At 59.4% G+C, this 49,436-nt stretch carries 47 protein-coding genes (1 of these 47 running past the window's edge); 12 read left to right on the top strand and 35 right to left on the bottom strand.

The features are described from left to right. A partial coding sequence (locus ACR0NW_RS20385) for an amino acid ABC transporter ATP-binding protein (protein ID WP_480791876.1) occupies nucleotides 1-397 on the top strand: 397 nt, incomplete at its 5' end. Between the two features lie 134 nt (nucleotides 398-531). Here the strand turns inward: ACR0NW_RS20385 and ACR0NW_RS20380 are convergent. The 15 genes from ACR0NW_RS20380 to ACR0NW_RS20310 form a co-directional block, all read right to left on the bottom strand. After that, on the bottom strand, nucleotides 532-1,302 hold the full coding sequence (locus tag ACR0NW_RS20380; protein ID WP_480452452.1) for a methyltransferase: 771 nt from the start codon (nucleotides 1,300-1,302) through the stop codon (nucleotides 532-534). Continuing rightward, the gene (locus ACR0NW_RS20375; RefSeq protein ID WP_480452451.1) at nucleotides 1,299-1,919 is read right to left on the bottom strand and encodes a pimeloyl-ACP methyl esterase BioG family protein; all 621 of its coding nucleotides are present in this window, start codon (nucleotides 1,917-1,919) and stop codon (nucleotides 1,299-1,301) included. Before ACR0NW_RS20375 ends, ACR0NW_RS20380 begins: the two co-directional genes overlap by 4 nt. Continuing rightward, the gene (gene bioA / locus ACR0NW_RS20370) at nucleotides 1,916-3,202 is read right to left on the bottom strand and encodes an adenosylmethionine--8-amino-7-oxononanoate transaminase (protein ID WP_480452449.1); all 1,287 of its coding nucleotides are present in this window, start codon (nucleotides 3,200-3,202) and stop codon (nucleotides 1,916-1,918) included. The genes ACR0NW_RS20375 and bioA overlap by 4 nt, the downstream gene beginning before the upstream one ends. Beyond that, a complete protein-coding gene (bioD, locus tag ACR0NW_RS20365) occupies nucleotides 3,199-3,819 on the bottom strand; it encodes a dethiobiotin synthase (RefSeq protein WP_480452447.1) in 621 nt (206 codons plus the stop codon). The genes bioA and bioD overlap by 4 nt, the downstream gene beginning before the upstream one ends. After that, on the bottom strand, nucleotides 3,816-4,946 hold the full coding sequence (locus tag ACR0NW_RS20360) for an 8-amino-7-oxononanoate synthase (protein ID WP_480452446.1): 1,131 nt from the start codon (nucleotides 4,944-4,946) through the stop codon (nucleotides 3,816-3,818). Before ACR0NW_RS20360 ends, bioD begins: the two co-directional genes overlap by 4 nt. Continuing rightward, a complete protein-coding gene (gene bioB / locus ACR0NW_RS20355) occupies nucleotides 4,943-5,923 on the bottom strand; it encodes a biotin synthase BioB (protein WP_480452445.1) in 981 nt (326 codons plus the stop codon). Before bioB ends, ACR0NW_RS20360 begins: the two co-directional genes overlap by 4 nt. 133 nt (nucleotides 5,924-6,056) lie before the next feature. Next, nucleotides 6,057-7,037, bottom strand: a complete 981-nt coding sequence (locus ACR0NW_RS20350; RefSeq protein ID WP_480452444.1) for a GlxA family transcriptional regulator — start codon at nucleotides 7,035-7,037, stop codon at nucleotides 6,057-6,059. A gap of 69 nt (nucleotides 7,038-7,106) precedes the next feature. Further along, nucleotides 7,107-9,962 (bottom strand): aminomethyl-transferring glycine dehydrogenase, encoded by a 2,856-nt coding sequence (gene gcvP, locus ACR0NW_RS20345; RefSeq protein ID WP_480452442.1) that lies wholly within the window; start codon nucleotides 9,960-9,962, stop codon nucleotides 7,107-7,109. A gap of 80 nt (nucleotides 9,963-10,042) precedes the next feature. Beyond that, nucleotides 10,043-10,408, bottom strand: coding sequence for a glycine cleavage system protein GcvH (gcvH, locus tag ACR0NW_RS20340; protein ID WP_170655828.1), 366 nt, complete (start codon nucleotides 10,406-10,408; stop codon nucleotides 10,043-10,045). An 18-nt stretch (nucleotides 10,409-10,426) separates the two neighbouring features. After that, complete coding sequence (gcvT, locus tag ACR0NW_RS20335; protein WP_170655830.1) at nucleotides 10,427-11,524, bottom strand: glycine cleavage system aminomethyltransferase GcvT; 1,098 nt, start codon at nucleotides 11,522-11,524, stop codon at nucleotides 10,427-10,429. A gap of 31 nt (nucleotides 11,525-11,555) precedes the next feature. Continuing rightward, nucleotides 11,556-11,969: a universal stress protein gene (locus tag ACR0NW_RS20330; RefSeq protein ID WP_480452440.1), complete on the bottom strand. Its 414-nt coding sequence runs from the start codon at nucleotides 11,967-11,969 to the stop codon at nucleotides 11,556-11,558. A gap of 69 nt (nucleotides 11,970-12,038) precedes the next feature. Further along, nucleotides 12,039-13,445, bottom strand: a complete 1,407-nt coding sequence (locus ACR0NW_RS20325; RefSeq protein WP_170655834.1) for an alanine/glycine:cation symporter family protein — start codon at nucleotides 13,443-13,445, stop codon at nucleotides 12,039-12,041. Between the two features lie 25 nt (nucleotides 13,446-13,470). Then, nucleotides 13,471-14,415 carry a lipoyl synthase gene (lipA, locus tag ACR0NW_RS20320; RefSeq protein WP_480452438.1) on the bottom strand — a complete coding sequence of 315 codons (945 nt, stop codon included), beginning with the start codon at nucleotides 14,413-14,415 and terminating at the stop codon, nucleotides 13,471-13,473. 15 nt (nucleotides 14,416-14,430) lie between these two features. After that, the gene (lpdA, locus tag ACR0NW_RS20315; RefSeq protein WP_480452436.1) at nucleotides 14,431-15,813 is read right to left on the bottom strand and encodes a dihydrolipoyl dehydrogenase; all 1,383 of its coding nucleotides are present in this window, start codon (nucleotides 15,811-15,813) and stop codon (nucleotides 14,431-14,433) included. A gap of 448 nt (nucleotides 15,814-16,261) precedes the next feature. Further along, entirely contained in the window at nucleotides 16,262-17,446 is a 1,185-nt protein-coding gene (locus tag ACR0NW_RS20310) for a Zn-dependent hydrolase (RefSeq protein WP_480452435.1), read from the bottom strand. Between the two features lie 158 nt (nucleotides 17,447-17,604). Here ACR0NW_RS20310 and ACR0NW_RS20305 point away from each other — a divergent pair, with 158 nt between their 5' ends. The 4 genes from ACR0NW_RS20305 to ACR0NW_RS20290 are packed head-to-tail and all read left to right on the top strand — an operon-like array spanning nucleotide 17,605 to nucleotide 21,096. After that, nucleotides 17,605-18,255, top strand: a complete 651-nt coding sequence (locus ACR0NW_RS20305) for a histidine phosphatase family protein (RefSeq protein ID WP_480452433.1) — start codon at nucleotides 17,605-17,607, stop codon at nucleotides 18,253-18,255. Nucleotides 18,256-18,266: 11 nt separating this feature from the next. After that, the gene (locus ACR0NW_RS20300; RefSeq protein ID WP_480452432.1) at nucleotides 18,267-18,881 is read left to right on the top strand and encodes a glutathione S-transferase family protein; all 615 of its coding nucleotides are present in this window, start codon (nucleotides 18,267-18,269) and stop codon (nucleotides 18,879-18,881) included. Between the two features lie 14 nt (nucleotides 18,882-18,895). Then, nucleotides 18,896-19,957, top strand: a complete 1,062-nt coding sequence (locus ACR0NW_RS20295) for a saccharopine dehydrogenase (RefSeq protein WP_480452430.1) — start codon at nucleotides 18,896-18,898, stop codon at nucleotides 19,955-19,957. After that, on the top strand, nucleotides 19,954-21,096 hold the full coding sequence (locus ACR0NW_RS20290) for a saccharopine dehydrogenase family protein (protein ID WP_480452428.1): 1,143 nt from the start codon (nucleotides 19,954-19,956) through the stop codon (nucleotides 21,094-21,096). Before ACR0NW_RS20295 ends, ACR0NW_RS20290 begins: the two co-directional genes overlap by 4 nt. 165 nt (nucleotides 21,097-21,261) lie before the next feature. Here ACR0NW_RS20290 and ACR0NW_RS20285 read toward each other — a convergent pair whose 3' ends face one another. The 6 genes from ACR0NW_RS20285 to ACR0NW_RS20260 form a co-directional block, all read right to left on the bottom strand. Beyond that, complete coding sequence (locus ACR0NW_RS20285; protein WP_480452427.1) at nucleotides 21,262-21,462, bottom strand: DUF1127 domain-containing protein; 201 nt, start codon at nucleotides 21,460-21,462, stop codon at nucleotides 21,262-21,264. 31 nt (nucleotides 21,463-21,493) lie between these two features. Further along, nucleotides 21,494-21,721, bottom strand: coding sequence for a DUF1127 domain-containing protein (locus ACR0NW_RS20280; protein WP_480452426.1), 228 nt, complete (start codon nucleotides 21,719-21,721; stop codon nucleotides 21,494-21,496). A gap of 320 nt (nucleotides 21,722-22,041) precedes the next feature. Further along, a complete protein-coding gene (locus tag ACR0NW_RS20275) occupies nucleotides 22,042-23,136 on the bottom strand; it encodes a tetratricopeptide repeat protein (protein ID WP_480452424.1) in 1,095 nt (364 codons plus the stop codon). A gap of 94 nt (nucleotides 23,137-23,230) precedes the next feature. After that, nucleotides 23,231-23,548: a DUF3775 domain-containing protein gene (locus ACR0NW_RS20270; protein ID WP_170655855.1), complete on the bottom strand. Its 318-nt coding sequence runs from the start codon at nucleotides 23,546-23,548 to the stop codon at nucleotides 23,231-23,233. 134 nt (nucleotides 23,549-23,682) lie between these two features. Then, a complete protein-coding gene (locus ACR0NW_RS20265) occupies nucleotides 23,683-24,441 on the bottom strand; it encodes a DUF1365 domain-containing protein (RefSeq protein ID WP_480452422.1) in 759 nt (252 codons plus the stop codon). Further along, nucleotides 24,438-25,736 (bottom strand): NAD(P)/FAD-dependent oxidoreductase, encoded by a 1,299-nt coding sequence (locus ACR0NW_RS20260; RefSeq protein ID WP_480452420.1) that lies wholly within the window; start codon nucleotides 25,734-25,736, stop codon nucleotides 24,438-24,440. Before ACR0NW_RS20260 ends, ACR0NW_RS20265 begins: the two co-directional genes overlap by 4 nt. A 108-nt stretch (nucleotides 25,737-25,844) precedes the next feature. Between ACR0NW_RS20260 and ACR0NW_RS20255 the strand changes: the two genes are divergently transcribed. Both ACR0NW_RS20255 and ACR0NW_RS20250 read left to right on the top strand, forming a co-directional pair. Continuing rightward, on the top strand, nucleotides 25,845-26,504 hold the full coding sequence (locus ACR0NW_RS20255; RefSeq protein WP_480452459.1) for a sigma-70 family RNA polymerase sigma factor: 660 nt from the start codon (nucleotides 25,845-25,847) through the stop codon (nucleotides 26,502-26,504). A 10-nt stretch (nucleotides 26,505-26,514) separates the two neighbouring features. Next, nucleotides 26,515-27,165, top strand: a complete 651-nt coding sequence (locus ACR0NW_RS20250) for a ChrR family anti-sigma-E factor (protein ID WP_480452419.1) — start codon at nucleotides 26,515-26,517, stop codon at nucleotides 27,163-27,165. Between the two features lie 8 nt (nucleotides 27,166-27,173). On the opposite strand, the gene ACR0NW_RS20245 is transcribed toward ACR0NW_RS20250, so the two are convergent. From ACR0NW_RS20245 to ACR0NW_RS20220, 6 genes are all read right to left on the bottom strand, one after another. Beyond that, nucleotides 27,174-28,406 carry a DNA recombination protein RmuC gene (locus tag ACR0NW_RS20245; protein ID WP_480452417.1) on the bottom strand — a complete coding sequence of 411 codons (1,233 nt, stop codon included), beginning with the start codon at nucleotides 28,404-28,406 and terminating at the stop codon, nucleotides 27,174-27,176. Between the two features lie 57 nt (nucleotides 28,407-28,463). Further along, the gene (gene mutL, locus ACR0NW_RS20240) at nucleotides 28,464-30,329 is read right to left on the bottom strand and encodes a DNA mismatch repair endonuclease MutL (RefSeq protein ID WP_480452416.1); all 1,866 of its coding nucleotides are present in this window, start codon (nucleotides 30,327-30,329) and stop codon (nucleotides 28,464-28,466) included. A gap of 295 nt (nucleotides 30,330-30,624) precedes the next feature. After that, nucleotides 30,625-31,554, bottom strand: a complete 930-nt coding sequence (locus ACR0NW_RS20235; protein WP_480452414.1) for a metal ABC transporter permease — start codon at nucleotides 31,552-31,554, stop codon at nucleotides 30,625-30,627. Continuing rightward, a complete protein-coding gene (locus ACR0NW_RS20230) occupies nucleotides 31,551-32,756 on the bottom strand; it encodes a metal ABC transporter permease (RefSeq protein WP_170655870.1) in 1,206 nt (401 codons plus the stop codon). Before ACR0NW_RS20230 ends, ACR0NW_RS20235 begins: the two co-directional genes overlap by 4 nt. Nucleotides 32,757-32,759: 3 nt before the next feature. Beyond that, a complete protein-coding gene (locus ACR0NW_RS20225; RefSeq protein ID WP_480452412.1) occupies nucleotides 32,760-33,563 on the bottom strand; it encodes a metal ABC transporter ATP-binding protein in 804 nt (267 codons plus the stop codon). A 3-nt stretch (nucleotides 33,564-33,566) separates the two neighbouring features. Then, nucleotides 33,567-34,520 (bottom strand): metal ABC transporter solute-binding protein, Zn/Mn family, encoded by a 954-nt coding sequence (locus ACR0NW_RS20220; RefSeq protein WP_480452411.1) that lies wholly within the window; start codon nucleotides 34,518-34,520, stop codon nucleotides 33,567-33,569. A gap of 197 nt (nucleotides 34,521-34,717) precedes the next feature. Here ACR0NW_RS20220 and deoC point away from each other — a divergent pair, with 197 nt between their 5' ends. From deoC to ACR0NW_RS20205, 3 genes are read left to right on the top strand one after another with little or no spacing between them, the layout of a single operon-like run. After that, entirely contained in the window at nucleotides 34,718-35,707 is a 990-nt protein-coding gene (deoC, locus tag ACR0NW_RS20215) for a deoxyribose-phosphate aldolase (RefSeq protein WP_170655876.1), read from the top strand. Nucleotides 35,708-35,718: 11 nt separating this feature from the next. Beyond that, the gene (locus ACR0NW_RS20210; protein ID WP_480452409.1) at nucleotides 35,719-38,052 is read left to right on the top strand and encodes an aldehyde dehydrogenase family protein; all 2,334 of its coding nucleotides are present in this window, start codon (nucleotides 35,719-35,721) and stop codon (nucleotides 38,050-38,052) included. Between the two features lie 24 nt (nucleotides 38,053-38,076). Further along, the gene (locus tag ACR0NW_RS20205; RefSeq protein ID WP_480452408.1) at nucleotides 38,077-38,904 is read left to right on the top strand and encodes an SDR family oxidoreductase; all 828 of its coding nucleotides are present in this window, start codon (nucleotides 38,077-38,079) and stop codon (nucleotides 38,902-38,904) included. A 21-nt stretch (nucleotides 38,905-38,925) separates the two neighbouring features. Here ACR0NW_RS20205 and ACR0NW_RS20200 read toward each other — a convergent pair whose 3' ends face one another. From ACR0NW_RS20200 to ACR0NW_RS20170, 7 genes are all read right to left on the bottom strand, one after another. Then, entirely contained in the window at nucleotides 38,926-40,236 is a 1,311-nt protein-coding gene (locus ACR0NW_RS20200; protein ID WP_480452407.1) for a M16 family metallopeptidase, read from the bottom strand. Further along, nucleotides 40,233-41,573 carry a M16 family metallopeptidase gene (locus ACR0NW_RS20195; protein ID WP_170655884.1) on the bottom strand — a complete coding sequence of 447 codons (1,341 nt, stop codon included), beginning with the start codon at nucleotides 41,571-41,573 and terminating at the stop codon, nucleotides 40,233-40,235. The genes ACR0NW_RS20200 and ACR0NW_RS20195 overlap by 4 nt, the downstream gene beginning before the upstream one ends. 80 nt (nucleotides 41,574-41,653) lie before the next feature. Continuing rightward, nucleotides 41,654-42,172 (bottom strand): DUF3035 domain-containing protein, encoded by a 519-nt coding sequence (locus tag ACR0NW_RS20190; RefSeq protein ID WP_480452405.1) that lies wholly within the window; start codon nucleotides 42,170-42,172, stop codon nucleotides 41,654-41,656. 50 nt (nucleotides 42,173-42,222) lie between these two features. Beyond that, entirely contained in the window at nucleotides 42,223-42,699 is a 477-nt protein-coding gene (lspA, locus tag ACR0NW_RS20185; RefSeq protein ID WP_480452404.1) for a signal peptidase II, read from the bottom strand. Next, nucleotides 42,699-44,288 carry a bifunctional phosphoribosylaminoimidazolecarboxamide formyltransferase/IMP cyclohydrolase gene (purH, locus tag ACR0NW_RS20180; RefSeq protein WP_480452402.1) on the bottom strand — a complete coding sequence of 530 codons (1,590 nt, stop codon included), beginning with the start codon at nucleotides 44,286-44,288 and terminating at the stop codon, nucleotides 42,699-42,701. The genes lspA and purH overlap by 1 nt, the downstream gene beginning before the upstream one ends. Before the next feature lie 22 nt (nucleotides 44,289-44,310). Next, a complete protein-coding gene (locus ACR0NW_RS20175; RefSeq protein ID WP_480452400.1) occupies nucleotides 44,311-46,050 on the bottom strand; it encodes a heparinase II/III family protein in 1,740 nt (579 codons plus the stop codon). An 87-nt stretch (nucleotides 46,051-46,137) separates the two neighbouring features. Beyond that, nucleotides 46,138-47,397 carry an RsmB/NOP family class I SAM-dependent RNA methyltransferase gene (locus tag ACR0NW_RS20170; RefSeq protein ID WP_480452399.1) on the bottom strand — a complete coding sequence of 420 codons (1,260 nt, stop codon included), beginning with the start codon at nucleotides 47,395-47,397 and terminating at the stop codon, nucleotides 46,138-46,140. Between the two features lie 92 nt (nucleotides 47,398-47,489). On the opposite strand from ACR0NW_RS20170, the gene ACR0NW_RS20165 reads away from it, so the two are divergent. After that, entirely contained in the window at nucleotides 47,490-47,672 is a 183-nt protein-coding gene (locus ACR0NW_RS20165) for a DUF1674 domain-containing protein (protein ID WP_170655896.1), read from the top strand. 16 nt (nucleotides 47,673-47,688) lie between these two features. Here ACR0NW_RS20165 and ACR0NW_RS20160 read toward each other — a convergent pair whose 3' ends face one another. Next, nucleotides 47,689-48,549 (bottom strand): LysR family transcriptional regulator, encoded by an 861-nt coding sequence (locus ACR0NW_RS20160; protein ID WP_480452397.1) that lies wholly within the window; start codon nucleotides 48,547-48,549, stop codon nucleotides 47,689-47,691. A gap of 99 nt (nucleotides 48,550-48,648) precedes the next feature. On the opposite strand from ACR0NW_RS20160, the gene tmpA reads away from it, so the two are divergent. Further along, on the top strand, nucleotides 48,649-49,436 hold the 5' portion of the coding sequence (gene tmpA, locus ACR0NW_RS20155) for a 2-trimethylaminoethylphosphonate dioxygenase (RefSeq protein ID WP_480452396.1). 349 nt of this gene lie beyond the right edge of the window; the window shows 788 of its 1,137 coding nt (coding positions 1-788); it begins with the start codon at nucleotides 48,649-48,651; its stop codon lies beyond the right edge, outside the window.

Here is a 49,436-nt window from a genome sequence, read left to right as displayed (position 1 = left end):
AGAGGCCGAAGAGCGCGCGATGCATTTCCTGGAAAAGGTGAAAATCCCGGAACAGGCCGACAAGTATCCCGGCCAGCTTTCGGGCGGTCAGCAGCAGCGTGTGGCGATTGCACGCTCGCTCTGCATGATGCCGCGGATCATGTTGTTCGATGAACCAACATCGGCGCTGGACCCCGAGATGATCAAAGAGGTGCTCGACACCATGATCGAACTGGCCGAGGAAGGCATGACCATGCTGTGTGTGACGCATGAGATGGGCTTTGCCCGCCAGGTCGCCAACCGCGTGATTTTCATGGACGCCGGTCAGATCGTGGAACAGAACGAACCCGAAGAGTTCTTCAACAACCCACAGTCAGAGCGCACCAAGCTGTTCCTCAGCCAGATCTTGGGGCATTAGCATGGAAGGCGACATTTGTTCATGCCGCTTGCAGACCAAACAGCTAATTGAGTTAACTGCACTTACGTCTCAGAATTGAGCCGTAGTTCAACAACGCTGCCGCTATAGTCCCGTGCAATTTCGGCAAAAGCACATCAGTACCGCTTGCGCGCGACGATCCACACGGGATGATAGGTAAGGCAAACTCCGTTTTTCGTGCCAAACTCCGCTAAATAGTCAGCGCTGAATTGAGACAGACGCGCCCGGGTCCAGATCGCCGAAGCCTTGCCGTTAACACCGGTTTCGCGCAGATGTCTGAGAACGTGGCGCGGCGTTTGGAACCAGAGACTGTTACGATTTTCATCTGCTTTGACGATGTCGAAGCCACCCGGCAAGGCGGCCTCAAGAGCCGCCGCCAACATGCGCGCCGAGCAAAGCCCCGGTGCGCGCGCGGTTGAACCCAGTTGGACCAGTTCCCTATACTGATCCGGGCCAAAGCCGGAGACGGCAACCCATCCGCCAGGTGCTAACGCAAGGGCCGCCCGCCGCAACAAGGCCATCGGATCTTCCATCCATTGTATGACCGAGGCGGACGCGATCAGGTCGGGACTGACCGGCCATTCAACTTTTCGGGCATCACCGTGGACAAAACTGGCGGAAACTTCATCTGCTGTATGGCGCGCCTCGTCCATCAGGTCATTGACCGTCAGCTTGGAAATGGAAAATTGTTCGGACAGGGCGTGTGTCAGGTGGCCAGTGCCGCAGCCAATTTCGAAGGCGTTCGCGAAGGTATCGGGCGCACCAAGACCGGACATGCTGTGAACCAGATTCTGCGCGATGCGCTGCTGCTGACCAGCGGCCGCGTGATAACTTTGAAAGCTGCGGCTGAAACTGCGCTCAACACGATCTGCCAACATTGCGGTCATTGCAGCCAGTCCTGCCAGAGTTGCGCGTCTTCAAACGGCTGGTGTGGTTTTGGAATGCGCCGAATAGCGGCGGCCTGATCCTTCCACGCTGTCATTTGCGCCTGTGCGGGAACGATACGGTCACGCTCGGAAATCCAGATGACATCAAATGATCTGTCTTTGCATGGGCCGCGATCTGCAATCGTCCTTAGTTCTGTCTGTGCCGCAGGAATATCTATGGCCGGAACAGGTCCGCGCATCCCGGCGCGGCGGCAGAATCTGGCAAAGCTGTCGACTGTCAGGCCATCGGCGGTTGCCGTGACGGTTTCAGGCGCAATGCCACGGGTTTCGTCGGCCGGGTACAGTGTTCCATTCACGGCAACCTTGCGCGCGGGTTTCACCCCTGCCCAATCCATCCAGTGGGCTGCCGATGCGACACCAAACGAATAGGCCAGCAAACCAACGCGATCATAGTCATCGGTTTCCGGGATTTCCTGCTCAATCCGGGTGTAGTCATCCACGAACAGAACGTCATCCGGCCCAACAAGCCCGGCGAAAGGAGCAGCACCAAGTCCCCAGCCGCCGAACACCAGCGTCAGATCCTTCGTTCCCCTTCGTGCGAGCCACTGTGTTCTCATGCGTGCTGCCTCGCCAGCGATACCATCGCCGAAGTGACCCGGCTGAGTTCGTCGGGTGAAATGACATAGGGCGGCATGCAATAGATGTTGCGTCCGAACGGGCGCAGCCAGACGCCGGTTTCCGGGGCCAACCGATGGGCAACCTTGGGATCAACTGTGGTTTCCATCTCGATCACGCCGATCGCGCCCAGAACACGCACATCTGCCACGCCTGCGATATCTTGGGCCGGGGCCAGTTCCGCACGCATCTGATCGGCAATACGGGCCACGCGTTGTCGCCACCCACCATCCTCCAAAAGGCTGAGGCTGGCGATACCGGCAGCACAGGCCAGAGGATTTGCCATATAGGTGGGGCCGTGCATGAACACCCCGGCCTCGCTTTGGCCGATGCCCACGGCAACGTCATTGGTTGCAACGGTCGCCGCAAAAGAAATGTGGCCGCCCGTCAGAGCTTTGCCCAGACACACGATATCGGGCACCACACCTGCGAGCGTCATGGCAAATAGTTCGCCCGTTCGGCCGAAACCGGTCGCGATTTCGTCAAAGATCAGCAAGACGTCATGTGCTTCGCACAGTGCTTTTGCCCCGCGCAGCCATTCGGGGTGGTAAAAATACATCCCCCCCGCCCCCTGCACGACCGGCTCAACAATCAGCCCCGCAATTTGCGCGCCTTTGTCTTTCAGCAACTTCTCCAGCGCGGCCAGCCCGTTTACCGCCGGATCTTGCGGCCAGTCGGAACCCAATCTGGTTACGGGACGGGGCAGGAAGTGCTGGATCGACAAAGCGCCGCGGAAAAGGCCATGCATGCCGTTGACGGGATCGCAGACGCTCATCGCTTTCCACGTGTCGCCGTGATAGCCGCCCATGATGGTGGCAAACTCGACCTTGTGATCGTTGCCTTTGGCCTTTTGGTGCTGAACCGCCATTTTCAGCGCGACCTCGACCGAGACAGAGCCGCTGTCGCAATAGAAAATCCTGTCCAGCCCGTCCGGCAACAGGTTGACCATCTTGCGGCCAAGCTCGATCGCTGGGGAATGGGTCAGGCCGCCGAACATCACATGCGGCATCTGACCAATCTGCCGCTGCATGGCCGAGATGATGGCCGGGTGGCCGTGCCCGTGAATTGCGCACCACCATGAGGACATGGCGTCGATCATGCGCGTTCCATCGTCACGGATCAGCCATACGCCGTCGGTTTCCGAAATCAAATGCATCGGTCCGGGTTCAGCGACGTTTGTGTAAGGGTGCCAAAGGTGGCGGGCATCAAATTCCAATGGTGTCATAACGCCCCCCGGATGGCCGCCATATCGATGGCCCCGAACGCGCCAGACAGGGTGTCCGGCGTGAGGTCGGGTATATGGCCGAGCCTGCCAAGGTGTCTGACCTCGCACATCTCTGCGATGGTCTGTTCAACTTCCGGCTCCGGGCCCCCGACAAAGGCGACGCCGACGACCGGGCAACCGGTCGCGCGCAAAGCCTTCAAAGACAACGCCGTATGATTGATCGTCCCCAGCGCCGTGCGTGCAACAAGAATGACAGGCGCGCCCCACTGGGCAAAGAGATCAAGGTAAAACACCTGACGGTTCAACGGCACCATCAGCCCGCCTGCCCCTTCGACAACCAACGGGCCATCGACCTGCGGCAGGTCCAGTCGCGAGGAGTCGATTTCGGTCTGCTCGGCCTCGGCAGACAAGTGCGGCGAGGCCGGAAGCTTGAGCCGGTAGGTCTCAGGCAGGGTCCGGCAACCTGACAATGCCCCGACGGTTTCGGTATCGGTCGCATCCTCGAGGCCCGATTGAACCGGCTTCCAATAGGTCGCGCCAAGGGCTCGGGTCAATCCGGCGGCAAACACCGTCTTGCCCACGCCCGTATCGGTTCCGGTCACTACAAGAGTATTCATGCGGCCTCTGCTTGCTGATGTGCTATGGCCTGGAACAGGGCCGAGATTTCTGCTTCGCTCACGTTGCCGGTGATGGAGATCCGCAACCGGGACGTGCCCTTCGGTACGGTCGGCGGTCGAATGCCCCGAACATCAAAACCCAGCGCCTGAAGTTCGCTTGCCCATTCCATTGCCCGTGCATCCGAGCCGACGAGGACCGGAATGATCTGGCTGTTGAGCGTGCTCAGACCGCAAAGCCTGCCGGCCTCGGCATGGGCAAAGTCGCGCCTGCTCTGGGCGTCCCGAACCAGATTGGGCTGATCCTGCAAGGCATGAAGGCTGGCACGCACCACAGCCGCGTTCAGCGGTGAGGGTGCCGTGGCAAAAAAGAACGGCCGGGCGCGGTTGATCAGCATGTCGATCATCACCTTCGCTCCGCAGATCAGGCCACCCGACGCCCCAAGCGCCTTGCCGCAGGTGTGCAGGGTCAACACTTCGGCATCCAGCCCGTGCGCCAGCCCCTTGCCCATAGGGCCAAAAACACCGGTTGCATGCGCTTCGTCAACGACCAGCACCGCGCCCTCTTCCCGACAGAAAGTTGCTAGCTCACCAAGCGGGGCAAGATCGCCTTCCATGGAATAGACGCTTTCGACCGCAACCCACAGTTGCCCGGTTCCACCATCAGCCCGCCATTTCGCCAGAACCTGCCGCGCGGCCGGGACGTCATTGTGAGGGAAAGATTTGGTTTCAGCGCGGCCCAGCCGCATTCCCTCATGGGCGCTGGCATGTACCAGAGCATCATGAAGGATCAGATCGCCCGCAGCGGGCAAAGTGGAAAAGATCGCCTGATTGGCCTGAAACCCGCCGCCCATGAAAAGCGCAGCTTCGGTATCAAAAAATTCAGCGGCCTCAGCCTCGAGCGCGGTGTGCTCCGGATGGTTGCCGCGCAATAGGCGCGACCCGCCCGCGCCAAGCGGTACGTCCCGCGCCAGCGCATCCGATGCCGCCTGCCTCAGCAGAGTCGAACCGGCCAGACCCAGATAGTCGTTGGACGCAAAGTCCAGCCCCCGCTGCGGCATCAGGTGCCGCAACCGGTGCCGCGCCGCCATCGCCTGCAGCGCGCCATCCAGCCGGTCCGTTGTCTTCATTCGGCAGCGTCCATTTGATTGTGTGCCTCGGGCTCCATCGGCTGAATACCCAGTTTGGAGAACAGAAGCATATCGGTATCTTCCTCGGGGTTTTCCGCCGTCAGCAGCGTTTCCCCCACGAAGATCGAGTTGGCCCCGGCGAAAAAGCACATCGCCTGCATCTCATCGCTCATGTCGGTGCGACCGGCGGACAGGCGTACATGCGATTGGGGCATCATGATCCGCGCGACGGCTATGATGCGCACAAAGTCGATGGGATCGACCGGTTCTGCATCGGCCAGCGGCGTGTCCGCTTGCGGCATCAGCATGTTGATCGGAACCGAATCCGGGGGGGCGGGCAGATTGGCCAGTGTCACCAGCATATCCAGACGGTCGCTTTCCTCTTCGCCCATTCCCAGAATGCCACCCGAACACACCTTGATGCCGGCGTCCTTGACGCGGTTCAGAGTATCGATGCGGTCAGCAAATGTGCGGGTCGTGATGACCTCGGGGTAGTAACGCTCGGACGTGTCGATGTTGTGGTTGTAGTAATCCAGCCCGGCATCGCGCAGCTGCACGACCTGCGTATCGTCCAGCATGCCAAGGGTCATGCAGGTTTCCATGCCCATGTCCTTGACGCCCTCGACCATGGCGACCAGCGCATCCATATCGCGATCCTTAGGCTCGCGCCAAGCAGCCCCCATGCAGAACCGGGTTGCGCCCGCTTCGCGCGCTTTTTTTGCCTGCGACAGAACTCGCTCGACCTCAATAAGCTTCGAGGCGGACAGCTTTGAGCCGTTTCGCGCCGATTGCGAACAATAGGCGCAATCCTCGGCGCAGCCGCCGGTTTTGATCGACAGCAAGCGCGACATCTGGACCTGGTTCGGATCGAAATTCGCACGATGAACTGTCTGGGCTTGATAGAGAAGTTCCATGAAGGGCAGATCGTAAAGACGCTGAGCCTCGTCACGGGTCCAAGGAGTCTGGGCCTGGGTCATTTTATCGATAATTTTCCACATAGATTCCGGTTGTGGATTTTTTATCGATTATATTCACCGGCACAACACGAATTGTTGCCGCAGGCAGGATTCCGGACAATTCCTCGCAACCGCGTCAGGGCCCGCGTGACGATCAGGCGGCACCTGCAAAGGCACGCTGACGTACCGTCTTTGGGCTTTCCCCAACTTCCTGCCGAAACCAGCGCGCGAGATTTGAACAGGTGCCAAACCCTGTCGCGACAACAATTTCCGACAGCGGCAAACTGGTGTGTTTCAAAAGCTGATGCGCCCGTTCGATGCGCAAGGCGCGATAAGCCGTCAGGGGGCTGTTTCCGGTACGTTCCAGAAATCGGCGCTGCAGCTTGCGAGTCGAAACGCCCAGCTCTCGCGCCAGATCGTCAATGCGCAGAGGCTCTTCAAGATGCTCCTGCATCAGCTCCAGACTTGCATTGATAAGCTGGTCGCCACGGGCCTGTTGAAGCAGACCAAGCGAAACCCTGCTGTGTGGCCGCTGCGCGTGGGCCTCGGAAAAGCCGATATATGCACTCAGGGAATCCGCGATAAAGGCGCCATGATCGCTTGCGACGATATCCAGCGAAAGCCTGAGCGCCGCCACCGGGCTGATCGCGCTGAACAGCTTGCCGTCGGAACACAGATGGGCTCCATCCTCGGCCTCGGACAGGTGTTCTTCGCTGGCTGCTGCAACAAAGTTCGGATGAACCGCGCATGCGTGGCGGCTCTGCTGGCCGGTTTCGCTCAGAATGAACACCGCCCCTCCTACCAGCACGATCCGGCGCGCCAGGCGCAGAATCTGATGTACCCGCGCACGTTCTTCGGAGCGCAGCGTCCAGCGGCTGTGGATATCGCCGAGAAAGACTACCGTTCGCCGCGACCAGTAGCGCGGATCCTCGACGGGCTGGCCGCTCAGGTCGCGCAAGGCAACTTGGTACTGCCTTTCAGGTAACAGATCATTGGCGGCGCGGAAAACGTCTTCGATCATCTTCGCCGTTGCGGCGGGCGCGCCCTCGGGCAGGATGATGTCGATATTGTGCTTTCGCGTGTCAGGCGACGGGATCGTCGCATCGGCGGGTAATACGGATGCGCAATAGGTCATGTCTGCCTCCTGTTGCGAGTGTTCGGATCGCCCCGCCGGTGTATCCGGCGGGGCGGGCGCTGCCTGAAATCAGGCGGCGTCTTCTTCGTAGTCCGACATTGGCGGACATGTGCAGATGAGATTGCGGTCGCCATAGGCGTTATCGACGCGATTAACCGGGGACCAGTACTTGTCCACACCCAGGTTACCCGCAGGGAAGCAAGCCTGTTCGCGGGTATAGGGACGGTCCCATTCGCCCACCAGATCGCGCACCGTGTGGGGTGCGTTTTTCAGCGGGTTGTTTTCGGCGTCGATCTTGCCGTCGATGATCTCCTGCGCCTCGGCCCGGATCGAGAGCATGGCATCGCAGAAACGGTCCAGCTCGTCCTTGGGCTCGGACTCGGTGGGTTCCACCATCAGCGTACCGGCAACCGGCCAGGACATGGTCGGTGCGTGGAAGCCACTGTCGACCAGACGCTTGGCGATATCATCCACGGTAACGTGACCCTGTTCATCCAGCGGACGGGTGTCCAGGATGCACTCATGCGCCACACGGCCCGTCTCGGACGTGTAGAGGATCGGATAAGCATCCTTGAGCCGCGCCGCGATATAGTTGGCGTTCAGGATTGCCACCTTGGTCGCCTGCGTCAGACCTGCCCCACCCATCAGCAGCACATAGGCCCAGCTGACCGGCAGAATGGACGGAGATCCGAAAGGCGCGGCCGAGACCGGACCCACGGCCGTGCCGTATTCCGGGTGGCCGGGCAGGTGCTCTTCCAGATGCGCCTTGACGCCGATCGGACCCATGCCGGGGCCGCCGCCGCCATGCGGGATGCAGAAGGTCTTGTGCAGGTTCAGGTGGCTGACGTCGCCGCCGATCTTGCCCGGCTGGGCCAGACCGACCATGGCGTTCATGTTCGCCCCGTCGATATAGACCTGACCGCCGTGATCGTGGGTGATCTGGCAGACCTCCTGCACCGTCTCCTCGAACACGCCGTGGGTGGACGGATAGGTGATCATGCAGGCGGCGAGGTTGTCCGAGTGCTTTTCGGCCTTCTCGCGGAAATCGGCGATGTCGATGTTGCCTTTGTCATCTGCCTTCACCGGCACAACCTGATAGCCCACCATCTGCGCGGACGCCGGATTGGTACCGTGCGCCGAGGTCGGGATCAGGCAGACATTGCGGTGCGCCTCACCACGCGAAGCGTGGTAGCTTCGGATGGTCAGCAGACCCGCATATTCACCCTGCGCGCCCGAGTTGGGCTGCTGGCTGATCGCGTCATAGCCGGTGATCTGGCACAGCTTGTCGTTCAGATCCGCAATCATCTCGTGATAGCCCTGCGCCTGATCTTCGGGGCAGAACGGGTGCAGGTTGCCGAACTCGGGCCAGGTGACCGGGATCATCTCGATCGTCGCGTTCAGCTTCATGGTGCAGGAGCCCAGCGGGATCATCGCCCGGTCCAGCGCCAGGTCGCGGTCGGCGAGGCGGCGCATATAGCGGGTGATCTCGGCCTCGGCCCGGTTCTTGTGGAAGATCTCGTGGGTCAGATAGGCGCTTTCACGAAGCGCGTGTTCCGGCAGGCGGTAGACCTTGTTCGAGCTGTCATCCTTGCGATCGATGCCGAAGGCACCCCAGACGGCCTCGATGGTCTCGGGGCGGGTCTGTTCGTCCAGGCTGATGCCGACCTTGGTCTCACCAACCTTGCGCAGGTTGACGCCACGGGCCACAGCGGCCTCCATCACCACGGTCTGCAGGTGGCCGACCTCAACGGTAATGGTGTCGAAGAACACCTCTGGTTCCACGGCAAAGCCTGCCTCTTCTAGGCCAGCCGCCATGCGCGATGTTTTGCGGTGCACCGATTGCGCGATGGCCTTGATGCCATCGGGGCCATGATAGACCGCGTACATCGATGCAATCACCGCCAGCAGCGCCTGTGCCGTACAAACGTTCGAGTTCGCCTTTTCGCGGCGGATGTGCTGTTCACGGGTCTGCAGCGCCAGACGATAGGCCTTGTTGCCACGCGCATCGATGGACACACCGATGATGCGGCCGGGCATGGCGCGTTTCAGCTTGTCGGTCGTCGCCATGTAGGCGGCGTGGGGGCCACCATAGCCCATGGGAACGCCAAAGCGCTGGGTCGAGCCGATGGCGATATCGGCACCCATCTCGCCTGGTGATTTCAACAGGGCTAGCGACAGAATGTCAGCCGCGACAATGGCGATCGCCTTGTGTTCATGCAGAGCGGCGATTTCATTGGTGAAGTCGCGCACATGGCCATAGGTACCGGGATACTGGAAGATCGCGCCGAACACTGCGCCTGCGTCCAGTTCGGCCGGATCGGCAACCTGCACGTCGATGCCCAGAGGCTCGGCGCGGGTCTTGATCACCGCGATGGTCTGCGGGTGGCAGTTCTTGTCGACGAAGAAGGCAGCATTGTTTGCCTTGGACCGTCCGCCGCGTTTGGCCATAGTCATGGCTTCGGCAGCCGCAGTGGCTTCGTCCAGCAGCGATGCGTTGGCCACATCCAGACCGGTCAGATCGCTGACCATGGTCTGATAGTTCAGAAGTGCTTCAAGGCGGCCCTGCGAAATCTCGGGCTGATAAGGCGTATACGCAGTGTACCATGCCGGGTTTTCAAGGATGTTGCGCAGGATCGGCGCCGGGGTGGTGGTGCCGTAATATCCCTGCCCGATCAGCGAGGTCAGAACCTTGTTCTTGCTGGCCACCTCTTTCATGTGAAAGAGCGCATCCCGCTCGGTCATTGCCGGACCCCAGTCCAGCGCCTCCGCCTGACGGATGGCGGGGGGGACGGTGGCGTCGATCAGATCATCCAGCGTTTTGAAGCCGATCACCTTGAGCATGTCGGCCATCTCTTTTGGGGACGGTCCGATATGACGGCGATTGGCGAAGTCATAGGCTTCGTAATCGGTCAGTTTGAAGGCCATTTCAGCGCTCCTTTGGAAAACTCAGGCCCGGCGGAGACTGCGGAAGCCTCCGGCGGGGATATTTTGGGCAAGAGGAAGGATCAGCCGATCAGGGCCTTGTAGCCGTCCAGATCCATCAGATCCTCAAGCTGAGAGGCGTCCGACAGTTTGATCTTGTAGATCCAGGCGTCGCCTTCGGGGCTTTCGTTCAGCGCACCGGGATTATCGGCAAGCACCTCGTTTGCCTCGATCACTTCGCCGTCGACAGGAGCATAAATTTCGGACGCGGCCTTGACCGACTCGATCACGCCGATCTCGTCACCTTTTTCAAAATCGTCGCCGGACTCTTTCTGCTCGACAAAGACGATTTCGCCCAACTGGTCTGCGGCGTGCTGGGTGATACCGATGGTTGCGACGTCACCTTCGACGGTGACCCATTCGTGCTCTTCCGAATAGTAGGTTGCCATGTTTTATCTCTCCTGACTTCAGCGCTTGTAGTTCTGAGTAACAAAGGGCAGGGCGACGATTTCCGCCGGTTGTGCCTTGCCGCGAATGATGAGGTTCACTTTTTCACCTGGCTCGCCATGGCCGGCCGAGACATAGCCCATGGCGACCGGGCCGCCGACGGTGGGACCAAAGCTGCCCGAGGTGATCTGACCGATGGTGTTGCCTTCGGCGCATTGCACCTCGACGCCCTGACGGGCAGGGGCGCGGCCTTCTGGCTTGATGCCGACCAGTTTGCGCGCGGCGCCTTCGGCCAGTTCCTTTTGTACGCGCGCGGCGCCCGGGAATCCGCCTTCTTCCTTGCGGCGCTTCTGCATGGCCCATGACAGGGACGCCTCAACCGGCGACGTGGACTGGTCGATGTCATTGCCGTATAGGCACAGACCGGCCTCGAGCCGCAGGCTGTCGCGTGCGCCAAGACCCGCCGGTTCACAATCGTCATGCGCCAAAAAGGCTTTCGAAATTTCGACGGCCTTGTCCTCGGGGATCGAGATTTCGTATCCGTCCTCGCCGGTATACCCCAGACGCGAGATACGGCATTCGACGCCGTTGATGTCTGCAACGGTGGTTTCCATGAACTTCAGGTCACGGGCGGCAGGGCAGAGATCGCCCACAACATCCTCGGCTTTTGGACCCTGCACCGCGACCAGCGCGCGGTCGAAGATTTCGGTCACTTCGACGCCATCCAGATTGGCCTTCATATGCGGGATGTCCTGATGGCGCAGGGCGGCGTTCACCACTACAAAGAAATGATCACCCGCGTTCGACACGATCAGGTCGTCCATGATCCCGCCTTCTTCGTTGGTGAAGAAACCGTAACGCGCCTTGCCTTCTTTCAGGGTCGCATAGGCCTGCGGGCAGATCGCTTCGAGCTTTTCGCCAACGTTTTCGCCGCGCAGGATCACCTGACCCATGTGCGACACGTCGAACAGTGCGGCCTTTTCCCGGCATTGCTTGTGCTCGCCCATGATGCCCATGGGATACTGCACCGGCATTTCCCATCCGGCAAAATCGACCATCTTACCGCCAAGTTCCACATGCAGGTCGTAAAGGGGGGTGCGTTTGGGCGCATCAGTCATGGCATGAGCCTTTCCATATTTCGTGTTCAGGTCAGTCGCGGACAACCATGACCGTGCAATGTGCATTGCGCACGACACGGGCAAGGTTAGGACCAATTTCGTAATTGGGGAAGTCGCCTTTGGCCGATGCCATCACAATCAGGTCATAACCGTCCTTGTGAGCGAGTTTCAGAATTTCGCGGTAAACACTGCCCTCTTCGATATGCACTGGCACATCGACGGCATTGCCATTGTCCAGAATGGCCTGAACGGCTTTGCGCACGTGCTCCTTAGCACCGGCACCGTAGTTGGCGGGAAGGTTGGGCAGCTGGATGATCTCGGGAATGACGGAAACCGCGTGCAGTTCCGCACCGTAGAATTTCGCCTGTTCCAGTGCGACCGGCAGTGCTTTTTTCCACGAGCGGTCATCAGTGTGGTCAATTGGCAGCAGGATTTTCGTGGCCATCAATCGTCTCCTCGAGATTTGAGATTCTATTTCAGGAGGCGGGGGGCCAACACGGCCCCCCGTCGATGATTATTCGGCTGCGGTGCCGCCGGGTTCTTCCGACTTGCCACCGCTGGCGAAGAACTCTTTCGTCAGCTTGAAGACAACCGGGCTGAGCAACAGCAGGGCGATCAGGTTCGGCAGAGCCATCATCGCATTCAGCGTATCCGCCAGCAGCCAGATGAAGCCCAGATCAGCCGTTGCGCCGAAGTAGATCATGACGATCCACAACACACGGTAGGGAACCAGAGACTTCACGCCCAGCAGGAACTCGACGCATTTCTCGCCATAGAACGACCAGCCCAGAATGGTGGTGAAGGCAAAGATCGACAGTGCGATTGCGATCAGGTAGCCACCAACGCCCGGCAGAGTGGTTTCAAAGGCCAACGAGGTCAGCGCTGCACCGGAAACACCCAGTTCAGGATCTTGGTTGAACAGTTCGACCGATGCGTCCAGCGCACCCGACGAGATGATCGCCAGACCGGTGATCGAGCAGACGATGATGGTGTCGATGAACGTACCCAGCATCGCGATCAGGCCCTGGTTGACCGGACCTTTGGTTTCAGCTGCGGCGTGGGCGATCGGAGCGGAACCTAAACCGGCTTCGTTCGAGAACACACCACGTGCCACACCAAAGCGGATCGCGAGCCATACCGCCGCACCTGCAGCACCGCCTTTTGCGGCCCAAGGTGTAAAGGCAAAGGCAAAGACGTCTGCGATGGCTGCTCCGACCGAACCGATGTTCAGCAGAAGAACCAGCAGACCAGCGATGATGTAGGCAACCGCCATAAACGGAACCAGCTTACCGGCAACAGCACCGATGCGGGTAATACCACCCAGGATCACAGCTGCAGTCAGAACCATCAGAACCACGCCGGTGACCGAGGTGTTCAGGCCAAAGTTCGATTCCAGAACCTGTGCCACACCGTTGGCCTGAACACCGTTGCCGATGCCGAATGCAGCAATACCGCCGAACAGGGCGAAGGCCCAGCCCAGCCAGTGCCAGTTCGACGACAGGCCGTTTTTGATGTAGTACATCGGGCCGCCGACATAGTTGCCCAGCTCGTCCTGCTCGCGATACTTCACGGCACAGACGGCTTCGGCATATTTGGTGGCCATGCCCACCAGGGCGGTCATCCACATCCAGAACAAGGCGCCCGGACCGCCCAGGAAGACAGCAGTGGCCACACCGGCGATGTTACCCGTACCGATGGTCGCCGACAACGAGGTCATCAGCGCATTGAACGGGCTGATCTGACCGTCACCCTGGCCTTCGCGGCCCTGGAACAACAGCCTGAAGCCGGTGCCGACACGCAGGATCGGCATGAATTTCAGGCCGACCTGCAGGAAGAAGCCGGCGCCAAGGATGAGCACCAACATTGGCACCCCCCAGACGACGCCATTTATGGCCCCTACGATTGAATTTAACGCTTCCATGGTTTCCCTCCCATATGCGTCAGGTTTATGCCCCGTTGGCGACGACCCGCTGGCGGGCCTGCTTGAGGGCGGCAAAATCTTCGTCCGCGTGGAACGATGACCGGGTCAGCGGTGTCGCCGACACGTGTAGAAAGCCCTTGGACCGGGCGATCTGTTCCAGTTGCTCAAACTCTTCGGGCGACCAAAAGCGGTCGATCGGATGGTGTTTCGGTGTGGGCTGCAAATATTGGCCCACGGTCAGGAAATCGACATTGGCCGCACGCAGGTCGTCCATGACCTGTCGTACATCATTCAAACTTTCCCCTAACCCTACCATAAGTCCGGATTTTGTGAAAATTCCGGGGTTTGCGCGTTTTGCATCGTCCAGCAAACGCAGCGATGTGTAATAGCGCGCACCGGGCCGGACAGTCGGATATAGGTGTGGAACCGTTTCCAGATTGTGGTTGAAAACATCCGGTGCGGCCTCGAAAACAGCACTCGACGCGGCGCCCTTGCCCAGAAAGTCCGGTGTCAGCACCTCGACCGTTGTTTCAGGGTTCTGATGTCGCACGGCGCGGATGGTCTGCGCGATATGCTCGGCCCCGCCATCAGCCAGATCATCCCGGTCAACGGACGTGATGACCACGTGGCGCAGCCCAAGTTTTTTCACTGCAGCGGCAACCCGACCCGGCTCGAACACATCCAGCGCGTCAGGCCGCCCAGTGGACACGTTGCAGAATGAGCAGCCACGGGTACAGACTTCACCCATGATCATCATGGTTGCGTGCCGCTTGGACCAGCATTCACCAATATTCGGGCAGGCCGCCTCTTCGCACACGGTCGCCAGATCATGATCGCGCATCAAGCGGCGGGTCTCGTAATACTCGCTGCTTTCGATTTTTTTCTTGCGAATCCACTTTGGCTTGCGCGGGATCACGCTGTCGGCCTTTTTGGCCTTTTCCGGATGGCGCGGGCGGAGCTGGATGGTCATCTGGCAGGCCTCAGTTCATGCGTGAATTGCACGGCCCATGGCGTCAAGGCAGGCCTCTTTGACCGCCTCACCCATCGCCGGATGCGCGTGGCAGGTGGCCGCAACCTCGGACACGGTCGCGTCTTTGGTCATCGCCAGAACCAGTTCGGCTATTAGGTCACCACCATGCGCGCCGCAGATATGTGCGCCCAGAATTTTCCCGTTGGCATCGGCCAGCACCTTTACCGCACCGTCAGTTTCACCGGTCGAGCGCGCGCGCGAATTGGCCATGAAAGCGAACTTGCCAGCTGAGTACTCGGTGCCTGCCTCTTTAAGCGCCTCTTCGGTCTGACCGACGGACGCCACTTCGGGATCGGTGTAAACCACGCCGGGAACCGTGTTGTAATCGACGTGTCCCGCCTGCCCGGCCAGCATCTCCACACAGGCAACGCCGTCTTCCTCGGCCTTGTGGGCCAACATCGGGCCGGGAATGCAGTCGCCAATGGCATAGATGCCGGGAACCGTAGTCTGGAACGCGCCGTCCACCTCGATGACCCCGCGTGCGCTTACGGTGACACCCAGTTCTTCCAGCCCCAGACCGCGAGTCACAGGACGACGGCCAACGGCGATCAAAACCTTGTCGGCTTCGATCACTTCTTCCTTGTCCTTACCAACACGATCCACGGTCAGCGCCAGAACATCGCCGGTTTTGTCTACCGCCTTCAGCGCGCGGCCAAGTTGGAATTTCAATCCCCGCTTGGACAGCGCCCGCTGCGCCAGCTTGGCAATCTCGCCGTCAATACCCGGCAAGATGCGATCAAGGTATTCAACCACGGTAACTTTGGCGCCAAGACGCGCCCAGACCTGCCCCAGTTCCAGTCCGATCACCCCTGCGCCAATAACGACCAGATGCTCAGGCACGGTATCCAGAGCCAGCGCGCCAGTCGAACTGAGCACATCCACCTCGTCAATCTCGATACCCGGCAATGGGGTCGGCTCGGAACCGGTTGCGATCAGGATGTTCTTTGCCTCGTGGATATCGTCGCCCACCTTAACCTGACCAGCAGCGGGAATGCTGGCCCATCCTTCGATCAGCTCAACACCGTTCTTCTTGAACAGGAAGCCGATCCCCTTGGTCAGATCGCCCACGATCTTGTCCTTGCGCCCCATCATTGCGCCCAGATCGATGCTGGCCCCCTCGACCGCAATGCCATGAGAGGAGAGATGGGAGAGTTCGGCATACTTGGCCGAGGAGGTCAGCAAGGCTTTGGAAGGAATGCACCCAACATTCAGGCAAGTGCCACCCAGAGCGCCGCGGCCTTCGACACAGGCCACCTTCATCCCCAATTGAGCCGCTCGGATAGCCGCGACATAGCCACCAGGTCCGCCGCCGATCACGATCAGGTCATATGCGCTCATCAATGTCCCTCCCAGTTCGTATCCCAGCATCGCGGCATAGGATGGCGCGCGATGATTTCGTCTCCTATAGGAAACTTTTTCTCCTTAATCAACATTTGTATTCAAAAGTGCCCAGTATTCACCTTTACGAATACAAAGACTGTTTGGGAAAATTTTGAGAACTTTCGGGTCGCGCGAACCTCCTTAAGGAAGAAGGTAAACGCCGAGAAATTCCGACGGGAGCGGCCGGAGACTTCTTTTCGACAAAGATTCAACAGGTTAGGGTGATCACCAAATTTTAAGCCATCCAACCATCGCTTCGCGAACATTCAAAAACGGTGAAAGTTACAGGGCGCCGCTTGGCCTGCGATTGCCGCGAGTTTCAGCATCAGCCCTGTTTCCGAAGCGACACAGACCGGTTTCCGCAAAGGGAATCAGCCTGCATTCTCTCTTTGGTAGAACTGTTTTTTCAGGTCAGTTTGGCGACTGCCTGTTCCAAAACCTTCAACCCGGCCACCAGATCCGACTCGGCCGTATTTTCCGCAAAGTCGTGACTGATACCGTCAATCGATGGCACGAACAGCATTGCAACCGGCATCAGCCTCGAAACATTGGTGGCGTCGTGCAATGCCCCTGACGGCATCCGCCGCCACTTTCCGGGCGCCACAGCTTCGGCTCCGACCTCCAGCGCCTGCTGCAAACGTTTGTCCATGGCGACAGGCTCAAGCCCCAACATTTGCCCGAAATGCAGATCAACGCCCCTTTTGGCGGAAACCTCCTGCGCGGTCTCGCGGATAGTGTGTTCCATCCGGCCCAAGCGCTCGGCCTCGCTGTCCCGCCACTGCATGGAAAACCGTACCTGTCCGGGTACGATAGACGATGCGTTTGGATGAACAGACACATGCCCGATGGTCCAGACCGTGCGTGGCGTGACCACATTCCGGAAACGCTCATTGATAAGAGCGGTGAACTCGCCCAGCGCCTGAAAGGCATCCCTACGCAGATGCATAGGGGTGGTCCCCGCATGGTTTTGCTGCCCGTCAAACCGGATCGTCATGTCCCGAATGCCGACAATATCTGTCACGACACCTATCTGATCACCTTCGGCATCCAGCGTGGGACCTTGTTCAATGTGCATTTCGACAAAGCCGGTAAAGCGGTCGGGTTCAACAAATCCGGACACGAGTTCGCCCATAGCTGCCCGGGCGGCCCCCAGTGTGACACCCGCATGATCCGTCAATTCATTGGCCTCGGACAAAGACAGCTGCCCGGACCATATCGCAGACCCCGTTGTCACGCCAAAGCGCCCCTCTTCGTCCTGAAAGCTGACAACTGACACGGGGCGATCAGCCGAACGCGCCACTTCCAATGCGGCAATCACACCCAGCGCGCCATCAAGCCAGCCACCCTCTGGCTGGCTGTCGGAATGCGAACCCAGCAGGAGCGACGGCCCATCTGCCAAGCCAAAGAGGTTGCCGACCGGATCGAAATGCGCGTTCAGCCCGGCCTCTTCCATACGTCCTGCCAGCCACTTTCGCGCGTCAATATCCGCCTCGGAATAAGCCGGGCGAACGACGCCCTTGCCAACGCCTGACGCGCCAAAGCTTCGCAGCTGATGCAGGTCCGCAAGAAACCGTTCTTCATTCACTGCCATGGCTGCCTCCTGTCATCGGGTCATGCTCAAGATATTACCATCAGCCCCATCAACAAGATGCCCGGACGCAACGGCGCAGGTTTTCGCACGAATGGCGTCCGACACCTCTGGTCCCCAACCAAAACCTCCCCTAAGAGTTGCCGCAAGAGGAGCGGCCCATGTCCCACATCACACTAATCCGTCACGGCCAGGCCAACACCGAAGCACGTGACGAGGAAAGCTATGACAAACTGAGCGAACTGGGTCATCAGCAGGCGCGCTGGCTGGGGGCGCATTTGCACGAAACCCGCGCTCATCATAACCGCGTGTACTGCGGAACGCTTGTCCGCCATGGCGAAACCGCCCAAAGCATGGGATTATCGCAACCCGTAAAAGACCCACGACTGAACGAAGTGGAATATTTTGCGCTTGCCCAGTTGTTTCAGGAACAGCACGGTGTTCCGATCCCGGAAGACCGCGAAGGATTTGTCGAACACCTGCCGATGACATTCGAAGCCTGGGCAAGAGGTGAAATCGAAAATCCGCCGGAAACCTTTGCCGAATTCGAAGCGCGGGTTTCAGACGCCTTGCGCGAGATCGGCACCGAAGGCGGACCCGCCATCGTCGTGACATCCGGCGGCTTGATCTCGATGGTGGTGCGCCAGGCGATGGGACTGGACATACAGGCGATGGCACGCGTCGCCCTTGCCATCATGAACACGTCGATGCATCGTCTGTACCCGATTGGCACACATCTCAGCCCCGTGCTGTTCAACGCCGTCCCGCATCTGGAAGCACCAGAGCGGCAATACGCGCAGACCCATCTCTGACGGAGTTTTCGATGCAACTCTTCTATGCCCCGCGAACTATTTCAATCGCCGTAGCAATCGCACTGGAAGAGGCCGGTCTGGACTATGAACCCGTACGGGTCGATTTTGCCAGCGCCGAACAGACGAAACCGGCTTACAAACAGATCAACCCCAAAGGGCGCGTACCGGCGCTGGTGGTTGACGGCGGCATCCTGACAGAAACCGGGGCTCTGCTAGATTTTGTTGCCGCCGCCGCACCCGAGGCGCGCCTGATCCCGGAAGACGCCGTAATGGCAGCGCGGATGCGCGAGGTGATGTATTATCTCGCCTCTACTATGCATGTGAATCACGCACATAAACTTCGCGGCGCACGCTGGGCCGACAAAAAGCCAAGCTGGAAAGACATGACGGCCAAGGTCCCGCAGACAATGACCGCCTCGTGCAAATATATCGAGGCGAACGGGTTGCGCGGCCCCTTCGTGCTGGGCGAGAGGTTCAGCCTGGCCGATCCTTACCTTTATGTGGTCTGCAGCTGGCTGGAAGGCGACGGTGTGGACGTTTCGGCCTTTCCCAAAATCGTCGCGTTCCGTGCTGCGATGGAAACACGCCCCTCGGTACAGGCGGTCAAAGCCGCCGGTATGCTCTGACAAAAGGAAACACTATGACACATCTCTGGGTCCGGGCAGAGCAACGCCCGAACGAGGACCGGGTCGGCCTGACGCCTTTCGGGGCCGAACAACTTATCTCGGCCGGTATCCGCGTGACTGTCGAAGAAAGCTCATCCCGCGCAATTCCGATTGAAGGATATGCCAATGCGGGTTGCGAAATTGCGGCCGAGAACAGCTGGCCACAGGCCCCGCTGAACGCCATCATATTCGGCCTCAAGGAACTACCCGAGGATGGCACCCCGCTGCCGCACAGCCACATCATGTTCGGGCACGCCTTCAAGGGTCAGCACTCAGGCCGCGCCTTGCTCGAGCGGTTCAGAACCGGTAGCGGCACATTGTATGACCTTGAGTATCTGGTTGATACAACCGGCCGCCGCGTGGCCGCCTTTGGATATTGGGCCGGGTATGCAGGCGCTGCAGTCACACTCAAGACATGGGCGGCGCAGCAAAGGGGGGAGCAGTGCCCTCCAGTCGGTGTTTACCCCAGCAAGGATACGCTCAACGCTGAACTGTCGGCCGAGCTTGACGTCGCAGGACCGCGCCCCCGCGCCATCGTCATCGGTGCCCTTGGCCGTGTCGGAACAGGTGCGGCGGATCTGTGCGAGGTCATGGGCGTCGAGGTCACCAAATGGGACATGGACGAAACCGCAAATGGCGGACCCTTCCCCGAAATTCTTGAACACGATGTATTCCTGAACTGCATCTTTGCCCGCCCGGGAACGCCCGTTTTCGTCCCGCGCGAGGCGCTGAACGCACCCCGGAAACTGACCGCGATCGGTGACGTGGCCTGCGATCCGGACAGCGACTACAATCCGATACCCGTCTATGACCGGGCTACCTCTTGGGAAAAACCGGCCCTGCGCGTCGCCACCGACCCGGTGCTCGACGTCATCGCCATCGACAACCTGCCGTCCATGCTGCCGGTCGAAAGCTCCGAGGATTATGCCGCACAGCTGCTGCCTTCGCTGCTGCGACTGACCGAGATCGACAGTGGAGTCTGGGAGCGGGCCAAAGAGACATTCAAAACTCATATGGAAGAAGGAACTGACCGATGACCATTCACTGGTGTGGTACCGGCCTGTCGGCCATTCCCGGACTGCGACGCCTTATCGAGGCCGGGCAGCCCGTCATCGTCTGGAACCGGACCGTCGAGAAAGCAAAGGAAGAAGTTGGTGATCTGACGAATGATATCCGCGCTTTCGATATCGACGCTCTGGCCGGGGTTCTGCAAAAGGGCGACGTTATCGTGTCGATGCTGCCGGGCGATTGGCACGTGCCGCTGGCCGAGCTTGCGATCTCGAAAGGGGCGAATTTCGTTTCCTCTTCCTATATCGCGCCTGAAATGCGGGCGCTGGATGACAAGGCACGCGAGGCCGGTGTGGCGCTGGTCAACGAGGTCGGCCTGGACCCGGGCATCGACCACCTGATGGCCCACGCACTGGTGGACGACTACCGTGCCTCAACTGCGTTTGACGCCCAAAACCATCTGAGCTTCATCTCGTATTGCGGCGGCATTCCCAAGAACCCCAACCCGTTCCGGTACAAGTTCAGCTGGTCGCCGCTGGGCGTGTTGAAAGCGCTCCGGTCTCCATCGCGGTCCATCCGCGATTACGCGCCTCTGGACGTAGCGCGGCCATGGGATGCGATCAGCAGCTATATCGCGCCCCTGCCGACACCGGAAAGTTTCGAGGTTTATCCGAACCGCGACTCGATCCCGTTCAAGGACCAGTACCATTTCGAAGACCATTGGCCGGTCAAAGAGTTTGTCCGCGGCACCCTGCGCCTGAACGGCTGGGCCGACGCGTGGTCGGATGTGTTCGAGGAAATCGAGACACTCTCGGGCCCCGAAGGCGATGCGCGGCTCAAGGAGATGTCCGATCAGTTCTGGGCCGAGAACGCCTATGACGAGGGCGAGCCGGATCGCGTTGTTCTATGCGTCGGGCTGAAGGCCGAGAAAGACGGGCAAGAGGTCTGGCACAAGACCTATGTCATGGATGCCTGGGGCGATGAACGCGGTACCGCTATGGCGCGTCTGGTGTCGATCCCGGTTTCACTGGCGGTTGAGGCGGTTCTGAACCGTGCCATTCCGGCGGGCGTTCATGCAGCGCCGAGCGATCCCAAACTGGTTTCGGGCTGGATGGGAGAGATCGACAAGCTGGCGCAGCATCTGCAGGTTGTGGATCATCTGGCGTAAAAGGGTCAGTTGCCCGACCCTGAATGACCCGCCAGGGCAATCTGCTGAACTGACGCCTGATTTTACGGAAGCCACTCCGCCGTTTTCGGAGTGGCTTCTGGGATCGCAACTTCAGCAATCCGCTTTCCCTTGTCAGACAGACATCGATTGCTTTCACTGCAGAGTTCAGATGTATCGTGCAATCGTATCCTCGATATCACTTCGATTGATACCAAGTTCAGAGAGCTCGCTATCCGACAGGCGATTCAGTTCGTGCGCCGCACCAACTATTTCCCCTTTGATCGCCTGAATTTTCATTGCCTGATCAAACAGCAACAGAGTGCTGGCAGACGCATTGGAATCTTTGAAACCGTCCACGTCAAACATCGTGTTCCTCCTTGAAAACTGATACCTTGCGTTACTGCCGAAGCGGCTGGTGATGATAAACACTGTCGTAGGCACGCCGTTTTATCTGATCACGCGGCAGGCCAATGTCCTGCAATTGCTCATCGCTGAGATTTTCGAGTTCGCGCACGGTTCTTGAAAAAATCCGGCGGCGAAAATGTTCGACATTGGCTTCGACATAGTCGGAATACAAACCTGCGAAAACACCGGTCTGATTTTGGATTGCTGATGCGTGTTGCATTTGAAACTCCATCCAATTTCTGAACGTTGTGTTGCTCTGATTTCAGATAAAGGGTCGGCGTGTTAACCTTGTTGGAACAGAAGATTAAAGTTTGTTTAGTAAAATAAGCTGAAGTTATGGCTGTTGCTTGACGGCATTTGGGATCAAACCGCTCAAAGCCTGCACCGACGATCCCGGCGGAGGTTCATGCGTCTTTGAGCGGAAATTGGTGTCCGTTGGATGGGCGAAGTCGACAAGCTGGCGAGGCATATGCAGATCGTGGATCATCTGTCGCAGCACCGCCTGTTACGACGCCTCACAGACCAAATTTGGAGGGGCCGTCAGTTCACATGCGTGTAGGCCAGATCCACCAAATTTCGACGCAATTCAGGGCCAAACAGGTGTTCCTTTTGGAATCTACTTTCCTCGGATTCTGACTGTCCGTCCAGAAAATGGAATTCACCACCCAGAGCACAGTTGAATATCCGGTCTTCCAAAATCAGAGTTTGTGCATAAGCTTGGGGATCGCCTTGTTCAAAACCAGCCGCCGTGGCGAAATAGTACGCGCGGAAAATGACTTTGGCGCGCAGACCGGCCTCTTCGAAATACTCTCTTAGCGTTGCAATTCCTGTAGCAGACAACTCTGTGTCAACAGCTCTCGAATGCTGCCCGCCCCACTCGTCAATTGCATCGCCGCAGCTTAGTTGCGGGTAGCTTGCGCGCTTTTCAGGAAAAAGGGGCGGACATTCCGGTCCGGCATACCTGCATGCCAACAGAAACATCTCGCGAAAATACGTATCCTTTGGTTTGCGCCTGAGCAACTTGCGATATGTCAGTGCCGCCAAACGGTTCTCTTTGATTTGAAGTTGGGCAAACCCCAAGTATTTCAAAACCCAAAGTTTCTCGGGCTGGATTGCAGCAAGATCGCTCATGTACACGGCCATCTCATCAAACCGTTTCATGATCCGAAGCAACTTTGCCTTTTGTTTCTGGGCGTAGTCATCTTTCGGCGACGCTTCCAACGCGCGGTCCGTGGCTTCCAGAGCAGCGGTGTAGTCTTTCAGATTTGCCAGAACAAAACCCTTCAACGACCAGGATGCATGACCCGCGGGGTCAATCCGGGTGCCGGCTTCGGCGTCCCTCAATGCGTTCGGCCAGTCTTTGAGCGCAATATAGGCCCGGCTTCGGTTTCGATACATCAAAGCCAGATCTTCATCGTTGAGAGGCCATTGTGCAATGACATCATCGCAGGCCGCGATGGCCGCATGCGAGTCGGGGCCGGGGATTTTGCAGATATCAAACACGGCATAAAATTCTGCGGTGCGCTGCTGCTGCAAATACACCCAGCCCAACGAGGCGGCGGCCACAAGAACGGCCACCGCTCGGGTCAGAAATCTAATTTGGGTATCGCCGCCTGAAAGTTGATTTGAGCCCATGAAAACAACCAGAAGTAAGAACTCTCGCAGGGTTCGCACTTTGGCTTACAGCTGTCCATCGGAATAATCCGTGCAATCTGTTTGGGTGATCTGATTACATCAGATCGTTTTCGACATCCTCGGCTGATATACCCAGTGCATCCAACCCGTTTTCCAGATGGTCCGACAGGTGTGGTGTTCCGATCAGATAGTCGGCGCAGGGGGTCGAGGCCTCGGACCTCGCCGTGGCGATGGCCTCGGCCAGATCTTCGGCGAAAAAGCTTTCGCGACCAATCCACATGATCGCAACCAATTCAGCCTGCTCATCCTCGCTCATGCGATCTACGAATGCGCGCAATTCGCCTTCGGCCCGGTCCAGTTCGCGCCCCATCATGGCGACCTGAGCAACCTTTCTTGCCGAGATTTCCAGCATTCTCCAAACTCCTCTGTCCGCTGTTCGAGCTTATCACAATCATCCCGGGCAGCGCCCGTCTTTGATCTTACGCAAACAAACGGTGATCGTTCGCAGAGTTACCGGCAAGTGGTGCAACCCGATCCCGATCGGGGTCATCCCCGGCTCACATCCGGTTTGCGCGGGACTGGTGGCCGCCGGAAACCAGCACCCTTCAGCCACAGTCTGAACGCCTGCCAATGGATCAACCCCAAAACGCGGCGTGCGCCCAAGGGGCGTCTCAGCATAGACCATAGGATCGTTTTGTTGGTCAGTGGACGACGACGCCCAGCGAGAGTGGCAATTAATCCGCCCTTATCGCGCCCGTAGTCGATCCAAACACCAACGCGATCCTCCCGGTAGTCAAAACGGAACGTATATCCACCCGTCCGCGGCTGAAACGGGGATACGTGCAACTGCTTCTGCGCGGTCAGTCGATCCGAAGGCGCAATCCGGGACAGGTCAGGTTTGTGGCAGACATAGCTGTGGCGGGTGCCGTACGTGTTCGTGACCTCAACCACCACCGCATAGAACGTGCCTGCCTCATCAAAGCAGAACCAGAAGCTGACGGGATTGAAAACATGGCCCAGAACACGCGGCTGGGTCAGCAACGACAACCGCTTAGGCTGTGGCAACTGAAATTCTGCAAACCTGTCGCGTACCCACATGGCCCCGCGCCCCATTCCGGGCGGGCCACCATGGTCACGATCGCGGACGCCGGTCAGATTTACCCGATTGCGCGAGAACAACATAGGCGTGCTTTGGTCAAGCTCGGGGTCAAGCAATACGTAATCCACCGAATAGCGAAATCCGTTTTCAATCGTCCCCTTCCGCCCGTGATAGGTATGGGCAGCGATATGATCGACACTGCTCATTCCGCTGCCATCCGTGCCGCGTCGGAGCGATTGATCCCTTCGGCAACATCAACCGCGCTGGCCAACCCGTCCTCGTGAAAACCGTGCCGCATCCACGCACCGCAAAACCACGTTGAATTCGCCCCATTGAACTGCCTGATCTCGTCCTGCGCATTCAGGGCCGCAAGATCAAAAACCGGATGGCGGAACACGGCCTCGTCGTAAATCAGGTCTTCCCGAATGCGGCGGCGCGAGTTGAGGGTTACGAACATCGGATCGTCATCCGGGATCGGTTGCAGCGAGTTCATCCAGTAGGTGATATCGACGCGGGTGGAATCGGGGTGGGCATCCTCGGTATGCACCCAACTGGCCCAACATCTGCGACGGCGCGGCATCACGGACGGATCCGCATGCAAAACCACATCATTGGGCTGATATCGGATTGCGCCAAGGGCCGCGCTTTCCTGAGGCGTCGGATCAGAAAGAAGCGAAAGCGTGTCATCGGAATGCGTTGCAAATACGATCAGGTCGAACCGCTCCCACTCGCCCCCTTGCGCCTTCACCTGAGGTCCGTCGGCCATCCTGCGGACGCCGTCGATTGCCGCCCCCAGCCGAAGATCGACCTGCTTTTCCCGCAACACGGTTTCCATGCGCCTCACATACTCGATCGAACCGCCCTTCACCGTGTACCACTGATGATCCTGACGGGCCTCCAGCAATAGATGATTGTCGAAAAACCTGATCATCGCATGTGCGGGGAAATCCAGGATTTTCTCCTTGGGGGTTGACCAGATCGCACCTGAAAACGGCTCCAGGTAATATGAGCGAAACCACTCTCCGGTTCCCAGATGCTCCAGCAGTTCGCGTACTGTTATTGATCGGTCGTCAATGAAATCGACGGCTCGGCTGTTGAACAGAAACAAATCCCGCAACATACGTAAAAATCGCGGCTGGACCAGATTGCGGCGCTGCGCGAACAGGGCATTCGCGCTGGACAGTGAATATTCCACGGCCCCGCCCCGCGCGGAGACACCAAAGCTCATATTGCTTTCGACAATCGGAACGTCCAGGCGATCGAACAACCGAACAAGATTTGGGTAAGTCGCCTTGTTGAACACGATAAACCCGGTATCAACGGGCTGATCGCCCCGTTTTCCCGCCACTTTGGTGCGGGCATGGCCACCAAGTCTTGGCGCGGCTTCAAACAGGGTCACCTGATTGGTGTCCGCCAAGAGGTTTGCAGCACCCATCCCGGAAATACCGCCGCCAATGACTGCGATTCTTCGTGGCGCCCCGGACATCTGGTCAAATGTCATTCCGTTCTCCGACTATCTTTACCAACAATTACGCAGATGAATGAAATCCGGATGACTTTTTTTACCGAACTAACTGATCCGGTTTGGGAGATCGTGCGTATTAGGTTTATGTTTACCGAGATGGACCCCGCAGATGAGATCCAGCCGGCCGAAGTTGAGGCCGGGTGTTTTCGATGTGAACACAGACCGAAACAGACCGGCAAGGCTTTGGTGAACAAAAGAAGTAACAATAAGGACACGCAAGGCGAATGGGTGGTTCATGTTCTGCGCATTCGAGACGCGCAGGACAAGGCGGCCTTTGCTGAGCTGTTTCGCCATTTCGCCCCGCGGGTCAAAGCGTTTCTGATCCGCTCGGGATCAGATGCGGCACTGGCCGAAGAGTGCGCGCAGGAGGTTATGGCAACCTTGTGGCACAAGGCCCATCTTTTTGATCCCGCGCGCGCGTCTGTGGCCACATGGGTCTTTACCATCGCGCGCAACAAAAGAATTGACGCGTTGCGAAAACAACGCCGCCCCGAACCCGAGGATTTGTACTGGGGGCCCGAGGCTGAACCGGAACAGGAAGCAGTGATATCGCTGCAACAGGAAACCGTGCAGTTGCGCAGTGCCATGAAGGGCCTGCCGGACGCACAAAGGGAGCTGATCGAAAAGGCCTATTTCGGCGATCTGAGCCATCGCGAAATTGCCGCCCAGACGGGTTTGCCGCTGGGCACGATCAAATCCCGGATCAGGTTGGCGCTGGATCGCCTGCGCCACGCGATGAGTTGAGTACAAGATGATGAACGAAAATATCAAACACCACCTTACAGACGATTTACTGATGGCCTATGCAGCCGGCGCCTTGCCCGAAGCGTTCAACCTGATGGTGGCGACGCATGTATCCCTGTGTGACCATTGCCGCGCCCGTGTTGAAAGCTTTGATGCCGTCGGAGGCTGCGTGCTGGAAGAACAGAACGCCACAGAAAGCCTGAGCAACGATGCGCTTGCCGCCACTCTGGCGCTGATTGACAAAGGTCCGCCACAGCCAAAGCCAACCCAGGCAACTTGTGACGTGTTGCCTGCCCCACTTCAGGATTACGTGGGCGGCAGAGTCGGCGATATCCGCTGGAAATCAATTGGCATGGGCGTAAAGCAATCCATTTTGCCAACGTCGAAAGATGCCTCGGCCCGGCTTTTGTTCATCCCTGCCGGGGCTGCGGTGCCGGATCATGGCCATCGCGGCATCGAGTTGACGATGGTCCTGCAGGGTGCTTTTTCAGATGAGGTTGATCATTTCGCCCGTGGCGACGTGGAAATCGCCGATCAGGAATTGGAGCACACGCCGGTGGCCGACATTTCAGAAGATTGCATCTGCCTTGCAGTCACCGACGCGCCGTTGAAGTTCAACAGCCTGATACCGCGGCTGGTGCAACCTTTCCTTCGGATCTGAATGCGCTGCTAGGTCTTGCTCAACGGGACCACATTTGCGGCCTCGTCCGGGGCCAGTTCCTCGAAGTCAAAATTGTCCAGCCTCTGCGCCCTGCGGCCTGCCTTTTCAGCGCTGATCTTGATCTCCGAGATATCCTTGGCTGCCTGACCAAAGTGACGGTCCAGATTGGCCACCCGATCCCCCAGACGTTCGACGTCCTTGTGCAGCAGGCCCAGTTCCTTGCGAATTGCCCCGGCCTGCTCGCGCATCCGCGCGTCTTTCAGGATCGCACGCATGGTGTTCAGCGTCGCCATGCAGGTGGTCGGGGATACGATCCAGACGCGTTTGGCAAAACTCTCCTGCACCAGTTCGGGGAACTTCGCATGCAATTCGGCATAGACCGCTTCGGACGGCAGAAACAGCAACGCCCCATCAGCGGTTTCACCATCAAGGATATATTTCTCGGAAATGTCGGTGATGTGCTTGCGCACAGTACTGCGGAACATCTGGACCGCTGATTTCAGCTCCATGTCATTCGTGGCGCCGATCAGGGCCTCATACGCCTCCAGTGGAAACTTGCTGTCGATCACGATTGGACCCGGAGGGTTTGGCAGGTGGATCAGACAATCCGCCCGCTTGCCGTTCGACAACGTCGCCTGCAGCGAATAGCTGTCAGATGGCAGCGCCTTGGACACGATGTCGTTCAACTGAATTTCGCCAAACGCGCCGCGCGTCTGCTTGTTCGACAAGATATCCTGCAGCGACAGAACATCACCCGACAATTTGGTAATGTTGTCCTGCGCCTTGTCGATGGTTGCCAGCCGCTCCTGCAGTTGCGTCAACGAAGTCGCGGTCTGTTTCGACGACCCATGCAGGGTTTCCTTCATCCGTTCCTGCATCTCGGCCAGAGCGCGGGCGGATTTCATCGCATTGTCGGCAAGCCGGTCGTTCATCTGCTGCTGTACTGAGGACAGGCGCGCCTCGACCGTCTGGATTACCTGTACCTGCGCGTTGGCCTGAGTGTCCGAGACATGTTGCAAACCGCCGCGCAGCTGCTCTTGCCCCTGCCCCAATTGCTGAACATGCTGACCCAGATGGGCGAGTTGCTGCGACAGCGGCGCTGCCATCCGCGCGGACCGGTTTGCCGCGCGCAACGACAGAAACAGCAGGAACAACACCAAAATCATCAGTCCCGCCCCGACCAGACCAGCCAGAACGATCGGATCGCTCAGAAAATATTGTGTGCCTGCAATCTCAATCATCTCAATCCACGTGTTCTTGTTTTGTTTCTTTCCGTATACCCCTTGGGCACCGCGGGATCAACTGCGCCCGAACAGCCGCTCGATATCGCTCAACTTCAGTTCCACATATGTCGGCCGCCCGTGGTTACACTGCCCGGAGTGAGGCGTCGCCTCCATCTCGCGCAGCAAGGCGTTCATCTCTTCGGCGCGCATCCGGCGTCCTGATCTGACCGAGCCATGGCAGGCCACCCGACTGAGGATCGCTTCGATGCGGGCCTGCACAGTCTGGCTTTCACCCTGATCAGACAATTCGTCCAGAATGTCGTGAATCATCGCAGCCGCATCAACTTCGCCCAGAATTGCCGGGGTTTCACGCACCGCTACCGCACCGCCCCCAAACGGCTCGATGGTCAGGCCCAGACCGGTCAAATCGCTGGCAACTTCCATCAGGCGCGCGCAGTCACCCTCTGACAGCTCCACAATCTCGGGGATCAGAAGCGCCTGTGCCGCAACGCCGTTATCCGCCATCTGGCGTTTGAGCTTTTCATAGACCAGCCGCTCATGCGCCGCGTGCTGATCAACGATCACCATGCCATCCGCGGTTTGCGCAATGATGTAATTTTCATGCACCTGCCCACGGGCCGCGCCAAGCGGCAGGTGCTCGGCAGGCTGAGGAGAATCTTGCACCTCGGGCTCTTGCCGCACCTCGGGTTCAACAACACTGCCGCTATAGTCCCGCGCGATTTCGGCAAAACCCGGGGACTGTGCCTGAAACGCTGCCCGACGCGCCGCCTGCGACGGGCGGTCCATCTGATACACACGTGCGGGTTCGGCTTTGTCCGGCTCAGGTCGCATCGCCCCCAGTGTCGCCCCAGCAACCGTGGTAGACGCACGATGGCCCGCATCCACCAATGCGTGCCGCAAGGCAGAAACGATCAGGCCTCGTGCGACACCCGGGTCGCGAAACCGCACCTCGGATTTTGCCGGGTGCACATTCACATCGACCAGCATGGGATCGCAGTCGATAAACAGGGCCGCCGCCGGGTGCCGGTCACGGCTGAGGAAGTCGAAATAGGCCGCCCGCAACGCCCCGGTCAACATCTTGTCCCGCACGGGCCGCCCGTTGACAAACAGGTACTGCGCAACAGCCGCGCCCCGCGAATAGGTCGGAAGCGCCGCATACCCGAAAAGCCGAACGTCTTCCCGCGTGGCATCGATCCTCAGGGCATTCTCGGCGAACTCTCGGCCAAGTATCCGCGCCAGTCGGGCGTGAAGCGCGTCAAACAGGTCTCCGTTTTCCCTGTCAGCACGGAATACCACCCGTCCCTCACCCCCGCCCGAAACATCGCGCAGGGTGAACGTGATCGACGGTTCCGACATTGCCAGTCTCTTGACGGTATCGGTTATGGCCTGTGACTCGGCCCGGTCCGTTCGCATGAACTTGAGCCGCGCCGGCGTGGCAAAGAACAGATCGCGCAGTTCGACAATCGTACCCGCCCGCAGAGCTGCGGGTTTCACCGGTTCGATTTTACCACCGGAGACGTGGATCATTGCCGCCTCACCTCCGGGGACACGGCTTGTGATCGTCAAACGCCCCACTGCGCCAAGCGAGGGCAGCGCCTCACCCCGGAACCCGAATGTATGGATGTTCAACAAATCCGACCCGTCGATCTTTGACGTCGCATGACGGGCAAGCGCCAGCGGCAAGTCGTCAGGCGCGATGCCGCAGCCGTCGTCAGTGACACGAATAAGCGTCTTGCCACCGCCGGAAATGTCTATGGAAATTCGGGACGCTCCGGCATCGATGGCGTTTTCTACCAGCTCCTTGACGGCAGAAGCCGGGCGTTCAACCACTTCACCCGCTGCAATGCGGTTGATCGCGGTCTCGTCGAGTTGGCGAATGACCGGACGATCTTCGCGGATATTGGGGTTTGCCTGCGCCATACCTCAATACCTAGCATGGCCAGCTACGATTCTGCCACCGGTTTGATTGGCATGAACAGGTCAGAAAGATGCACTAGAATCGTTTCGTCCGGCTAATCCCGTGGGCCAACCTGATCGGTTGGTATCCGCGTGCTGGACTGGCCGGACGAACGTTGGTGAGTGGTGGTCATCCAATTGGTTATGCCGCAACACGTAGCATAGACGTGTTTCCAAATCAGCCAGAGCGCAAGCGATGTGTAATTTGAGCGATGTTCAGCCGATGTGCCGCAAAAGACACTGGCAGGAAAGCGCCAAGTCAAGACTGAATTGGCGCCCCTGCGCGGGTCCGGCATGGCCCGAAAATTGCCGCCAATGCGAGTATCAGGCCCGACATGGTTGCGATCATACCGGCTGCGCTGACGGCCTCGGCGCCACCCAGCCAGATCGGACCGTACCCGGCCAGCACATATCCGGAAACGGCAGAGGCAACGGCGAGACCGATACTCCAGATTATCTGTGCCTCCAGACGATTGGTCATCATCCGGGCAGCTGCCGGTGGGCAAATGAACATCGCAATAACGATGATCGAACCCACAGCGTCAAAGGCGGCAACTGCCGCAACTGCTGCGGTCACGACCAGTGCCATACCCAGCAGATTGGTCCGGATGCCGATCGTGCGGGCGAACCCCTCGTCAAAGGTGGAAATCTTGAGCGGGCGCCAGAACAGCCAGGTGAAAAGACTGACACCCACAAGCGCCAGTGCCATTCGGGGCAATTCTGCTGGCAAACCGGCCAGTGCCTCGGGATCAAGCAGTGAAGACCAGCCGGTTGCATCCAGCCAGATCAGGCTTTCAAGATTGCCGTAAAGCGCGTGTTCTACATCCAGATGCACGGTCGATGTGTCGGTCTGCTCCAACAGCAGAACGCCTGCAGCGAACATCGTGGTGAACACCACACCCATCGCGGCGCCTGGCTCGATCTGACCCAGACGGCGCACCGCCTCGATCAGGACGACCGCCAGAACGGCCGCCCCGGCAGCGCCCAGCATCATCGGCCAAGTGGAAATGGCACCGGTCAGCAGAAACGCGACCACGATGCCGGGCAGCACCACGTGGCTGATGGCATCCCCGATCAGGGCCTGTTTGCGCAAGACCAGAAAATTCCCCGGCAAAGCGCAGGCGATGGCTGCGAAGACGCCAATCAGAAGCGGTGTCAGTGAAAGGGGTACAAATTCTTCACCGCTCATGGCCGAACCTCTTGTGGGCCACCGATCCGGCGGTCGATTTCATCGATCTGATCACGGGTCAGCACCGTTTCGATATCGCGAAGCCCGTCGTAAAGCGCCGCTGCCGCTTCGTGCGCCTGATCAGCGCGAACGATTTCCCAGCGATTTTCGTCGCGCAGAGCCTTGGCCGCGCGTGCCTTGCCCGCCTCGGTCACAACCCCATCGGCACGCACCAGACCGGCGCGGCGCAGCAGGCGAAGGGTCAGTGGTTCATAAATCTGCTGACCTTGCGCCAATGCCAAAAGCCCCTGCCTCATGTGGACGCGGCGCTGGAATCGCAGGTGGCGCAAGACTGCGGCCAATACCCCTCGCACCGGTGCAAAGAACAACGACAGAGCGAAAAAGGCAAAGCTGACAAGGACGATGATCGGACCCGTTGGCAGATTCGGAGCCGAAGCCGACAGCGCCGCACCAAGATACCCGGCCAGCCCACCGGCAAGACCACTAAGCAAGACCACGCGATCCGACCTCTCGGACCAGAACCGGGCCGTCACGGGTGGAATGATCAGCAAGGCGACGATCAGGATCAGCCCTACGATCTTGAGACCCACGACAGTGACCGCCATGACAAGCCCCATCATGGCCAGATCGATGCGCCCGACCGGCAGCCCGCGGGCCGCTGCGTATTCCGGGTCAAACGCCACCAGCATCATCGGGCGGCGAATGATCATGACCAGCGCCAGTGTTGCCGCCCCGCCAAACGCGATGATCAGCGCATCCGCCCATAGCATCCCTGCGGTCGATCCCAGCAGGAAACCCTCCAGCCCTGCCTGACGACCAGACCCCATGGTCTGGATAATTGTCAGAAGGACAACACCAAACCCGAAGAATACAGACAGAACCGCACCGATGGCGGCATCTTCGGCCAGCCGCGTGCGGTTGGTCAGCCAGTTCATGCATAACAGGCCTACCCAGGCCGAGATGGCCGACCCGGCGAGCAATCCGATCAGGTTGCGCCCGTCTGCGCCCAAGGCAACCATGGCCATGAAGGCGATACAAACCCCTGGTAAGGTCGCATGGCTGATCGCATCGCTGACCAAAGCGCGCTTGCGCAGGAACAGAAATGTGCCCGTCACGCCAGCAGAAACACCCAGCAATGTCGCACCAATGGCAACCAGCGTGGCGTTATAGCCAAGCTGAAGAGTCAGAGCATCCCAAAGCATGAATTATCCCAAGGCGCGTGAAATCTGATCGATCTGCGCTGTCGCCAACCGCCCTCCATAAGCAGCTTGCAAAGTTTCGGCTGTAAAGGCATCGGCGACCGCGCCTTCGGCAACTTTACGCGTGTTGATCAGAAATACATGGTCGAAATAGTCGGTCACGGTGGCAAGGTCATGGTGAACCACCACGACGGTTTTGCCGGCCTGTTTCAACGATTTCAGAACCGCGATGATCGCCTTTTCCGTTGCCGCGTCCACACCCGCAAACGGCTCGTCCAGAAGATAGAGATCGGCGTCCTGCGCCAACGCCCGTGCCAGAAAGACCCGCTGTTGCTGTCCGCCCGACAATTGTCCGATCTGCCGACCCGCGAAATCGTGCATGCCGACCCGATTGAGGCAATCCATCGCCTTGGCCACGTGGCGCGCACGAACCCGCCCCAACAAACCCAATTCATGATTGAGCCCCATAAGGACCACATCCAGAACGCGCGTCGGGAAATCCCAGTCAACGCTTGCCCGCTGTGGCACATAGGCAATCTGACGTCGCTGTTCATCCAGCGGCTTGCCAAACACTGTGATCTGACCCGAAAGCGGTTTGACGATCCCCAGCGCCGCCTTGAGCATTGTGGATTTACCAGCCCCGTTCGGCCCGATGATCGCCGTCATCGCCCCCGGCTGTACGGTCATATCCACCGAGAACACGGCAGGCTTTTGACCATATGACACCGTCAGCCCCCGAATACACAGCGGGCTGTGTCCCGGTTCGTCCTTGGAAAGGACAGTACCTTCGCTGGCCGCAAGCTCAATCATTCCTCAAAACCCCGCCGAAAGCTTGCTGTCCATGCCCCGCGCAGGAACGTCGGCCCCTAGAGCACCCGCAATCACGGTGAAATTGTGATCCAGCATGCCAAGATAGGTGCCTTCATACGTGCCCGGCTCACCCATCGCGTCCGAGAACAATTCGCCACCGACACCGACCTTGTGCCCTCTGGAAGCTGCGCCTTCGATCAGAGCCCGCATCGAGCGGTCAGAGACCGAGCTTTCCACAAATACCGCAGTCAGCTTGCGATCAACCAAAGTGTCGACCAGAGCTCCGATGCGATTCAGCCCGGCCTCGGACTGTGTTGATATTCCCTGAATACCCAGCACCTCGAAGCCGAAATCCTGCCCGAAATACCCAAAGGCATCATGGGCCGTAACCAGAACGCGGTTTTCTTCGGGAACCTCGGACAATACGCTATTTGCATATTCCACCAGACGGTCGATATCGGCCAGATGCCGTTCAGCATTGGCAGCGAAGGCATCCGCAGCCTCAGGCCGCGCCTCGGTCAGGGCCTTTTGCACTTCGACAACTACATCACGCCACAAAACCGGGCTCATCCATACATGCGGATCGTATTTGTCTGCATAATCATCGTGGGCGCGCAGTTTGGATTTGTCGACGCCCTCGGCCACCGCAACAACGTTCCGCTTCCGCCCCAGGTCGTGAAAGAACTCTTCCATCTGCGCCTCAAGATACAGGCCATGCCACAGAACCAGATCGGCGCGGGTCATCGCCACGATATCGGTGCGGGTCTGGCGATAGGCATGCGGGTCGACGCCCGGCCCCATCAAGCCCTTGACCTCGACCTGATCACCCCCGACCTGACGCGCGGCGTCGGCGATCATGCCCGTGGTCGCGACCACTTTCAGTGGTGCCTCGGCCCAAGCCGTCAGTGGCAATGCAGCCGCAAAAGCAAGCGCTGCAATAAAGCTGCGACGAATCATTTCCGACCCCTTTTCGGTATCTCTTGAGAATGAATATGCGAACCATTCGCAACTAAGTCAACGCTATTGCGAATTATTCGCAAAAAAACGCTCAATTTGTCCAAATGGTCAAAATTTTCCCACATTGGGAACGGGTGCACCTTCCATTCCTGTGTCTCACGTGCGATTTTGGCGCAAACCTCCCAAAGGAAGCGATGATGGAAACGCAGAGCCTTGAACGCACCGCGCATCTGCCGCAAGTGACCGAGCCCAGAAACCCCGGAATGGCCCTTGATCTGGACTGGGTGCGCGCCGTGCAGGCCAACACCTCGGCGATCGAGCGCCGCGCAGCGACCCTGCCCGGTCGGCGGTCAGTGAAAAAAGATTATCAGGCGGCGTGGCTGCTAAAGGCGATCACCATGATCGACCTGACCACCCTGTCGGGCGATGACACGGTGGGACGCGTACGCCGCCTGTGCGCCAAAGCGCGCCAACCGGTTGCGTCGTCGGTTCTGCAGGCGTTGGACATGCCACCGATCACCACCGGGGCCGTCTGCGTCTATCACGACATGATCGAAACAGCCGTCGAGGCGCTGAAGGGCACCGGTATTCCGGTCGCCGCGGTATCCACCGGATTTCCGGCGGGCCTGTCGCCATTTCACCTGCGCGTGGCCGAGATCGAGGAAAGCGTAAAGGCCGGGGCCGAGGAAATCGACATCGTGATCTCGCGCCGCCATGTGCTGTCGGGCGACTGGCAGGCCCTGTACGATGAGATGAAGGCGTTCCGCGTCGCCTGCGGTGATGCACATGTCAAAGCCATCCTTGCCACCGGGGAACTGGGCAGCCTGCGCAACGTCGCGCGCGCCTCTCTGGTCTGCATGATGGCGGGCGCCGATTTCATCAAGACCTCGACTGGCAAGGAAAGCGTCAACGCCACTTTGCCAGTGTCACTGGTGATGATCAGGGCGATCCGCGACTTCTATGATCGCACCGGATATCGGGTTGGCTACAAGCCAGCGGGTGGGATCTCCAAGGCCAAGGACGCGCTTGTCTACCTGTCGCTGATCAAGGACGAACTGGGCGACCGCTGGCTGGAACCGGACCTGTTCCGCTTTGGCGCGTCGTCACTGTTGGGCGATATCGAACGACAGTTGGAACACTATGTCACCGGGTCTTACTCGGCTGGCTATCGTCACTCCATGGGCTGAGGACAAGAACAATGACAGTCAAAGAGATTTTTGAGACCATGGATTACGGCCCCGCCCCCGAAAGCGCCGCCGAGGCGCTGGCCTGGTTGGTCGATCAGGGCGATAAGTTCGGCCATTACATCGACGGCAGCTTCACCAAGCCCGGCAAAGGGTTCGACAGCCGCAATCCGGCGACCGGAGAGGTGTTGGCTAAGCTGACACAGGCGAAGCAAGCCGATGTGGATGCCGCCGTTGCAGCAGCTCGCAAGGCCCAGCCGAAGTGGGAAAAACTGGGCGGCGCAGGTCGCGCGCGGTATCTTTATGCAATCGCGCGCCTCTTGCAGAAGCACTCGCGGCTGTTTGCAGTGCTGGAAAGCCTCGACAACGGCAAACCGATCCGGGAATCGCGCGACATCGATATCCCCCTGGTGCAGCGGCATTTCTATTACCACGCAGGCATGGCCCAACTGATGGAAAGCGAAATGCCCGATGCTGAGGCACTGGGTGTCTGTGGTCAGATCGTGCCATGGAATTTCCCGCTGCTGATGCTGGCGTGGAAGATTGCCCCGGCGATCGCGATGGGGAACACGGTGGTTCTGAAACCGGCCGAGTACACCTCGCTGACCGCATTGCTGTTTGCCGATATCTGTTCGCAGGCCGGGTTGCCCAAGGGCGTGGTCAACATCGTAACTGGCGACGGTGCGGTGGGTGAGATGATCGTAGCCTCGGACGTGGACAAGATCGCCTTTACCGGCTCGACCATTGTGGGCCGCCGTATCCGCGAGGCAACCGCTGGCTCGGGCAAAGAGCTGACGCTGGAGTTGGGTGGCAAGTCTGCCTACATCGTCTTTGACGACGCCGATATTGATTCAGCTATCGAAGGTCTGGTCGATGCGATCTGGTTCAATCAGGGTCAGGTCTGCTGTGCGGGCTCCCGCCTGCTGGTTCAGGAAGGCATTGCCGACCGGTTCCACGAAAAACTGCGCGCGCGGATGGATAAGCTGCGTGTGGGAGACCCGCTGGATAAATGCATCGACGTGGGTGCAGTTGTGGACCCGGTCCAGTTGCAGACCATCAAGGGTATGGTCGAAAGCAACACGGTCGGCCACGTGCATCAGGCGGCGTGCGAACTGCCCGTAAATGGCTGCTATTACCCGCCGACCCTGATATCGGGCCTCGAGACCTCGGACCCGTTGATGCAGGAAGAGATTTTTGGCCCGGTACTTGTTTCGTCCACGTTCCGCACCCCTGAAGAGGCGGTGGAGCTGGCTAACAACACCCGTTACGGGCTGGCCGCGACTGTCTGGACCGAAAACGTGAACCTCGCGCTGGATATCGCGCCCAAGCTGGTTGCGGGCGTGGTCTGGGTGAACGCCACCAACCTGTTCGACGCCGCTGCCGGATTCGGCGGCGTGCGAGAAAGCGGCTTTGGCCGTGAAGGTGGCTGGGAAGGGCTGACGGCCTACACCAAGCCCAAGGGTAAGGCCAAGCCGCTGTCAAAGGTCGAAGCGGCCACCGGCGAAGGTGCACCGATCGACCCGATTGACCGCACCGCCAAGATGTATGTCGGCGGCAAGCAGGCGCGGCCTGATGGCGGTTACTCGAAACCTGTCTGGGGCAAATCCGGCCTGCTGGGTCATGTGGGTCTTGCCAATCGCAAGGATGTCCGCAACGCGGTTGAGGCTGCGGCGGGGGCCAAGGGCTGGTCCAAGACCACCGGCCACTTGCGGGCGCAGATCCTTTATTACATCGGCGAAAACCTCTCGGCCCGCGCCGATGAATTTGCCACACGCATCGACGCCATGACCGGCAAGAAGGACGGCGCGAAAGAGGTCGAAGCCTCGATCCAGCGCCTGTTCACCGCCGCCGCCTGGGCCGACAAATATGACGGTCAGGTGCATGGCGTGCCGATCCGAGGTGTCGCCATCGCCATGAAGGAACCAGTGGGTGTAATCGGCGCACTTTGCGCGGATGAGGCACCTCTGCTGGGTCTGGTCTCGGCCATGGCTCCGGCAATCGCGATGGGCAACCGGGTGGTTCTGGCAGCATCCGAGCCTTACCCACTGGCGGCGACCGACTTCTACCAGATTCTCGAAACCTCGGACGTTCCTGCGGGCGTGGTAAACATCCTGACCGGCAGCCACGCGGAACTGGCGAAACCGCTGGCTTCGCACCTGAATGTCGATGCGGTCTGGTCGTTCTCGTCCACCGATCTGTCAAAAGAGATCGAGGTTGTCTCGGCCGGAAACCTGAAACGCACCTGGGTCAATAACGCAACGTCCTTTGACTGGGGCGTGGACCACAGCAAACGCTTCCTTCAGGCTGCGACCGAAATCAAGAACATCTGGGTGCCCTACGGAGAGTAGGGCTCCCGCTTCAGGGAGGCCTACATGAATTTTTCAGACGAGTTTGCGGGCAAGGCCGTAATCGTGATCGGCGGCACCAGTGGCATCAACCGCGGCATTGCCGAGGCCTTTGCGGCCTCGGGTGCCAGAGTGGCCGTCGCAAGCCGCTCTCAGGAGAAGGTCGACGACACTGTCGCGGCACTCAGCGCTGCAGGCGCAGCCGAAGTAATCGGTGTAGCATTCGACGTGCGCGACCCCGATGCTGTGGCGGAGGGTCTGAAGCAGTTTCACGATGCATTCGGTGATATTGACATCCTTGTTTCGGGCGCCGCGGGTAACTTTCCGGCTTTGGCCGCGGACATGTCCGTCAATGCGTTCAAGACCGTGATCGACATTGACCTGATGGGAACCATCCACGTGATGAAGGGGGCTTACCCCTACCTCAAGCGTCCGGGCGCCTGCATCATCAACATATCGGCCCCGCAATCCTATCTTCCTTACGAGGGGCAGGCCCATGTCTGCGCCGCTAAGGCAGGTGTCGATCAGATCACCCGCACGCTGTCGATGGAATGGGGCATCGAAGGCATACGCGTGAACTCGGTCGTTCCCGGTTTCATCGAAGGTACCGAAGGGGCCAAACGGCTGGCCCCAACCGAACAGGCCGAACAGATGTTTCGAGCGGACGTGCCCCTTGGGCGCTGGGGTACCACGGATGATGTCGCGAATGCCTGCCTGTTCCTCGGGTCGGATATGGCCAGCTATATCAGTGGCACGGTACTGGCTGTTGACGGGGCGCTTTATCAGCGCGGGTCCGGCCGGTTTGGTCAGATGATGGGAGAGATGCTGCGCGGCATGAAAGGCAAAAGGGGTTGAGCAACGCTCAACCCCCGCTAATCAGTTGGTTGTTTCCAGCCCCTCTGGCTTGCCCACAACTGTGAAATGCAGCCCCTCCGGGTCCAGCAATTCCTTTGCGACCCGGTTTGCATCTTCCAGCGTCACCGCGTTCACCTTGTCGTTCCGAGTCGCGATATAGTCGATAGGCAGACCCTGCATCTGCATCCCCACCATAATCCCTGCGATCTGGCCGTTGCCGTCGAACCGCAATGGATAGGCACCGGTCAGATACGTTTTGGCATCCTGCAGTTCCTGTTCTGTCACGCCCTCGCTGGCAGCGCGTTCCCATTCGCTGCGGATGACATCGATTGCCTCTGCAATCCGTCCATTGGCTGACGACACTGAACCAAGATAGACCGAGGCGAGATCCTTGGGCACGAGATAGGAATAGACCCCATAGGTCAGCCCGCGCTTTTCCCGAACCTCCTGCATCAGACGGCTTTCAAACCCGCCTCCACCCAAGATGTGATTCAGCAGATATGCCGCAAAGAAATCCGGATCGTCGCGGTCGATACCTTTTTGAGAAAACAGGGCGACCGACTGTGGAGTGTCAAATTCGACCACGCTGACACCGCCCGGAATATTGACCTCGGCCTTGCCGGGGATCGGCTTGCCGGTCTCGGGCAGGTCCGCCAGCAGCTTGTCCAACAACGCACCGAGTTCTTCCGGAGTAATGTCGCCAACCGCACCGACATAAAGCCGGTCTTTGGCAAAGACACTGTCATACGCTTCAACGATGTCATCGCGGGTCAGTGCGGAAACACTTTCTATCGTGCCCTTCCCGTCCGAGGCATAGGGATGGTCACCATAAGCCATTCGGGCAAAATTCAGCCCGGCAATGTCATTGGGGTCAGTTTCATCGGATTTCAGCCCCGACAGGACCTGAGCGCGCACCCGGTCGACCGCATCCTGATCAAAGCGCGGCTCGTGGATCGTCGTGCGCAGCAGATCGACCACTTCATCGCGGTTCTCGGTCAGAAACTGCGCAGAAATCGCCAACGAATCGTCCGTTGCCTTGTACTGGAACGAGGCAGCCAATGACTCAAGCTTGCGCGTGTAAGCCCGGGCATCCATGTCGCCTGCGCCTTCCTCGATCAGTCCGCTCATCAGATAGACACCGCCCCGCTTGTCCGGATCATCCAGAGAGGTACCGCCGCGAAAGCGGATTTCCAGCGCGGTGAATGGGATCGAGTGTTCTTCGACCAGCCAAGCCTTGATACCACCGGGGGATGTCACTTCCTGAATCTCGACCTCGGCCCAGGCAGGCAGCGCCAGAAAAACCGCAATCAGTGTTGTGAAGAAGGTTTTCATTGGGTCACCTCGTCATCACGCATCAGCCAACCTGTGACCGATCCTTCGGGCTGCAACACCTCGCGGGCGGCGGCGATAATTTCCTCTCCGGTCACGGCCTGCAGGATTTCGGGCCAAGCCTGAACGTCCTCAACCGTCAACCCGCTGGTCAGGGCCTGACCGTACCGGTTTCCGATGCCGTCCACGTTGTCGCGCGCATAAACCTGTGCCGCGCGCAGCTGCATCTTGATCCGGTCAAGGTCTTCCTGCCTTACGCCTTCGGCTATGAAATCAGCTACGGCCTGATCCATAGCCTCCTCGGCCTCTTGCAGGGAAACGCCCTCGGCCGGAACGATAATCAGATCAAAGGTCGTGTCATCCAACGAAACACCGCGATAGAACGCCCCGGTATAGACCGCTGTCTGATTATCGAATTGCAGCTTTTCATTCAGATATGAGGTCGTCCCGCCGCCCAGCAATTCCGCAAGAAGAAACAAGGCGGCAGCCTTCTCCTGCTCGCCGGCGTCCCGTTCCGGCGCCAGATAGCTGCGCTGTACATAAGGCTGCGCGACCCGCGGGTCCTTATAGGTCAGGCGCCGTTCCGCCGTCTGAGGTGGCTCTTGCGATCGCACACGCTCTGGCAGATCAGGGTTCGCAGGAATAACGCCATAATATTCCTCGGCCAGCGCCTTTACCTCTTGCGGGTCGACATCACCGGTAACGACGAGAATTGCATTATTGGGGGAATAATAGGTCTGGTAGAAGGATAACGCATCCTCCATATCCAGCTCTTCCATCTCGTGTTTCCAGCCGATGATCGGCACGCCATAGCGATGGTTGAGATATTGCGCGGCATTCATCTGCTCGCCAAACAGGGCGCGGGGATTGTTTTCGGTACGCTGGTTGCGTTCTTCCAGAATCACATCGCGTTCCGTTGCGATATCGCCTTCGGTCAGGCGGATGTTGCGCATCCTGTCCGACTCCATCCGCATCATCAGTGCCAGACGGTCAGCAGCAACACGTTGATAATACGCGGTGTAGTCATAAGACGTGAACGCGTTGTCATTGCCCCCATTGGCCGCAACGGTGGCCGAAAACTCACCCGGTGCCAGCGTGTCGGTCCCTTTGAACAGCAGATGCTCAAGAAAATGTGCCACACCAGACGAACCTACAGGTTCATCCGCCGAACCCGCCCGGTACCAGACCATATGCTGCACCACCGGTGCGCGGTGATCTTCGACCACCACGACGTCCATACCGTTGTCCAGCGTAAAGGTTGTCACCGCTTCCTGCCCGTCCAGGGCAAAAAGCGGAGTAGCGGTAAGCAGGGCGGCTGACAATGCCAAAGCCCGGACCATGCGGCGTCCTCCGTTTCGTTTCAACAGTCAACCTACGGCGCGGACGCGCGGGATCAAGAGTGATGACGAAAAGTTAAGGATTATTCACCAAATGGCGGGGCTGACGGTGTGCCAAGCCCCTGCTTGCGCAATGCGTCCGTCTGTTTGTAGGGGTCCAGCGACTGCTTGCGATAAGCCTGTTCGTACCGGTCCACCGGGAACAGGCGGATACGCGTGAATCGCGACTGACGCTTGCGGAACTCGGCATCTTCCTGTGCCAGTTCCTGACGGGTGTTTGGCGGAACGCCATAGCGACTGGATGCCGTCACCAGGGCCTGATCCGTTGACGGTACGGCCCGCGCCGGATTCAGCGCCGCAGCGTTTCCGCCCAAGGCAACAACAGCGTCTTCGGTCGGATTGGGATCTGTCAGATTCGCCCCACCCGGCGTCGGGGCCGGAAGAAAGGAATAATCTTGGGGTTCGGTCAACGGCTTCACCGGCAGAACCGCAAATTCATCCGGACCCGCACCCTGAGGTCGGATATCCTTGAGCCCTTTGCTGGAACAGCCCGCAACCGTTACGGCAGCGGTCAGTATGATTGTCGCCAGCGGCATCCGCATGGTCATCTCCTGCCTGTTTCAGGCGCTTTTATCGCATTTCATCCGGCGCGTCACGAGGCCTTTTTACCGTCAAACAAAACCAGACCGATAGCCCCGGCAAAAATGAATACATCCGCCAGATTGAAGACAAAAGGATTGTTGATACCGCAGCAGGACATGTTCAGAAAATCCAGAACATATCCGTACAACAAACGGTCAATCACATTGCCCAGCGCACCGCCAATCAAAAGGCCCCCGCACAACAGCATGACCGTCGAACGCGTGCCCCGTCCGAGCCAGACGAGTACGGCCACACAGACCACGACCGAAATTCCGATCAGAATCCAACGCGCAGCGTCACCGTTGCCCTGAAACAGACCGAAATTGATGCCGCGGTTTTCGCCGTACAAAAACACCAGATACGGCGGCAGCACGTCAATTCCGTTGGGCTTGTCGGCGACGCGCATGACATGCACGACCAGATACTTGCTGATCTGGTCGATCAGAAACGCCGCCATCCCGGCCCAGAAGAGAATTCCGTAACGCATCAGTGTCGGAAGTGCCGCATGCCGGTAAAGACCATCGCAAGACCAGCCTCATCCGCCGCCACTATCACTTCGTCATCACGCATCGAACCGCCCGGCTGGATCACGCAGGTCGCGCCTGCCTCGGCGGCTTCCATCAAACCGTCAGGAAAGGGGAAGAACGCATCCGAAGCGACGGCCGAGCCGATGGTCAGCGGCTGCGGCAAGCCCAGCGTGTCTGCCATGCGTTCGGCCTTTTTGGCCGCGATCAGGGCCGAATCGACACGACTCATCTGACCCGCACCCACGCCAACGGTCGCACCGTCTTTGACATAGACGATGGCGTTGGACTTGACGTGCTTCGCCACTTTCCACGCGAACAGCAGATCGCGCATCTGCTCGTCGGTCGGTGCCTTTTTGGTGACGACCTTCAGATCATCCATGCCAACAAAGCCGTTATCCTTGTCCTGTACCAGCAGGCCACCCGCTACCTGACGCACGGTCTTGCCGCCCACCGTCACGTCGGGCAGGCCCTCGGTCGTCAGCAGGCGCAGGTTTTTCTTGGCCGCAAAGATCGCCTTAGCCTCATCAGACGCACCAGGCGCGATCACCACCTCGGTGAAGATGCCGGTGATCTCCTGCGCGGTTTCCGCGTCCAGAGGCTGGTTCAGCGCAACGATGCCGCCAAAAGCCGACGTGCGGTCACAGTCGAACGCGGCTTTGTATGCCTCAAGCAGAGTCGCGCCTTTGGCCACGCCACAGGGGTTGGCGTGTTTGATGATCGCACAGGCAGCACCGTCGGCGGGGTCGAACTCGGCCACCAGTTCAAAGGCCGCGTCGGTGTCGTTGATGTTGTTGTAGCTCAGTTCCTTGCCCTGATGCTGAATGGCGGTCGCAACGCCGGGGCGACCCGTGCCATCGGTGTAAAACGCCGCCGACTGGTGGCTATTCTCGCCATAGCGCAGGGTCTGTTTCAGCTCACCCGCAAAGGCGCGACGGCGCGGAGCCTCGGCGGCCAGCGCATCGGCCATCCAGTTCGAAACAGCCGCGTCGTAAGCGGCAGTGCGGGCATAGGCCGTCTGCGCCAGAGTTTGACGGAACGCATAAGAGGTCTGGCCATCATTGGCCGCCAGTTCAGCCAGCAGCGCGTCGTAGTCCTGAACATCGACCACCACATTAACAAAGGCATGGTTCTTCGAAGCCGCGCGGATCATCGCAGGTCCGCCGATATCAATGTTCTCAATGCAGGTGTCGTAATCGGCCCCTTTGGCCACGGTCGCCTCGAACGGATAGAGGTTTACCACCAGCAGATCGATGGCACCGATGCCGTGTTCATTCATCGCCGCCACGTGACTGTCGTTGTCCCGCAGGGCCAGCAGGCCACCGTGCACCATCGGGTGCAGCGTCTTGACCCGGCCATCCATCATTTCAGGAAAGCCGGTGACCTCGCTTACGTCCTTCACGGCAAGTCCCGCTTCGCGCAGCGCCTTGGCCGTGCCGCCGGTCGACAGCAGCTCGACCCCGCGCTCGGCCAGCGCCTTGCCCAGCTCGATCAGCCCGGTCTTGTCGGAAACGGAAAGCAACGCGCGGCGCACGGGGTGAAGATCGGTCATGGGTCCAAAGGTCCTTTTGGCGTCAGTCAAACTCGGGCTCGTCCCGGTGCAGGTCGCGCACGGCATAGGCTGTATCCTGTGCCTTGCTCAGCGTCCACCGGATGCGCGTCGCATACTCCATTGCGCGACCAGATAGAACGATCTGTTTTGTCGCGCGTGGCTTTAATCGCCCGTTTTCGAGATAAACACTTGGCGCCAGAGACAATTTACCGCCGTTTTCATGCCGGAAAACCCAGATTTCTCCGCTTTTGAGCGCCATGGAAACGGCTGCACCGCCCAGATCCACCGCCGCGTCGACATCCGGATGAAGGTGCAATCTGATGTCGAAACCGATGCCGTTCAGTCCCGAACTGTCCATGGCCTGATCAAACCGGCGCCTTGCCTTGTCGCTTAGCGCCAGCAGGATATCCTCGCCCGCCAGTTCGCGCCCATCAAAGCGCAATTGCAGAACGCGCGCATGTGTCAGGCCAAAAACCTTGACATAGCCATCGTGGCCGCCCTGCAGTTGTACCCCTTCAAAACCCTCTTCAACTTCAACCGGAACGTCGTGCGGCGCGTCAATCAGCGCCTCATGGGCCGTCCCCCTCAGCGGCTCTGATAGGCGCGCGCTGGAGTAACCATCAAGACACAAGGTGGAATGCGAGGGTGTGGCCCGTCCGGCCCGACGCCAATCCAGACCAAAACTGGACCCCGATCCGCAACTGACGATCAAAGGACGCCGCCCAGATGTCAGTTCGAACGCCAGTGTGGACGCGTGTCCGTTATACGATGCGGCACCGTTGGGCGGCGCGCTGGCATCGACAATGACGCTGGTGCGCCCGGCGGCCAAACGCGCATAGCCCATCGACAGCCCGACAGGATGCTGTGGCTTTACACCGCTCTGCGCGAGGGCTTGATCCAACCGCCCGTCGACCCCCCGGCCGCCACCATGAAACCGCGCCAGCGCCCCGTCAGCATGGCGCAGGCTGCGCAAGGTGGGCGCAATCCGCTTGATTGCCTGCGTCTGCGCCGCCGGTGTACCCCGCCCCACCTCATGCAGGGCCGCAGCCGTCCAAGTGAGCAGGGTGAAAACCTCCAGCAGTTCCTCGGGATTGCGGGTTGGAATGCCGCCTTGTTCGTCGATCTGGCGATCACATTCACCGGCCAGCGCCCGCAAGGCCGGATCGGCCAAGTGTTCCAATCCTTCCAACGCCAGACCGGCGTAGATCAGACCGGCCAGAGCCTCGAATCGCGGCAACCCCGGAGTGGTCGCCTGCCAGCGTTTGGACAGAAACCAGGTTTGTTGTGAAAGCGAGCGAAAGAATAAGCGGCTCTGATCCTCGCTGGCCCCGCGCAACAGAAAGACCGCGTGATTGATCCAGCGGATGACCCGGCGCCCCGTCAGATTTGGAACCCAGCCCGGACCTTGTCCGCGGCCGTGCTCTTCGATCCAGCCCCAGACCCAGCGTTGCGCCTTTTCCCGCGCGCGTGCATCCCCTACTGCGGCCAGATCATCGAGCCATGCAAAACCATGCCGTTCCTCGTCAAAGGCAGCTGTAGGGGCCGCAACGTCCCACAACCCGGTGTCCTGCGCTTCGACGAGATACCCGGCAAAAAGCAAATTGCCCGCCACCAGTTGCCGCCCCCGCGCAAACGATCCGACAGTGCGCGGCTCGGGCTGACCGACAAAGCCCTTAACCCCTTTTTGCCTTTGGCTGAGGCGCGCATAGAGACGGTTCTGAAACCGCATCCATCGTCTGACCATGGTTTCCGGATTCGACATGGTTCCCGTTACTCTGCCTCACACGCTCTGGGGCGTTTGAGGCAACGATAGCCGGGGAATTTCGTCGAGTCACCGAAAAGCGTCAACTCAGACCGATTTGCGCAGGCAGGCGACATAAAACCCGTCCATCCCACCGGCCTCGGGCCAATAGTCAGGGCGCAGACGCAGGCCGCCTTCCTCGGTGACCCAGCTGCCCTCAATGCCCGGCAGGTGCAGCGCCGCGCGGTCGATGGTCATATCCGGGTGTTCGGCCAACGCTTCCTCTACCTGCACTTCGCCCTCATCGGGCAAAAGCGAACAGGTGCAATAAACCAGACGCCCGCCCGGCTTCAGCAAGGTCCAAGCATGCCGCAGCATGTGTGCCTGCAGCTCGATCAGACCACCGAATTCGGACCCGTCCTTGGCATGCGGCAAATCCGGGTGCCTGCGGATCGTACCCGTGGCGGAACAGGGCGCATCCAGAAGTATGGCGTCATACTGGCCGGAATGTTCCAGCGCATCCCCAACAAGGATACTGGCCTGCAGGCCAGTGCGCGCCAGATTTTCGCGCACTCTTTTCATCCGCGCCTCGGAAACGTCCAGCGCTGTCACTTCTGCCCCGGCGGCGGCAAGCTGCATCGTTTTTCCACCCGGCGCGGCGCACAGATCCAGCACGTTTTCCCCGGACTGGGGGGCCAGTACCCGCACCGGCAACGCCGCCGCTGCATCCTGTACCCACCATTCACCCGCAGCGAAGCCCGGCAGGGCAGACACCTGCCCGGCGTCCCGCAGCCGTACTGAACCGGTCGGCAACTCCTCACCACCCGGACCTGTAACACCGGGTTTGAGCGTCACGTCCAGTGGCGCGCCGTCGAAATGCGCTCGCTCCATTTCCTTTACCGCGTCCTGACCCCAGGCCTCGATCAAAGGCTCACGCAGCCAATCCGGCAAGCGGGGCACACGCATCTTGGGCCACGCATCCGGCCCATCCGCTGCCACTTTGCGCAATACCGCGTTCACCAGCCCCTTGAGGCGCCCATGCTTGCGCGACCGCCCGACGATCTCGACCATGGAGTTGACCACACCATGCGCCGCTTCTCCCTGACACAGTTCGACCGTACCCAGCCTAAGAGTATTGAGAACCGTCAGATCGGGGGTTTTCCGCAGATGCCCTTCAAGCAGGCGATCAGCGCGTTCCAGCCCTCGCAAGGTTTCCAGCGTCAACCGCTGCGCCCGCGCCCGATCTTCGTGGCCCAGACGATCCAGCGCGCCCGCTGCAAGGCATTCGGATAGCAATCGCCTCTCGCCCAGAATCTGATCCAAAAGATAAATTGCGCTGCGCCGTGCCGTTGTTGCACCGTCCGACATGTTCCCGCCTTTTTGACTGTGACCTGCGCCCGCATTGCCTTGGGCCGACGCGGGCGTATATCAAGGGCGTGCACGGAAAGGAACCCAATGCCATGAGCGACAAGCAACAAGACCTGCCCCCTGCTGCACAACGCGCGCTTGCCGAAGCAGAGGAGCGCCGCAAGAAAGCCGATGCAGCGGCCAAGACGGCACCCAAAGAACTTGGCGGTCGCGACGGACCGGACCCCGCCCGATATGGCGATTGGGAAAAGAAGGGGATCGCGATCGATTTCTGATCCCCGCTTCGGGGGCTCAGCCTTTGGCCCGAAGAGTTTCAGCAAAGTCCCAGATCAGCGCTTTTTGTTTCTTCGAACGGGCGCGCTCTTCCGGCCATGTCAACCAGTACCCGTCTTTGGTTTCCAGCTCGGGCAGGTCCAGCCGCAACAGCACACCCGACGCCAAATGGCTGCGCGCTAACGGGGCTGACCCCAACACCGCACCCAATCCCTGCTGCGCCGCCGTCAGCGCATGTTCCATCGAATCCACACTCAGCCGCGCAGCGGGAGGTTCGGGTAACCCGGCATTCCGGGACCAGTCGCGCCACCCCGGCCTTTCGCCGCGCAGCTCGATAACACCATCATCCAGGCTCACACCCGGAGCGACCATGGGCACCAGCACTTCGGGCGCAATCAGAGTGGCCTCGCGTCCCAGCCAGTTGCCACGCCCGTACCGGATCTGCAGCCATGTCCGCTCTTCATCCAGTGTTGAACGGCGCGCCACCGAGTCGGTCACCAGCCTGACCTTGGGCCGCTTTTCGTGAAAGGCCGCGACGCATGGCAGAACCAATGCGTGCACATGCGAACTCAGGGCAGCTACCCTCAGCTCGCGTGGCGATTTACCAAACAGGTCTTCAGTGTTTTGTTCCAGTGCAGACAGGCTGTCTTGCACCATCGGCAAATAGCTTTCGCCCTCGACTGTCAGCGTCACGCCGCGCGCCTCGCGCACGAACAGGGATCGGCCAAGCCATGCCTCAAGGTTGCCGATCCGCTGGCTGACAGCAGCCTGCGTCAGCCCGAACTCGCGCGCGGCGGCGGAAAAGCCGCCCAGTCGGCCAGCGGCCTCAAAGACCCGCAGCCAGTCAAGCGGCGGCAATCCGACCTTTTTCTTAGCCATTAGAATTTCCAACTCTCAGGCGGAATAAGGATTAATTGTCGTAATGCCATGTCGGTTATATTTCCACAAGCACAGCCCGCGCCGAACAGGAGACCCCCAATGCTGCGCTCTGCCACCCACGACGGTTCTGTCGTCACTGTTGAATTCACCGACAACACCCGCGCCCGTTTTCACGCCATCTGGCTGCGCGACAACGCGCTTGATCCCGAAACCCGCGCAGCGGGCAATGGCCAGCGCCTGATCACGATTGGCGACATACCTGCCGATATTTCGGTCGCTGCAGCTGAGGTCGTGAACGGCGATCTGACCGTTACCTTTGCGCCCGAAGGCAAAACCGTCACCTTCCCTGCCGCCTGGCTGTCGGATCACAACTACGACCGCAATCAATCTGAAGAATTCGGGCGGATAGCGCCTGGCATCACCACCTGGTCGCACGGCATCGAAGCGCCCAGCGCTGACTGGACCGAAGTTCACCAGAACCCCTCAGCCAAACGCGGCTGGCTGGCGGCGGTGGCCGAGTACGGCTTTGCCAAACTGACAAATGGTCCGACCGAACCGGAATCGCTGCTGAAAGTGGCCGATCTGTTCGGCTATGTGCGCGAGACCAATTATGGCCCCTATTTCGAGGTCCGGACCGAGGTGAACCCGACCAACCTCGCTTATACCGGCCTTGGCCTGCAGGCGCATACCGACAATCCATATCGTGACCCGGTGCCAACGCTGCAGATCCTCTACTGCCTTGAAAACAGTGCCGAAGGCGGCGATTCAATTGTTGTCGACGGCTTCCGTGCCGCCGAAAAGCTGCGTGACCAAAACCCCGAAGGTTTTGCACTTCTGGCAGGCTATCCGGCCCGCTTTGAATACAAAGGCTCGGACGGGGTCTGCCT

This window comes from Ruegeria sp. CF5 (genome assembly GCF_056537325.1).
Note: the sequence above shows the minus strand (reverse complement) of the source record. Positions and strands in the feature narration are given on the sequence as shown.

Excerpts from the sequence above, each read along its gene's own strand:
- ACR0NW_RS20380 (WP_480452452.1), bottom strand. The coding sequence starts at position 1,302 with ATGACCGCAATGTTGGCAGATCGTGTTGAGCGCAGTTTCAGCCGCAGC.
- ACR0NW_RS20375 (WP_480452451.1), bottom strand. The coding sequence starts at position 1,919 with ATGAGAACACAGTGGCTCGCACGAAGGGGAACGAAGGATCTGACGCTG.
- bioA (WP_480452449.1), bottom strand. The coding sequence starts at position 3,202 with ATGACACCATTGGAATTTGATGCCCGCCACCTTTGGCACCCTTACACA.
- bioD (WP_480452447.1), bottom strand. The coding sequence starts at position 3,819 with ATGAATACTCTTGTAGTGACCGGAACCGATACGGGCGTGGGCAAGACG.
- ACR0NW_RS20360 (WP_480452446.1), bottom strand. The coding sequence starts at position 4,946 with ATGAAGACAACGGACCGGCTGGATGGCGCGCTGCAGGCGATGGCGGCG.
- bioB (WP_480452445.1), bottom strand. The coding sequence starts at position 5,923 with ATGACCCAGGCCCAGACTCCTTGGACCCGTGACGAGGCTCAGCGTCTT.
- ACR0NW_RS20350 (WP_480452444.1), bottom strand. The coding sequence starts at position 7,037 with ATGACCTATTGCGCATCCGTATTACCCGCCGATGCGACGATCCCGTCG.
- gcvP (WP_480452442.1), bottom strand. The coding sequence starts at position 9,962 with ATGGCCTTCAAACTGACCGATTACGAAGCCTATGACTTCGCCAATCGC.
- gcvH (WP_170655828.1), bottom strand. The coding sequence starts at position 10,408 with ATGGCAACCTACTATTCGGAAGAGCACGAATGGGTCACCGTCGAAGGT.
- gcvT (WP_170655830.1), bottom strand. The coding sequence starts at position 11,524 with ATGACTGATGCGCCCAAACGCACCCCCCTTTACGACCTGCATGTGGAA.
- ACR0NW_RS20330 (WP_480452440.1), bottom strand. The coding sequence starts at position 11,969 with ATGGCCACGAAAATCCTGCTGCCAATTGACCACACTGATGACCGCTCG.
- ACR0NW_RS20325 (WP_170655834.1), bottom strand. The coding sequence starts at position 13,445 with ATGGAAGCGTTAAATTCAATCGTAGGGGCCATAAATGGCGTCGTCTGG.
- lipA (WP_480452438.1), bottom strand. The coding sequence starts at position 14,415 with ATGACCATCCAGCTCCGCCCGCGCCATCCGGAAAAGGCCAAAAAGGCC.
- lpdA (WP_480452436.1), bottom strand. The coding sequence starts at position 15,813 with ATGAGCGCATATGACCTGATCGTGATCGGCGGCGGACCTGGTGGCTAT.
- ACR0NW_RS20310 (WP_480452435.1), bottom strand. The coding sequence starts at position 17,446 with ATGGCAGTGAATGAAGAACGGTTTCTTGCGGACCTGCATCAGCTGCGA.
- ACR0NW_RS20305 (WP_480452433.1), top strand. The coding sequence starts at position 17,605 with ATGTCCCACATCACACTAATCCGTCACGGCCAGGCCAACACCGAAGCA.
- ACR0NW_RS20300 (WP_480452432.1), top strand. The coding sequence starts at position 18,267 with ATGCAACTCTTCTATGCCCCGCGAACTATTTCAATCGCCGTAGCAATC.
- ACR0NW_RS20295 (WP_480452430.1), top strand. The coding sequence starts at position 18,896 with ATGACACATCTCTGGGTCCGGGCAGAGCAACGCCCGAACGAGGACCGG.
- ACR0NW_RS20290 (WP_480452428.1), top strand. The coding sequence starts at position 19,954 with ATGACCATTCACTGGTGTGGTACCGGCCTGTCGGCCATTCCCGGACTG.
- ACR0NW_RS20285 (WP_480452427.1), bottom strand. The coding sequence starts at position 21,462 with ATGTTTGACGTGGACGGTTTCAAAGATTCCAATGCGTCTGCCAGCACT.
- ACR0NW_RS20280 (WP_480452426.1), bottom strand. The coding sequence starts at position 21,721 with ATGCAACACGCATCAGCAATCCAAAATCAGACCGGTGTTTTCGCAGGT.
- ACR0NW_RS20275 (WP_480452424.1), bottom strand. The coding sequence starts at position 23,136 with ATGGGCTCAAATCAACTTTCAGGCGGCGATACCCAAATTAGATTTCTG.
- ACR0NW_RS20270 (WP_170655855.1), bottom strand. The coding sequence starts at position 23,548 with ATGCTGGAAATCTCGGCAAGAAAGGTTGCTCAGGTCGCCATGATGGGG.
- ACR0NW_RS20265 (WP_480452422.1), bottom strand. The coding sequence starts at position 24,441 with ATGAGCAGTGTCGATCATATCGCTGCCCATACCTATCACGGGCGGAAG.
- ACR0NW_RS20260 (WP_480452420.1), bottom strand. The coding sequence starts at position 25,736 with ATGACATTTGACCAGATGTCCGGGGCGCCACGAAGAATCGCAGTCATT.
- ACR0NW_RS20255 (WP_480452459.1), top strand. The coding sequence starts at position 25,845 with ATGTTTACCGAGATGGACCCCGCAGATGAGATCCAGCCGGCCGAAGTT.
- ACR0NW_RS20250 (WP_480452419.1), top strand. The coding sequence starts at position 26,515 with ATGAACGAAAATATCAAACACCACCTTACAGACGATTTACTGATGGCC.
- ACR0NW_RS20245 (WP_480452417.1), bottom strand. The coding sequence starts at position 28,406 with ATGATTGAGATTGCAGGCACACAATATTTTCTGAGCGATCCGATCGTT.
- mutL (WP_480452416.1), bottom strand. The coding sequence starts at position 30,329 with ATGGCGCAGGCAAACCCCAATATCCGCGAAGATCGTCCGGTCATTCGC.
- ACR0NW_RS20235 (WP_480452414.1), bottom strand. The coding sequence starts at position 31,554 with ATGAGCGGTGAAGAATTTGTACCCCTTTCACTGACACCGCTTCTGATT.
- ACR0NW_RS20230 (WP_170655870.1), bottom strand. The coding sequence starts at position 32,756 with ATGCTTTGGGATGCTCTGACTCTTCAGCTTGGCTATAACGCCACGCTG.
- ACR0NW_RS20225 (WP_480452412.1), bottom strand. The coding sequence starts at position 33,563 with ATGATTGAGCTTGCGGCCAGCGAAGGTACTGTCCTTTCCAAGGACGAA.
- ACR0NW_RS20220 (WP_480452411.1), bottom strand. The coding sequence starts at position 34,520 with ATGATTCGTCGCAGCTTTATTGCAGCGCTTGCTTTTGCGGCTGCATTG.
- deoC (WP_170655876.1), top strand. The coding sequence starts at position 34,718 with ATGGAAACGCAGAGCCTTGAACGCACCGCGCATCTGCCGCAAGTGACC.
- ACR0NW_RS20210 (WP_480452409.1), top strand. The coding sequence starts at position 35,719 with ATGACAGTCAAAGAGATTTTTGAGACCATGGATTACGGCCCCGCCCCC.
- ACR0NW_RS20205 (WP_480452408.1), top strand. The coding sequence starts at position 38,077 with ATGAATTTTTCAGACGAGTTTGCGGGCAAGGCCGTAATCGTGATCGGC.
- ACR0NW_RS20200 (WP_480452407.1), bottom strand. The coding sequence starts at position 40,236 with ATGAAAACCTTCTTCACAACACTGATTGCGGTTTTTCTGGCGCTGCCT.
- ACR0NW_RS20195 (WP_170655884.1), bottom strand. The coding sequence starts at position 41,573 with ATGGTCCGGGCTTTGGCATTGTCAGCCGCCCTGCTTACCGCTACTCCG.
- ACR0NW_RS20190 (WP_480452405.1), bottom strand. The coding sequence starts at position 42,172 with ATGCGGATGCCGCTGGCGACAATCATACTGACCGCTGCCGTAACGGTT.
- lspA (WP_480452404.1), bottom strand. The coding sequence starts at position 42,699 with ATGCGTTACGGAATTCTCTTCTGGGCCGGGATGGCGGCGTTTCTGATC.
- purH (WP_480452402.1), bottom strand. The coding sequence starts at position 44,288 with ATGACCGATCTTCACCCCGTGCGCCGCGCGTTGCTTTCCGTTTCCGAC.
- ACR0NW_RS20175 (WP_480452400.1), bottom strand. The coding sequence starts at position 46,050 with ATGTCGAATCCGGAAACCATGGTCAGACGATGGATGCGGTTTCAGAAC.
- ACR0NW_RS20170 (WP_480452399.1), bottom strand. The coding sequence starts at position 47,397 with ATGTCGGACGGTGCAACAACGGCACGGCGCAGCGCAATTTATCTTTTG.
- ACR0NW_RS20165 (WP_170655896.1), top strand. The coding sequence starts at position 47,490 with ATGAGCGACAAGCAACAAGACCTGCCCCCTGCTGCACAACGCGCGCTT.
- ACR0NW_RS20160 (WP_480452397.1), bottom strand. The coding sequence starts at position 48,549 with ATGGCTAAGAAAAAGGTCGGATTGCCGCCGCTTGACTGGCTGCGGGTC.